Here is a 56,193-nt window from a genome sequence, read left to right on the forward strand (position 1 = left end):
AGGTTGGCGAGCGCAGTCAGAGGCCGGGACAGCTGCGCGAGATCGAGGCGGAGCTGACGCGCCGGCACGCCGATGCTGTCTCGCAGTTCCTCCACCAGAATGGCCTGAAGCCCTCCGATATCGATGTCATCGGCTTTCACGGACAGACGGTACTGCACCGTCCCGATCGGGCGCTGACGGTTCAGCTGGGAAGCGGGCAGCTGCTTGCAGATTTGACTGGCGCTCCGGTGGTCTATGACATGCGCGCGAATGACATGGTTCATGGCGGGCAGGGCGCGCCTCTGGTTCCGGCCTATCACGCGGCTCTGGCGGAAAACCTTCCGCTTCAGGAGCGGCCGGTATGCTTCGTCAACATCGGCGGCATCTCCAATCTCACTTTCGTCGGCCTCGACGGATCGATCATCGCCTTCGACAGCGGGCCTGGCAACACGCTGATCGACCAGTGGGTGGAAGCGCATGCAGGCGTTCCGTTTGACCAGGGAGGAATGATCGCCTCTGAAGGACGGGTCGTTTCGGCTTTGGCGGAAGGGTATCTCTCCAGCTCGTTCTTCACCGCGTCCCAACGACGTTCGCTCGACCGCAACGATTTCCTTCCACCGAAGGGCGATGATGCGGAGCTGGCGGATGGTGCCCGCACCTTGGCGTATGTGGCGGCCGCCTCCATCATCCGCTCTGCGGAGCATCTGCCGCAGCAACCGGCGCTTTACGTCATTTGCGGCGGTGGCCGTCTCAACAGCGTCCTGATGCGTGATCTGTCTGCGCTCGCGGCGGCGCAGGGGTCACGCGTCGCTTGCGCCGAGGAGGCAGGTCTGGACGGCGACGCGATGGAGGCTGAAGCCTGGGCCTATCTCGCCGCGCGCTCGCTTAAACATCTTCCGCTCACCTTTCCGGGCACCACTGGGGTGCGGCAGCCGGTTACGGGCGGTGTGCTCCGTTATCCACATAAGAAGGAATGATCTGCAGCTGGTGTTTTTGGTCTTAACCTTTGGTTGGGGCAGGGGATATAGATCATGTGGTAGCGCAATCAAGGGAGAAGCCTGCAGCTGACTGCAGGCGCGGACGATGAACGGCACCAATTTCTTCCTCGGGATGAACTTCCTGATTGCCTTGTCCTTCTGCGTCGTCTTCCTTGTCGTCTCGACCCGTAGCCGATCAAAGTCCGCAGTTCGCTGGATCGCTGCTGGCTTTGCGGTGGCTTCATTCTCGACGCTTTGCGAGCTTGCCGTTGCGCATACGGATTGGGTGCGGTTCTCGGCGATCGCGGCATTTGTGAGCGTTCTTGGTGGACTCCAACTGCTGCGCATCGGCATCGCGCGACTTTACGAGGATCGGATCAGTCTGCCGGATCAGGTCATGTTTTTCCTGTTCTGGGTGATCGTCGATCTCTTGATTTATGATCTTCCGCGCGGGACGCTCCTCCACTCCTTTGCGTATCAGACGCCCTTCGCCATCCTAGGCTTCAACGGTGCGCGCTCTGTGATGCGCAGCAAACGCCGGCTTCCCGTGGATTACGCCCTTTGCCTGCTCCTCACATTCACCGGGCTGCATTTTCTCGGCAAGGCTTGGCTCGCCGCTGCCGTTGGCGCAGGTACAACGGCGAAAGACTACATTCACACCAACTATGCCGTCATCTCCCAAAGCGCGACCGGGATCATGGTGGTAACAGTGGGCCTGATGCTCCTGGCTGTGCTGGTTCTGGAGATCATGGCGGACGAGCGCAGCAAATCGGAGACGGATCTGCTGTCGGCGCTTCTCAACCGACGAGGCTTCGAGCAGCAGCTTGTCCGCTGCATTGGTCGCCATCACCAGGGATCGCACACGCTGATCATGTGCGATCTGGACCACTTCAAGAGCATCAACGATACCTACGGCCACTATTGCGGCGACCGGGTCATCGAAGCCTTTGGCCAACTGCTGACGGAGCAGGCGCCGAAAGGTGCCGTCGTCGGGCGTTTGGGTGGGGAAGAGTTCGGCCTCTTCCTGCCGCGCATGAGCTTAGAAGCTGCGATCCCGCTGGCGAACGCAATTCGCACAATGATGGCAACCTTGGCGGTGCCGGGGCTGCCGCGGGAGTTCCGTGCCAATGCAAGTTTCGGGGTTGCGCCCTGGAATGACCGGTCGACGCTTCAACAGAACATGCAGCAGGCGGATGCCGCCCTCTATGAAGCCAAAAAAGCCGGGCGCAACTGCGTCAGATGGGTGGTGCGAGAGCCGATAGAGGCTTCCGTCGCCGCGCAGTAGCGCAGCGACGGAGATAGGCGTTATAGAGCACGAACCAAATCAGCGGATGCGCTTGGCGGCCGGCTCTGGCACGAGTTCGCCTTCCAAGCGACGGTCCAGATAGTCCTCACACTGCGCCATCAGGTTATCAACCTGACCGTTGAAGAAATGGTTCGCCCCTTCGACGGTACGATGGGTGATGAGAATGCCCTTCTGGGTCTTGAGCTTCTCGACGAGCCCAACCACGTCCTTCTCCGGAGCGACCTTGTCCGCATTGCCATGAATGATAAGGCCGGAGGACGGGCAGGGCGCAAGGAAGGAAAAGTCATAGGTGTTTGGCTGCGGAGCGATCGACATGAAGCCTTCGATCTCCGGACGGCGCATGAGAAGCTGCATTCCGATCCAGGCACCGAACGAGTAGCCGGCCACCCAACAGTTCTTTGAATCGGGATGCAGGCTCTGCACCCAGTCGAGCGCCGAGGCCGCGTCTGACAGCTCACCGGCACCATGGTCGAATTCGCCCTGGCTGCGGCCGATGCCACGGAAGTTGAAGCGCAGCGTCGTGAAGCCGCGCTTCTGGAACATGTAGAAGAGCTGGTAGACGATCTGGTTGTTCATTGTGCCGCCGAACTGCGGGTGCGGATGCAGGATGATGGCGATCGGCGCGCTCTTTTCCTTGGAGGGCTGGTAGCGGCCTTCGAGGCGGCCGGCAGGGCCGTTGAAGATGACTTCGGGCATCGGTACTCCGGTCACGGGTTCAGGTCGTACCCTGAGCGCCAAGTAGAGACTTGACGAAGCTTGTCAGCTTTTTTAAAACTCAGTTTAGAACCATTCGAAACTTCGGGGCCGCCCAGCGGCCCAGCTGACGTCTCATAAGGCAAGGCTGTTCAAAATTTCAAGGAAAATGCGGCTGCTCCGGCACTGCATGGACTAGTCGGGTATCTAGAAAGGAAAGCAGGTGGGACAATGGCGTTCGCACGCGTCTATATGGATTGGAACGCAACGGCTCCGCTTTCCGACGCTGCTCGCCGTGCCATGCTCGATGCTCTGGCGCTTTCCGGTAATGCATCCTCCGTCCATTCGGAAGGTCGTGCGGCTCGCGCTGCCGTGGAAAAGGCCCGCCGGCAGGTGGCGGCGCTCGTCGGTGCCGAACCCGCCAGTGTGATCTTCACCAGCGGCGCAACCGAGGCAGCCAACCAGGTGCTGACGCCGGATTTCCGCATGGGACGCTCGCTGCTTTCGATCGGCAGGCTCTACGTCTCCGCGATCGAACATCCGGCCGTCAGAGAAGGCGGACGCTTTCCGGCGGAGCGGGTGACGGAGCTGCCTGTCACGAGGGCCGGGGTGCTGGACCTTGAGTCGCTCGAGGCCGCACTCGAAAGCCATGAGCTAGCGTCCGGGATAGCTATGGTGGCGCTGATGCTGGTCAACAACGAGACCGGCATCGTTCAGCCCGTTGCGGAGGCCGCGCGGCTTGTGCACCAGCACGGCGGACTTCTTGTCGTCGATGCAGTCCAGGCCGCAGGGCGTATGCCGATTGATATCGCCGCGATCGATGCGGATTTCATCATCCTGTCCTCCCACAAGATTGGCGGACCGAAGGGTGTCGGCGCCTTGATCGCGCGTGGCGAGGCGCTGATGCCGTCGCCGCTGATTCGCGGCGGCGGCCAGGAGAAAGGTCACCGATCGGGGACAGAGAATATCCACGGGATCATTGGCTTCGGTGCTGCGGCTGAAGTAGCGCTTGAAGGACTGGTGGAGCACCAGGCGCACGTATCCGAACTGCGGGACCAACTGGAAGTGGGGGTGCTTAAAGCTGCCCCGGACGTCATCATTCATGGGCGCGACGTCGAGCGGGTAGGCAACACCTGCTTCTTTACGTTGCCGGGCCTCAAGTCGGAGACCGGTCAGATTGCCTTCGATCTGGAAGGGATCGCGCTTTCCGCAGGCTCTGCCTGCTCCTCCGGCAAGGTCGGCCAGAGTCACGTATTGACCGCTATGGGCTTCGATCCGGAGGTCGGCGGCCTTCGCATCTCGATCGGTCGGACCACCACGCAAGAGGACGTGTCTGCGGCCATCGCGGCGTTCAAGAAGATCTTCGGCCGGCGTCTTCCGCCGGGTGAGGCCGCGTAGACGGCAAGAAACTTGCGGAAAGGCAACTTTCCGCTTGCCGGGAGGTGTGAAACCCGCCTTTTGGCGACTACATAGGGGCGGTAATTCCCGTCCGAGCAAAGAGGTGCCGGCTTGGCTGCCGGCTGAGAGTTGGAGAACGCGCATGCCTGCCGTCCAGGAAACGATTGATCAGGTCCGAGGGATCGACATCGATCAGTACAAGTATGGCTTCGAAACCATCATCGAAGTCGACAAGGCTCCAAAGGGGCTTTCGGAAGACATCATCCGCTTCATTTCGGCCAAGAAGCAGGAGCCGGATTGGATGCTGGAATGGCGCCTGGACGCGTATCGCCGCTGGCTGACCATGGAAGAGCCCACCTGGGCGCGTGTCGACTACCCGAAGATCGACTTCAACGACATCTACTACTACGCGGCGCCGAAGAACGTGACGGGTCCGACGTCCCTGGACGAGGTCGATCCTGAGCTTCTGAAGACCTATGAAAAGCTCGGCATTCCGCTTCGCGAGCAGGAAATTCTGGCGGGCGTGAAGACGTCCAAGGTTGCCGTCGATGCCGTCTTCGACTCGGTATCGGTCGTCACGACCTTCAAGAAGGAGCTCCAGAAGGCCGGCGTGATATTCATGTCGATCTCCGAGGCCATCCGCGAGCATCCGGATCTGATCAAGAAGTATCTCGGCTCGGTCGTTCCGACCACCGATAACTATTATGCGACGCTCAATGCCGCAGTCTTCACCGACGGCTCCTTCGTCTTCGTACCGAAGGGCGTCCGCTGCCCGATGGAACTGTCGACCTACTTCCGCATCAACGAGAAGAACACCGGCCAGTTCGAGCGCACGTTGATCATCGCTGAAGAAGGCGCCTACGTCTCTTATCTCGAAGGCTGCACGGCGCCGCAGCGCGACGAGAACCAATTGCACGCCGCTGTGGTCGAACTCGTCGCTCTCGACGACGCCGAGATCAAGTACTCCACCGTGCAGAACTGGTTCCCCGGTGATGCACAGGGCAAGGGCGGCATCTACAACTTCGTCACCAAGCGTGGCGATTGCCGTGGTCATCGGTCGAAGATCTCCTGGACGCAGGTCGAGACCGGTTCGGCGATCACCTGGAAGTATCCGAGTTGCATTCTCCGCGGCGACGACAGCCGCGGCGAGTTCTACTCGATCGCCGTCTCGAACGGCCACCAGCAGATCGACTCGGGTACCAAGATGATCCACCTCGGCAAGAACACGTCGAGCCGCATCATCTCGAAGGGGATCTCAGCGGGCAGGTCGCAGAACACCTATCGGGGGCAGGTCTCGATCCATCGTCGGGCAGAGAACGCGCGCAACTTCACCAATTGCGATTCGCTTCTCATTGGCGACAAGTGCGGCGCGCACACCGTCCCTTACATCGAGGTGAAAAACGCGTCGGGTCAGGTGGAGCACGAGGCGACCACGTCGAAGATTTCCGAGGACCAGAAGTTCTACGTCATGCAGCGCGGCATCCCGGAAGAGGAAGCAATCGCGTTGATCGTCAACGGCTTCGTCAAGGACGTCATCCAGGAACTGCCGATGGAGTTCGCCGTCGAAGCTCAGAAGCTGATCGGCATTTCGCTTGAAGGGAGTGTGGGATAGGACGATTCACACCGTCGTCCTCGGGCTTGTCCCGAGGATCTGCTGTCGCGGGATAGAGGATGAGTGGCTTGGTCTACATGATGTCCGACAAACCGCGAGGAGTGATCTACACCAGTGTGACAAGTGACCTCCATGGTCGTGTATCGGAACATCGAGATGCGGTTCAGGAAGGATTTACCCAGAGGTACAAGGCGAAAAATCTGGTCTGGTTTGAACGCCACCCGAACATCGTCCTCGCAATACAGCGGGAAAAGTCTCTGAAGCGCTATCTGCGTGAATGGAAGATCAGGCTCATAGAAGGTTTGAACCCGACCAGGGTCGATCTCTACGAGCGGATCAACGACATTGAGAATATGTATCGCCCGCATCCGAATATGGATGGGTGGAGCAACTACAACTGACGGCTTAGATCCTCGGGACAAGCCCGAGGATGACGGAAATCGAACGGACCTCGCTGTCCAAAGGTCTATCGGGCGGCCCTTGAACCGCCTTATAAATGGGAAAACGAAATGCTTGAGATCAAGAACCTGCACGCTCGCATCGCCGAAGACGGCACCGAGATCATCCGTGGCTTGAACCTGACGGTGAAGCCAGGTGAGGTTGCCGCCATCATGGGCCCGAACGGCTCCGGCAAATCGACGCTGTCCTACATCCTGTCGGGTCGCGAAGATTACGAGGTGACCGAGGGCGACATCCTTTACAACGGCGAGAGCATTCTTGAACTCGACCCGGCGGAGCGTGCTTCGAAGGGCATCTTCCTGGCGTTCCAGTATCCGGTCGAAATCCCTGGCGTGGCGACCATGCAGTTCCTGAAGATTGCGATGAACGAGCAGCGCAAGGCGCGCGGCGAGGAAGAGTTGACGACGCCGGACTTCATGCGCCGGGTCAAGGAAGCAGCGGGCGAACTGAAAATCGATCCTGCCATGCTGCGTCGCCCGCTCAACGTCGGCTTTTCCGGCGGGGAGAAGAAGCGCGCCGAGATCCTGCAGATGGCACTCCTCGAGCCGAAGCTCTGCATTCTCGACGAAACGGATTCCGGCCTTGACATCGACGCCTTGAAGATCGTCGCCGATGGCGTCAACGCACTGAAGTCGCCGGACCGCGCCGTCATCGTCATCACCCACTACCAGCGCCTGCTCGAATACATCGTGCCGGATAGCGTCCACGTTCTCTACAAGGGGCAGGTCATCCGGTCCGGCAGCAAGGACCTGGCGCTCGAACTGGAAGCCAATGGCTACGCCGACATCATCGGGGAAGCAGCCTGATTCCCGGGAAGGATGTGGACATGAACATTCAAACGACAAAGCGCATGACCGCTGCCGAAGTGGCGCTGGTCGAGGCTTATACGGAGCAGGTCGGCGACCTGCCGGGCGATGCCTCCGTGACCAGCACCCGTGATCGGCTGCTGGACGACATCAAGAACACCGGGCTTCCGACGCGTCGGGTTGAGTCCTGGCACTACACAGACCTGCGCACATTGCTGCGCTCCGTACCCGCGCCTGTAGCGGCCGCGCCGTCGCTCGAGACAATAGCGCCCTTGGTGGACGGATCGAAGGTTCTGCCGGTGCTCCAGGGCTCTGCCAGCGCATCCGCGTCTGTCGAAGGCGTTGAGGTTTCCAGCTTCGCCGACGCTCTCTTGAGTGGAGCCGCCGCGTCTGGCCTGATGGCCCTCGACCGCGACGATGCCATCGGCAAGATTAACGGCAGCCTCGTGCGGGACGGCTACGCGCTTGCGGTCCCTGCGGGTGCCGAGATCGAGACGCCGATCGAGCTGCAGGCACTGCATGGCGCCGGCCAGGTGCACACCCGCTTCCCGGCAGTGTTCGGTGCCGGTTCCAAGGCGACTATCATCGAACGTCACCGCTCGGCGACAGGCGAAGCCGCGCTCGTGTCGAGCATCAGCGACGTGACGCTGGAAGATGGCGCCGATGTCGTCTGGGTGATCATGCAGGAGCAGGGCGCAGACGATACGCATCTCGGCCAGATCCGAGTCCGGTTCGGCGCGGATGCGAAGCTGAAGCTCTTCGTCGTCAATGCCGGCGGCAAGCTGGTACGCCAGGAGCTGCGCATCGACGTCGAAGGCGAAGGCAGCGAGCTGACGCTTCGTGGCGTCAATTTGCTTGGCCACGAAACGCATACGGACGTGACGCTGGTGCTCGGCCACAACGTGCCGCACACCAACTCTACGGAGATCATCCGCAACGTGGTCTTCGATCGCGCCCGGGGCGTTTTCCAAGGGATGATCCGCGTGGCGCCCGATGCGCAGAAGACCGATGCGAAGATGGCGTGCAACACGCTGCTTCTCACCGATGATGGCGAGTTCTCGGTCAAGCCGGAGCTCGAGATCTTCGCAGACGACGTGATCTGCGGCCACGGCGCAACGGTTGCCGACATCGACGACAACCATCTCTACTACCTGAAGTCCCGCGGCATTCCGGAGAACAAGGCCCGCGCCATGCTGGTCAACGCCTTCGTCGCCGAGGTTGTCGAGGAACTCGAAGATGAAAAGCTGGTCGAGGCGCTGGAAAGCGTGATCTCGGCCTGGCTGGAAAAGCACGCCTAAGATGGACCAGATCACACCTGCGACCGGATATGACGTTGAGGCCATCCGGCGGGATTTCCCGATCCTGTCGAAGGAGGTCTATGGCAAGCCGCTGGTGTATCTTGACAATGGCGCTTCGGCGCAGAAGCCGCAGGCGGTGATCGACGCCATCTCGTACGCCTATGCGAACGAGTATGCCAACGTCCATCGCGGCCTGCACTTCCTGTCGAACGCCGCAACGGATGCCTACGAGGGGGCGCGCGAAAAGGTGCGTCGCTTCCTCAATGCACCGTCGGTCGACGAGATCGTTTTCACCAAATCCTCCACCGAGGCGATCAACACGGTCGCCTACGGCTGGGGTATGCCGAAAATCGGACACGATGACGAGATCGTCGTCACGATCATGGAGCACCACTCCAACATCGTGCCCTGGCATTTCATCCGCGAGCGCCAGGGAGCCAAGCTGGTCTGGGTGCCGGTGGATGACGAGGGGGCATTCCATATCGAGGAATTCGAGAAATCCCTGACGGACAAGACGAAGCTCGTCGCCATCACGCACATGTCGAACGCGTTGGGTACCGTGGTCCCCGTCAAGGAGATTTGCCGGATCGCGCACGAGCGCGGTATTCCGGTGCTTGTCGATGGCAGTCAGGGCGCCGTTCACATGCCGGTGGACGTGCAGGACATCGACTGCGACTGGTACGTCATGACCGGCCACAAACTCTACGGCCCGTCCGGCATCGGTGTGTTCTACGGCAAGAAGGAACGGCTGCAGGAGATGCGCCCGTTCCAGGGTGGCGGCGAGATGATCGTCGACGTCAGCGAGGACGAGGTCACCTACAACGATCCGCCGCATCGCTTCGAGGCCGGCACGCCGCCGATCGTCCAGGCAATCGGACTGGGTTACGCGCTCGATTACATCGACAAGATCGGTCGCCCGGCGATTGCAGCCCATGAGGCCGATCTCGTCGCCTATGCGACGGAGCGCCTGCAGGCCATCAACTCCCTGAGGATCATCGGCAATGCCCCCGGCAAGGGAGCGATCTTCTCGTTCGAGCTTGCCGGCATCCACGCGCATGACGTGTCAATGGTGATCGATCGGCGCGGCGTTGCCGTTCGGGCCGGCACGCACTGCGCCATGCCGCTCTTGAAGCGCTTCGGTGTAACCTCCACATGCCGCGCATCGTTCGGCATGTACAATACCCGTGCCGAGGTCGATGCGCTCGCCGATGCGCTCGATTACGCCCGTACATTCTTTGCCTGAGGATTTTTGCCATGGCCGTGGAAGACAGCGAACTGAAGTGGGATGCTCGTGAGGGCATCGTCCAGTCGGCAATCCCGCAGGAAGAACTGGCGCGCTTGAGCGATGACATCATCGCGGCGTTGAAAACCGTCTACGACCCGGAAATCCCCGCCGACATCTTCGAGCTCGGCCTCATCTACAAGATCGACATCGAAGACGACCGGATGGTCCGGATCGTCATGACCCTGACCGCCCCGGGCTGCCCCGTGGCCGGCGAGATGCCGGGCTGGGTGGAAAATGCCATCGGCGCCGTCGAGGGCGTGTCGGGGGTCGAGGTCGAAATGACGTTTGATCCGCCGTGGACGCCGGAGCGGATGTCCGAAGAGGCACAGGTGGCCGTCGGCTGGTATTGATCCGGTAACCGGCGGGACTTACATTTCATCCAACAACACCGGTCCTTGAAGCCGGCTGTAGAAGGAGAAAAAGCCCATGGGCTTTGCAGTGATGACCATGACCGATGCGGCGGCTGAACGCGTCAAGGCGATCGTCGACAAGTCCGGCCCCAATGCAAAGGGCGTTCGCGTCGGCATCAAGAAGGGCGGCTGCGCCGGCATGGAATATACGGTCGATCTCGTGACCGAACCCCATGCGAAGGATGATCTCATCGAGCATGCGGGCGCACGCGTGTGGGTGGAGCCGTCCGCCGTACTCTACCTCCTCGGAACGCAGATGGATTTCGAAACGACCAAGATGCGCGCCGGCTTCACCTTCGTGAACCCCAATCAGACCTCCGCCTGCGGCTGCGGCGAATCGGTGGAGCTGAAGCCAGCGGATCTGGCAGCTCTCGCCAAAGAACGCAAAGCACAGTCGCACGCGGGCTGAACATCCAAGGTGTTGCTAGAGGAGGGGCCGTCATGGCCCCTTTTTTTTGTCACTCGTGACGAAGCGCGTCGATGGGGTTCATCTGCGCTGCGCGCCGTGCTGGGAAATAGCCGAAGATCACGCCGATGGCGGCGGAGAACAGGAAGGCCACGAGGATGACGGAGGGGCTGGCGACGAAGGGCACGTTGAGCAAACCGACGGCTCCATAGGCGAGGGTAAGACCGGCCAGGATTCCGGCTACGCCGCCGAAGATCGACAGCATCACGGCCTCGACGAGGAACTGCGTCAGCACCTGTTTCTCAAGCGCGCCAATCGCCAGACGGATCCCGATCTCCCGCGTGCGTTCGGTCACAGACACCAGCATGATGTTCATGATGCCGATGCCGCCGACCAGAAGACTGACGGCGGCGACCGCGCCGAGGAGGCCGGTCAAAAGAGTCGTTGTGCCCGTTATGGCCGCCGCCATCTGCGCCATGTCCGCGACGTCGAAGTCGTCGTCACGACCGATGCCGATCCGCCGCCGCTCGCGCAAAAGGCCTTCCACGTCGGATTGCACCTTGGCGGTGGAGACACCGTCCTGTGCCGGCAGGATGATGCTCGAGATCGTCGTGGTGCCGCCGATGCGCCGCTGATGGAGCTTCAGCGGCATGATGACAGTATCGTCCTGGTCATCGCCCATTCCGGACTGACCCTTGGCTTGAAGCAGCCCGACGACTGGGCAGGCGATATTGCTGACACGGATGATCTGCCCGACAGGGTCGGTGGCGCCGAAGAGCTCCCGCCGCACCGTCTCGCCGACGATGCAGGCCGGCTGGCCCCGTTCCTCGCCAGGCAGGAAGGTGCGGCCGGACGCCAGATCCCAGTCCTGCGCGATCAGATAGTCGTTCGTCGTGCCGATGACGCTGGATGAGCGGTTTTCCCCACCGGCGATGATCGTGGCGGAACCGCGGTTCATCGGAGCAACCGCACGAAGACCGGAGATCTGGTTGCGGATCGCCTCCACATCGCGATCCTCGAAGCGCTTTGCCTCCGTGCTGGCGCGTCCGGGACCCAATTGGCCGGGGCGGACGAAGAGCGTGTTGGTGCCGAGCCGCGAGAGCTCCGCCTGGACCTGAGCCGTCGTTCCATTGCCGATGGTGACCATGGCAATCACCGCCGCGACACCGATGACGACACCGAGCACCGTCAGGAAGGAGCGCAGGAGGTTGCGGCTGATGGCACGCGAGGCGAGCTTTGCCGTCTCAATGAACATGTTCCGCCTCCCTTACCCGCATCTCGTCGCTCGTCAGCCGCCCGTCGACAAAGCGCAGCAGACGCTTCCCGTAGGCCGCAATGTCCTCTTCATGCGTCACCATGATCACGGTAATGCCGCGGTCGCGATTGAGCCGGGAGATGAGGTCCATGATCTCGCGACTGGTCTTCGTGTCGAGATTTCCCGTCGGTTCGTCGGCGAGGAGGACGGCCGGATCGGTAACGATGGCCCGCGCGATCGCCACACGTTGCTGTTGTCCGCCGGAGAGTTCCTGCGTCGTATGCCCCTCGCGCCCCTTGAGGCCGACCTGCTCGAGCGCCTGTAGCGCACGCTTCCGCCGCTCGCGCGGCGGCATTTCGCGGTAGACGAGTGGAAGCTCGACGTTCTCCACGGCCGAGGTGCGCGCGAGCAGGTTGAAGCCCTGAAAGACGAAGCCCAGCATGTGCCGCCGCAGCAGCGTCAGCTGCGTCCGCGTGAAGTTCGTGGTCGGGATGCCTTGGACGAGGTACTCGCCGGAGGAGGGGACGTCCAGCCCACCGATGATGTTCATTGAGGTCGACTTGCCCGAGCCCGACGGGCCCATGATAGACACGAACTCAACTGCCCGGATCGAAAGATCGACTCGGTGCAAGGCCCGGATCATGGCTTCGCCGCGTCCGTAGAATCTCGAGACCTGTCTGAATTCCAGGAGAGGGGCGTCAGCCATCGCGATCTTACCTGCTCCGCGCGGTTGCATCGGTGATGACGAGATCGCCTTCCTGAAGCTCTCCGGATCGAACCACGGTCGACTGCCCGTCCGAAGGGCCCGTCTCCAGCGAAACCTGCTGCGGATTGCCGCCGTGCATTACCCAGACGCTGCGGCTTGCGCCGCTACCGGTCGCGTCACGCGTGCCGCGGATCCGTGGCGGGCGGAAGAGGCGCGTCAGGATGCTGCCGCCGCCACCGCTCTCAGCAGCCGGAGGTGAATAGCGCAGCGCCGCATTGGGAACCAGAAGGGTATGTTCCACCGATTCAACGACGACATCGGCCGTTGCAGTCATCCCCGGGCGCAGCAACAGGTCGTTGTTCTCTACCGTCAGGATTGCCTTGTAGGTGACAACGTTGGAAACGGTCTCAGAGGCGAACCGGATCGTCTGGATCTTCGCCGGGAAAGTGCGGTCGGGATAGGCATCGACCGTGAACGTCGCCTCCTGTCCCTCCTGCACCTGACCGACATCCGCCTCATCCACGGCAACTTGAAGCTCCATCTTTCGCATGTCGCCCGCAATGGTGAAGAGGACTGGAGCATTGAGCGAGGACGCAACCGTCTGCCCCGGTTCAACGTCCCTTGTAAGGACCAGGCCATCGATCGGTGAGACGATCTTCGACTTGCCCAGATTGACTTCCGCAAGCCGCAGGCTCGCTTCCGCCGATTGCACGGCAGCAGCGCTGACCGCTTCGCGAAAGTATCCTGAGCCAGGTCAAGCCGGGCCCTCTGTTCTCCCAGATGGCGCGGAGCGAAGGTCAAACCAACTTAAACTTCCGTAACATGGCTAGGCGCGGGCTCACGAGGCGTTGCCGGCCCGTTTCGGTCTGCTATGGAATAGGCGCCCAATCATGGGCTGGGGAAAAAAATGATGAAGTACAGGACCTATGCGGCCATGGGCGGATTGTTGGCGGTGTTTGCGTCTGCGGCGCCGTCTCGGGCGGGAGATCTCACGTTCACGTTGATCAATTCGACCGGTTCGACGCTCGAGCGCTTCTATTCATCGCCCGTTGGCGTCGATGAGTGGGAGGAGGATGTTTTCGGCAAGGATGTGCTTGAGCCGGGGGAGAGCATCGAGATCACGATCGCCGACGGACGCACCGTGTGCGAGTACGACATGCGGTTCGAGTTCTCCGAAGACTCCGATCTGGAGACGACGGAGGATTCGCAGGATCTCTGCGAGCTTGGCTCCTACGAAATTCACGAGTAGGCGTGGAACGCTCCGCATCGCTGGAGGTTGACGCAGGTCATCAATCCAAAAGGAGAACCTCAATGGTCGATGCAGGTATGATCAAGGAACATGCGAAGGTCATCGGTGCGGATGGCGCGCCCGTCGGCACGGTCGATCGTGTAGAGGGTGGCCGCATCAAGCTCACCAAGTCCGACAGCGGACAGGGTAGCCACGAGGGCCATCATCACTTCATCCCTCTCGATCTTGTCGCCGATATCGAAGACGGCACCGTCCGCCTCAGCGCCAACGGCGATGTTGCCGTAACGTTCGAGCAAGAAGAGGGCGGACGTTCGGTCCACTAGAATGCGGAAAGGAGAGCGCGCTGCCTGCGCTCCCCTTTTCTTTGCCTGAAATCCCCACTTTTTGAATAGAGGAGCCGGAGGAGCACGCCTGGCACTCCTCGTCTTTGCCCTCAATCATCCTGCGGGATGTGGGTGTCGATGCCAGCAAGCCGCAGGTCATTGACGACGCGCTGCACCCCCTTGATGCCTTGAACGGTGCGGGTGACGCACGAAGTGGGTTCCGGTGTTGAGGGTATGCCGAACCGCTCGTTGAAACGGCCGTCTCTTCCGTGCCTCCTGCGAGCCGCGCGGTTTTATCTGCCATGGTCGGCGATGCGGGCTAAAGGAAGACGGCAATGATAGACCAGCATCGCCGCCGTGACGGCTGAGATCGTCGTCCTTCGAGGTATTCCATTCGCCTTCCGCCTTCGACCCGCGGATAGCGCATCCGTGGCCTACCAGTTATTTTCAGCCGAAAGCTCCATGGGTGAGGCCATGAGATCGGATTCGCCGATCGAATGGTCGACGTACTTGAAGGCGAGGATGCTCAGCACAGAGGCGAGCATGACGACGAAGATGATGCGCATGTGTAACTCCTTGGGCCTGATAACTCGCGGAGTGGAAACTGGTTCCTCCCGCCGCAAAGCGCCGTGGGAACGATGCCGTTTCGAGGGAGCTCGGAAGCAGACGCTCCCGAGCTCGGTTTGCCATCATGCCGCTTGATAAATGCGATCAATGGCCTTCGCCGTCACCGCATATTCGCGGCAGGATGGATCGAAACGGCTCCCCGACCTGAGTCTACGTGCCCAGTCTATGGCTGCCCTTCCACCCCAGTCTTCAGGCGGTTCGACCAGGATTTCTCTCGACGTGCCGCGAAAGCGTTCCGCCTTGAAGGCGTAGAAGGAGCCGTTGACATTATGAATTTCAGCACCGCCGGCGGTGCCATAGAAGCTTGCGCCGATGATAGCATCACAGCCGGCCTGAAGGCGCCAGGAGCAGGTGAGGCGTGCCACGGTGCCGCTTGCAAGTTCGATAGTCGCCGTGGCGAAATCCTCCACCTGATCTGCCGTGCTGGAAATGCGCTGGCCCTGGTGGAACAGCTGGGAGGTCACCTTCTCGATCTTCGGAAAATCCAATGCCCAAAGTGCAAGGTCGGCGAGGTGGATGCCGAGATCCATGACGCAGCCGCCGCCGGATCGGGACTTGTCGTAGAACCACTCCTTGTCCGGGCCATAGGCATTGTGGAAGACCAGGTCGACGGCGTGCACATGGCCGAGCTCGCCATTCTGCAGCAGGCTGCGGATCTGCTGCATGCCTTGCGTATAGCGATAGGAGAGGTCGACGCCAAGCAGGCGATCCGCCTTCTCCGCGGCGGTGACAACCGCTTCGACTTCACCGGCATCGCGACCCAGCGGCTTTTGGCAGAAGACAGCAACACCGGCTTGCAGGGACTGGATCGACTGGGCGGCATGTTGGGCGCTTGGCGTGGCGATCACGACCCCATCGAGGTCGTGGCAGAGCAGATCCTCCAGGCCGGACGCAATGGCGGCCTGCGGCGCAAGCTTTCTCGCTTCCTCCGACATCTCAGGTGAGGCGTCGGCAATGGCGACGGCTTCTCCGGCTCCGGAAGCGAGAATCGCTTCCATGCGGTGGCGACCGATCCAGCCGACACCAAGGAAGCCGAGACGGGCCGGCTTGGTGGTTGCGGACAGCGTGCGGTCTAGAACAATCTCGTTCATCAGTAGGTCACCAGTGCCTTGAGAAAACCATCGGGACGGTCGCGGGTGGTATCCAGCGCTACGTCCAGCTGCTCCAGCGGAAAGCGATTGGTGTAGAGAGAAGATGGATCGAGCCGACCGCTGGCGACTGCTTCAACCGCGTCCCGAATGCCCCGGATGTATTCGGCGGGATCGCGCTCGTGGGCGTTGATCACGTCGAGGCCGCGCCAGTTCCACAACTGCATGTTCACCTGGCGGGCACCGTCCTGGTGATAGCCGGCGACGACGAGGCGTCCACGTTCCTTAGTCAGTTCCGCGGCGAGATCGAGCGGCCACTGCTTGCCCACCGCTTCGATGACACAGTCGCACATCTTCTCATCTGTCAGGCGCTTTACTTCCTCGATGATCTGCCAGTGATCTTCCATCGGGATGCACTCGGCCGCACCCATGCAACGCGCGACGTCCAGCGAAAACGGGCGGCGGGAAATGGCGATCACCCGCGCACCGGCAGCGGTTGCGAGCTGGGTCAGCAGCGCGCCGAGGAACCCGATTCCGATGATGGCGACCGTCTGCCCGGCATGAATGTTGCTTCGGCGGAAAATGTTCATCGCGCAGCCGAGGGGTTCGCCCGGGAACGGCATCCCATCAAGTTCGGCGGGAAGGGGGACCACCTTATCAGCGTCGGCAATGTCGTGTGTCGCATAGGCATGGAAGGAGAGGGCTGCGACACGGTCGCCCGCTCTCAGTCCTTCGACACCCTCGCCAACCTCGTCAATATGTCCCCAGCCTTCGTGGCCGAGCCCGCCGGGCTCGGTGGGGAACTGCATCCACTCCGGTCCCGCCCATGGCGTCAGGTTGGACGCACACACGCCGCAGCCTTCCAGCTTGATCCTTACCTGACCATGTCCGGGTTGCGGCAGTGGCCTTTTCTCGGTTACCATCGTCCCTGGTCCGGTGATGATGGCAGCCTTCATGAGGCTGGTGTCGGTCATGGTCATCACATTCATCTTCGCGTGTCTCCCTCATTGAATGCAGGCTGCCGCGCCTCTGCAGCAGGCGCAGCATCGGGGCTTTAACTCCGCGCAGGAGGAGGAGTTCCTGAAGAAGATGAAGAAGATGATGATGATGCTGGGCTTCCAAACCCTCTCCACATCGACCTCGCTGCCCCGCGCGAATCTGCGTTCGCTACGACGCATGCGCGAAGGGGGCATGCCAACGTTTTGCCTTCGAAGACATTGGCAAGAGGGCAAGCCGCCCTATCGTTGAAACCGGAGCCGCGCTTACCGCGTCGTGCGAGGTCACACCCCTCGGTGTCGTCCCCGCTTGCTGCAGACGCGTTCGCCAGCGTCGATGCAGTTCAACAGGTTTCCCGCCAAAACTGGTCGCGGACCGTTGATGAAGACATTGATGACAAAGATGTTCTTGAAGAAGGAACTTTTCGCTGGCGCACGGGTTCACATCGCAAATCGCAATTTTGTTCCAGCCAAGAGTGATCACATGTCAACAATTCTAGTAACGGGTGGGTGCGGGTTCATCGGCCGCCACGTGGCCGAGGAGCTTCTTGCCGCGGGGTACCAGGTGCGCATCCTTGACGCCATGATCGAACAGGTTCACGCGGATGCGGAAGCCGACGTTCCGGAACAGGCAGAGGTCATCCGCGCCGACGTTCGCGACAAGGATGCCGTGACGCAGGCACTGCAGGGCGTCGACGGGGTGGTCCACCTTGCGGCCGAAGTCGGCGTGGGTCAGTCGATGTACGAGATCGCCCGCTATGTCGGCGGCAACGACCTCGGAACAGCCGTGCTACTGGAGGCGATGATCGGCCTGCCGGTCCGCCGCATTGTCGTGGCATCCTCGATGAGCGTCTACGGCGAAGGACTTTATGCAACCGACAACGGTGAGCCGATCGGCTTCATCCGCCGCAAGCCCGCACAGGTTCGGCAGGGCCGCTGGGAGCCGCAAGGCCCAAATGGCGAGACGCTGACGCCGATCGCGACAGACGAGAACAAGCCGGTCGATCTTGCTTCCATCTATGCGCTGACCAAGTATGCGCAGGAGAAGCAGGTGTTGATCTTCGGCGAGGCCTACAACGTGGAGGCGGTGGCGCTTCGCCTGTTCAACGTGTACGGCGCCGGCCAGGCGCTCTCCAATCCCTACACCGGGGTTCTTGCGAATTTCGCATCGCGGCTTGCCAACAATCAGCCGCCGACGATCTTCGAGGACGGCCAGCAGCGCCGCGATTTCGTCCATGTCCGCGATGTCGCCCGCGCCTTCCGGCTGGCACTGGAACAGCCGAGCGCGAACGGCCACGTGATCAATATCGGCAGCGGCCAAGCCTACACCGTCGAGGAGGTCGCCACGCTGCTCGCGGAGGCCATGGGGGTTCCCGAGATCAAGCCGGAGATCATGAACAAGGCGCGCTCCGGCGATATCCGCAACTGCTTTGCAGACATTTCGAAGGCGCGCGATCTCCTCGGCTTTAAGCCGCAATACAAGCTGGAACATTCGCTGGGTCCGTTCGTGGAGTGGGTGCGCGGCACCGGCGCAATCGACCGCGGCGCAGAGATGCGTCGCCAGCTTGAAGAGCGGGGACTGGTATCATGAGCAAATCGGACACTTCGGCCAGCAGCATCGGGTCGAAGCAGTTCGGCTTTGTCGAATGGTTTCGGCCGGGAGAATACGAGCGGACGGAGGAGGTGTTGCCGCGCCTGCTCTCGTCGGGCGCATCCTATCTGAGGACGCATCTGTCCTGGGCTGAATATCTGGCCCCGGGTGGCGAGGAGTGGTTCGACTGGCTGATCCCGCAGATCGGCTCGAAAATCGACCTGTTGCCCTGTGTTCATTACACCCCACCCTCGATGTCGCGAACGGGCCGTGCATCCGGCGCGCCGAAGGACCTGAAGTCCTACGCCGATTTCATCGATCACGTGCTGACGCGCTACGGCAAGCATTTCCGCCACATCGAGTTGTGGAACGAGCCGAACAATCTTCTCGACTGGGACTGGCGCGAGGACGGCGACTTCCAGCTGTTCTGCGAGATGGTGGGTGGCGCCGCCTATTGGGCCCAGCAGCGCGGCTTCAAGCCAGTCCTCGGCGGCCCTTGCCCCTTCGACCCTTACTGGCTGAACCTGATGGGCGAGCGCGGCGTGCTGGGTGTGGTCGATGCCGTTGGTTTCCATGGTTTCCCAGGCACCTGGGACAGTGAGGAAGGCAGCTGGGGCGGCTGGGACATGCATCTGGGCGAGATGCGCCGCATCCTCGACCGCTACAATGCGAAGACCGAGATCTGGGTGACCGAAACCGGCTATTCGACCTGGCGCAAGGACGAGATGGAGCAGGTTCGTCGATTTGCGAAGGCGCTCGAGGTGCCGGCGGACCGCCTCTACTGGTATGCTTGGGCCGACGTGCCACCGAATGTCGCAGTCCAGGAAGGTCTCTGGTTCGACCCGCGTCACTATCACCTCGGCGCGGAGACCCATGACGGACAGCCAAAACTTCTCGCCCGTCTTCTGACAGAGGGGGGCGTCGAGCGTGTGCGCGAGGTGACAGAGTTCCCGGCGCCTCGCATCGCCAATGGCGCTGCCCCGATCGTCATCACGGGCGGCAGCGGCTTCATTGGGTCCAATCTCGCCGACAGCTTCCTGAGTGAGGGCGCGGATGTCGTTATTCTGGACAACCTCGGCCGGCCGGGCGTCGACCAAAACCTTGCGTGGTTGAGGGAGCGTCACGGCGAGCGGGTGCATCCTTATCTGGCCGACATCCGTGACATGCGCGGGATCGAAGCTGCCTTTACCGATGCCAAGGCGGTCTTCCATCTGGCAGCACAGACGGCGGTGACGACGAGCCTTGTCCACCCGATCGATGACTTCGAGGCCAATGCCCGTGGCACCATCAATGTCCTTGAGGCCGTCCGAAAGGCCGGCAAGCAGGCGCCGGTGATCTTCGCCAGCACCAACAAGGTCTACGGTGCACTGGAAGACCTCCAGATGCTGGAGCTGGACGACCGGTACATTCCGGCAGACGAGGCAATCAGGGCGCACGGCATCGATGAGCAGCGGCCGCTTTCCTTCTGCACGCCTTACGGCTGCTCCAAGGGGGTCGCCGATCAGTATGTGTTGGACTACGCCAAGTCCTTTGACATCCCGAGTGCGGTGCTCCGGATGAGCTGCATCTACGGGCCGCGTCAGTTCGGTACGGAGGACCAGGGCTGGGTTGCCCATTTCCTGATCCGTGCTCTGGCTGGCGATGCGATCTCGGTCTATGGCGACGGCAAGCAGGTTCGAGACATTCTTCATGTCGACGATGCCGTGGCCGCCTACCGTGCCGCCCTCGGCTCCATCGAGCAGGTGAGGGGACGCGTCTTCAACCTCGGCGGCGGCCCGCATAACTCCGTGAGCATTCTGGGTGTGCTTCGCGAGATCGAGAAGCTGACCGGCCATCCGTTGCAGACGTCATTCGGCCCTTGGCGCGCCGGCGATCAGTTCTTCTTCGTCGCCGATACGCGGAAGCTCGAGCGCGATCTCGGCTGGCAGGCGAGGGTGCGCTGGCGGAGCGGCATGCGCCACCTGGCTGAGTGGTTGGTCGAGCATCGCTTCGGCGGACGTCCCATCCTCAGCGAACAGAAGAGGATCCCGGCGTGACGCAGCAGATGCCTTCCCTGAACGGCATGCGGCTTCTCATGACGGTCGACGCGATCGGCGGCGTCTGGCGCTACGCGATGGATCTGGCGTCCGGCCTGCGGCGGCTTGGGGTGGAGACATTGTTCGTCTGCCTCGGCCCGGCGCCCTCGGACGATAAGGTGGAGGAGGCGAGCCGGATCGGTCGGCTGGTCCACCTCGACGCTCCACTGGACTGGCTGGCAGCAGACAGGCAAGCGCTTGCAGATCTACCGGCTCGCATTGCAAAACTGGGCTGCCGCGAGCGGGCAGAAGTCCTTCATCTGAACCTCCCGTCACAAGCTGCAGATATCGCCACAGATATTCCAGTTGTGACCGTTTCGCATTCCTGTGTCGTCACCTGGTTTTCAGGCGTCCGCAACACCTCGGTGCCGGAGGATTGGCGGTGGCAGCAGGAATTGAACCGTGCAGGCTTCGACCACGCCGCTGTCGTTGTTTCACCCAGCGCGAGCCATGCAGCAATGCTGGACGCTGCCTATGGCACGATCCCTCAGTTGAGGGTCGTCTATAATGGCAGCCGCCTCGAAAACGCTTTAGCGGAAAAGCAGGATCTCGTCTTTGCCGCCGGCCGTTGGTGGGATGACGGCAAGAACGGCGCAGTTCTGGAAGAGGCCGCGCCCTTAATCCGCTGGCCGCTGCTGATGGCGGGTGCAAATGCCGGGCCGAATGGCCAGCATCTGCTGATCGAGCACGCGCTGCATCGAGGAGAGCTCACGCACTCGCAGACCGTCTCGCTGATGCGCGAAGCGAAGATCGTCGTCTCCCCCTCGGTCTACGAGCCATTCGGTCTTGCGCCGCTGGAGGCGGCGCGCGCTGGCGCAGCACTCGTTCTCTCGGACATCCCGACTTATCGCGAGCTTTGGTCAGACTGCGCATGCTTCTTCGATCCGCACGATCCCCAGGCACTTGCCGCCGCCGTCAACCGGTTGGGGGAGGATGCCGACCTGCGCGCCGGGCTCGCGGTGAAAGCTTACGACCGCTCTCTCGACTTCACGATTGATGCACAGACGCAGGCGATGGCGAGGATCTACGCCGAACTGCGCACGCAAAACAAAACACTGACTGCCGCGGAGTAGACATGCGCTTCATCTTCTATACCCACTCGCTCGTTTCCGACTGGAACCACGGGAACGCACATTTCCTGCGCGGCGTGATGCGCGACCTCATCCGCCGCGGGCATGAGGCCGTCGCTCTGGAACCCGAAGGTGCATGGAGTCGCGAGAATCTTGTTCGCGATCAGGGACAGGCGGCGGTTGATCGCTTCTATGCCACCTTTCCTGAGTTGAAGAGCGAGATCTATGGCACGCACTTTGACCACGAGGCTGCTCTGGACGGAGCTGACGTGGTCGTTGTCCATGAGTGGACGGATCCTGCGCTGGTCCAGCGGGTCGGGCAAATCCGTCGTGACGGCGGGCGCTTTACTCTGCTCTTTCACGACACTCACCATCGTGCAGTGTCCGCCGAGGAGGATATCGCCAGCCTCGACCTCAGCGATTACAACGGCGTGCTCGCCTTTGGCGAAACCTTGCGGGAGCGCTACCTGAAGGCCGGCTGGGGGCGCAACGTCTTCACCTGGCACGAGGCGGCCGATGCAAGCCTCTTCAAACCCATGCCGGATGTCGGAAAGACCGGAGATCTGATCTGGATCGGAAACTGGGGCGACGGTGAGCGGACGGCCGAGATCGCTGAGTTTCTGGTGCGCCCGGCAAAGGAGCTTGCGCTGAGGACGACCGTGCGCGGTGTCCGCTATCCAGAGGCAGCCCTGGCGTCGCTCAGCGATGCTGGCATCAGTTACGGCGGCTGGATCGCCAATGCCGACGCTCCGCTGGCGTTTGCCCGCCACCGGGTGACCATGCACATCCCGCGGCGGCCTTACGTACAAAACCTTCCGGGGATCCCGACCATTCGGGTCTTCGAGGCGCTGGCATGCGGGATACCATTGATCTCAGCGCCCTGGGACGACGCCGAGCAGCTCTTCCGCCCAGCGAAGGATTACCTTGTCGCCCGCAACGGCGATGAAATGAAGCAGAGCCTGAAGCGCGTTCTCGAGGATCGGGAGCTGGCACGTGAGCTATCCCTTTCCGGGCTGGAGACAATCCGGGCGCGACATACGTGCCGGCACCGGGTGGATGAACTGCTGAGCGTGCTTGCCACCTGCGGCACCGCCGGAGTTACCCGGCAGATCGAAACGCCGGAGGCTGCGGAATGAAGATTGCTTTCTACGGATCAAGCCTGGTTTCAGCCTACTGGAATGGTGCCGCGACCTACTACCGCGGGCTGCTTCGGGCGCTTGCCGCAAAGGGGTATGACATCACCTTCTACGAGCCTGACGTCTATGACCGACAGAAGAACCGTGACATCGACCCGCCGGAGTGGTGCAAGGTCGTCGTCTATGACGGCACGATCGATGCGCTGAAGGCGGTGACGGCGGAGGCCGCAGCAGCGGATGTCGTCGTGAAAGCGAGCGGCGTAGGCTTTGAGGATGATTTTCTGCTCGAGGACCTGCTGCGCCATGCCAGTGCCGATGCTCTGAAGATCTTCTGGGATGTCGACGCACCGGCTACGCTTGCGGAGGTGCGGGCGGCGCCCGACCACCCGCTGCGGGCCGCGCTCCAACAGCTGGACATGGTGCTCACCTATGGCGGCGGCGATCCTGTCGTGGACGCCTACCGGTTCATCGGCGCACGCGATTGTATCCCGATCTACAATGCGCTGGATCCGGACACCCACCATCCTGTGCCGGCGGACCGACGCTTTGGCGCCGACCTCGGCTTTCTCGGAAACCGCCTGCCGGATCGCGAAGCTCGCGTCGAGCACTTCTTCCTCGAGCCCGCGGGACGTCTTCCTGACCAGACGTTTCTGCTTGGCGGCTCCGGCTGGCAAGACAAGCCGATGTCGGGGAACGTGAAGTATACCGGTCACGTCTCGACCCGCGACCACAATGCCTTCAATGTGACGCCCAAGGCGGTGCTCAACATTTCCCGCGCGAGCATGGCCGAGAACGGGTTCTCCCCCGCGACCCGCGTCTTCGAAGCGGCCGGTGCGGGCGGGTGCCTGATCACCGACTATTGGGAAGGCATCGAGCTTTTCCTGAAGCCGGACGAAGAAGTGCTGGTTGCCCGCGACGGACAGGACGTGGCGGATATCCTTGCCGATCTCTCGGATGAGCGAGCAGACATGATCGGACAGCGGGCACTGCAACGGGTTCTTTCCGAACATACCTACGCTCATCGTGCCCAGACGGTCGACACGCTCTTTCGGCACCATGCGGCGAAACTGGAGGCGGCCGAATGACGAAGCAACTCGATATCGTCATTCTGGGTCTCTCGCTCTCGTCCTCCTGGGGAAACGGCCACGCAACCACATTTCGCGCTCTTCTAGGCGGGCTCCACGAAGACGGACACCGAGTGCTGTTCTTGGAAAGAGACGTGCCCTGGTATGCAGGTCAACGCGATCTGCCGGAGCCGGATTTCTGCGACCTGCAATACTATTCAAGCATTGAGCAGCTGCTTTCTCTCTATGCGGATCGGATCCGTTCTGCGGACGCTGTTGTCATCGGGTCCTACGTTCCCGAAGGGGTGCAGGTCATCGACCAGGTCGCTTCACTTTCTCCGCGACGGTTGTGCTTCTACGACATCGACACTCCGGTGACGTTGGCTAAGCTCGATCGCAGTGACGAGGAATATCTGGCGCGGCGTCAGATCCCTCTTTTTGATACCTATTTCTCCTTCTCCGGAGGAGAGGTGCTGGATCGGTTGGAAACGAATTATGGCTCGCGCAATTCAGTGGCCCTCTACTGCTCGGTCGATGCTTCGCGATACGGCAACAGCGGCGAACCATTCGAATGGGAGCTCGGCTATCTGGGCACCTATAGCCCGGACCGGCAACCGACCGTCGAGCGGCTGCTTGTCGAGGTAGCGCGCCGTATGCCGGAGAAGCGCTTTGTCGTGGCTGGGCCGCAATATCCGGATGACATAAACTGGCCGCAGAATGTCGAGCGGATCGATCATCTGCCGCCGGCCGAACATGCTTCCTTCTATAGTCGTCAGCGCTTTACGCTGAATGTCACCCGCGCCGACATGATTGCCGCCGGCTGGTCGCCGAGCGTGCGGCTGTTTGAAGCCGCCGCCTGCGGCACGCCGATCATCAGCGATTACTGGCGCGGACTGGATGAGCTCTTGCCGCATGGCGAGGCCATCATCATCGCTCACGGGACGGAGGACGTGGTGGAAGCGCTCTCCAATATCGACGAGCAGAAGCGCGACGCCATTGCCGGCTCTGCACGCGACATTGTGCTTCAGGGGCATACCGGATTGGCTCGGTCGCGCGAACTCGTGGAGGCGCTGCGGGCGCTTCAACCGCAGCCGAGGGTGGAACAAGCCGCCCGGCAACGCATTTCAGCATAAAAGGGGCAAAACATGTTGCAACGGACTCACTCAGGACGTGCTGGAACAGCGTTGGTGGCAGGCGGCGCCGGTTTCGTCGGCTCGCATCTCTGCGACACGCTGCTTTCCCGCGGGCAGCGCGTCATCTGCGTCGACAGCTATCTGACGGGATCGGAGGCGAACATCCGGCCGCTGATGAACCACCCGGGCTTTCGGATGGTGGAGAAGGACATCTGCGAGAAGATGTCCTTCGACGAGCCGCTGGACTATGTTTACAACTTGGCCTGCGCAGCCTCTCCGCCACAGTATCAGGCTGACCCAGCGCATACGATGATGACCTGCGTCGTTGGGACCGGCAATCTTCTGGCGCTTGCAGAGGAGCACAACGCGTCGTTCCTGCAGGCGTCCACAAGCGAGGTCTATGGCGATCCGGAAGAGCATCCGCAGCGCGAGGATTATCGGGGCAATGTCAACTGCACCGGACCGCGCGCCTGCTACGACGAAGGAAAACGGGCAGCCGAAGCCCTTTGCTTTGATCTATTGAGGGCAGGGCGGGTCGACGCGCGCGTCGCGCGCATTTTCAACACCTATGGGCCCCGCATGCAGCCGAACGACGGCCGCATCGTCTCAAACCTCATCGTTCAGGCTTTGTCCGGCACGCCGTTGACCATCTACGGTACCGGCGACCAAACGCGTTCGTTCTGCTACGTCACGGATCTGGTGGAGGGTCTGATCGCCCTCATGATGGTGAGGCCGAACCCGGAAGTGCCGGTCAATCTCGGCAATCCCGACGAATTCACCATCAACGAGCTGGCGAAAAAGGTTCTGGAGATGGTTCCGTCCGCCGCAGGGCTGGTCCAGAGGCCTCTGCCGAAGGATGATCCACAGCGTCGCCGGCCGGACATTTCGCGCGCCAAGGAGCTGCTCGGCTGGGAGCCGACCGTTCCGTTGGCCGACGGGCTGAGGCAGACGGTCGACTGGTTCTCGGCCAATCTTGCGCCGACACTGCGACCAGAACCGGTTGCGGCCCTTGCCGGCGCGAATCGAACAGCAGCAGAAATGAGCATTGGGGTTTGACGGAATGGATGCACGGAGTGGCCGTGGAGAAAACCTGAAACGCGAGATTGAAAGGCTAGGGCCTTGGTTTCAGAACATGCGGATCGGCGGAATCGAGACCGCCCCGCAGCATTTCCTGGGAGATTATCCGAACTTCAAGTGGGAAGGCTTTAAGCACATCGTCCCTGACGATCTTGCTGGCCGGAGCGTACTCGATATTGGCTGCAATGCAGGCTTCTACACAATGGAAATGAAGCGCCGCAATGCGGGGCGGGTGGTCGGTATCGACTCAGATGCGCGGTATCTCGAGCAGGCGCGGTTTGCCGCCAAGCATGAAGGCCTCGACATCGAGTACCGCCAGATGTCAGTCTACGAGGTGCCGCAGCTGAAAGAGCGTTTCGACCTCGTGATCTTCATGGGCGTGCTTTATCATCTGCGCCACCCGCTTCTCGCGCTTGACCTGCTTTACGAGCATGTGGTCGACGACATGATGCTCTTCCAGTGCCTTCAACGTGGCGACGAACGGATCCCGGATCTGCAGGAAAACTACGATTTCTCCGAATGGTCCCTCTTCGATCAGCCGGACTATCCCAAGCTTTTCTTCGTGGAGGAGCGCTACGCCAGCGACCCCACCAACTGGTTCCTTCCCAACACCGCCGCCATGGAGGCGATGTTGCGCAGCGCGGGCTTCGTGATCCGCGAGAACCCGGAGCGCGAGGTTTATTTGCTTGGGCGCGGCAAGCGGCACTATGCCGTCGAGCCGCCGAGCTTCGTAAAGCAAAGCTGAGCGGCGACCAACCAACTCTGCAAAATGGATCTAAGCCGAGGAAACGGCAGTGGTCGGTCTGCTTAACGCCTTCGGCCGCATGAAAATTATGTAGGCGAAGAGCAGCACGCCTGCGAACGTTACTAGGGAAGAAACGGCCACCAGCGGCTCCATGCCGGGATTGCCGGAGAGGAGCAAGTAGAGGCTCGAGATCATGACGGTGACGCCCGCGGTATAAACCCAGTATTGAACAATCGCGAGCCGCGTTTCCGCCTTCGCCGGGTTGAGTGCATAATACCCGCCGAAGATCGCCATGGTGACCCAACCGAGCAGGTTGTTGTGTGCGTGCGCCCCGGCGACCTGATGCTGATGTGTGATCGACATCTGCAGACCCATGGCGATACCGAGTATCAAGAAACAGATCGCTGTCTTGAAGTATAGATGTGCGAGACGTGGCATGACATTCCCCTCCTGTCAGAGATAACTTGACAGCGACGACTATACACCGCCGCACGCAAGTTGTAACCGAGGATCATCTTCGCAAAAACGAGCGCCAGCCCGCGAGAACACCCAGAGACGTGGGCGAAAGGTGAACTCGGTCCTACCGCGAAGGTATGAGCGCCGCCAGGTGATGCTCTCGCCGAACACCATGCACAAACAGGTCGATGAGGAGGGCGGCGACCTCGCGAGCTTCGCAGCTTCCTTTTGCGAGGCGGCGCACACCGCAGGTGCGGTCGAGGACCCGTTGCAGCATTGCAAGATCTACCGGCTCAAGGGCGCTAATTCTGTTCGACATGCCTCCAACACTAAACGCTGGAACCTGAAGCGCACATGAACCATGGAACGCGCGGCGGGGTGCAAGCCACATCTAGAAAAATGATCGCCGCGCGTTCCTGCGCCCTTGGGGCGCGCCCGCACAATGAAACACGACGCCAGAGGTTCCAGACCATATGATCGGCTTTATCGAAGGTTGACGGGTACCTGGAGTCCCTTCGGCAAGGTCGGGCGCTTCAACATGGCAACCTGGATCCTCTCGAAAGCTTGCTTGCGCTCGCGTTCCTGCCGCTCGCGACGCGCGCGCGACGCTGCCACGGCGGCCATAGCCCGTTCAATAACTTCTTCAGTGCGCTTCATGTTCACACCTCTCGTCTGTTCTCTATATGTTCCATGCGAGAGCAAAAGTCAAGGCGCGGCTCAACCGGTCTACGAGGTAAAGGCAGATTCGCGAAAGAGTGCTCGAACGTTCTTCGGCTCTAAGCCGGCGGGGGAAGAATGAACCAGAGCGCAACAATTACGGCGCCGACGACATATCCGATCCCCTGGAGCTTTTCCACTGTATTCATGTTCGCCTCTCAAAGGCTGCCTGGCAACGGGCGAGACCGGCGCCTGCTTCAGCTTCACTCTCTAAAGTCGAACTCTGCGTTGCGACGTTCGACGTCATCGCGGAACTCCTGATCCCAGGGATCAAACAGCTCCACCTCGTCCCCCTGACGCGTCCCATGGTCGTCGCGTTCTTGGTCTTTTGTCGCTTCAGGCATAACCATTTCCTCCACGGCCGCAGCATCTTGATGCGCACGCTATTGGTAAGCGAATGCCTAATCCCAACCGTCAAATGCCGCAAATGAAGAGTCGTTACAGGGTGTAACAGAGATGCAGTGGCGTTGCTTTGGTTACGGAGGCCGACCGCTGCAACTCAAATGTGCGGTGACCAGATGGTGAGAGCGCAGGGGTTCGAACCCTGGACCTACTGATTAAAAGTCAGTTGCTCTACCGGCTGAGCTACGCTCTCCCTTGGCGGGCGCAAGGCCCTTTGGAAGTGCGCGGAACATATGCAGACGCCTCTTCCGGGTCAACCGCAAAAACGGCGAAAATTGCGGCGGATCGACGTGAGTGGCATTTCCCGCGAAAAGGTGATTGGCATTGCAGGTTGCACGTGCTTTAGGCAGGCAAGCTTTGCTCTGTTGAGCCGTGTTGCTGGAGACGATAGTTGTCGATCGCCGAGATTTCGCTGTTGAGCGCCCTGCTTGCCGGGGCGTTGTCCTTTCTTTCCCCGTGCGTCCTGCCGCTGGTGCCACCCTATCTGTGTTATATGGCCGGGATTTCGGTGGACCAGTTCCGGGGTGAGGGCAACCCGGTTGCGGCAGTGAATACGCGGAAGGCAGTCCTCGGAGCAGCGTTCTTCTTCACGCTCGGTTTTGCCACCGTCTTCGTGGCTCTTGGGGCAGGGGCCTCAACGATCGGTGTGATCCTTCGCCAGCATCTCGACCTCCTGTCGAAGGTGGGCGGCCTGATCATCATCATCATGGGCCTGAACTTCCTTGGAGTTTTTCGGCTCGGGATCCTATCGCGCGAAGCGCGCTTCCAGGGCGGGGGCAAGCCGGCGACGCTATCGGGCGCCTATGTCATGGGGCTCGCCTTTGCCTTCGGCTGGACACCCTGCATCGGGCCAGTGCTGGGCGCCATCCTCGGCGTTGCGGCATCTCGGGAGACGGTCGGTGATGGGGCGACGCTGCTGGCGATCTATTCGCTCGGGCTTGCCGTGCCGTTCTGGATCGCGGCCGGCTTTTCCGGCGCCTTCATGCGCTTTCTCTCCCGCTTTCGACGCTACCTGGGTGCGGTCGAGAAGGCCATGGGCGCGCTTCTCGTGCTGACCGGCTTTGCGTTCATGGTTGGCTTCGTCAGCGACGTCGCCATCTGGTTCCAGCAGACCTTCCCAATCCTGACGCAAATCGGCTAAGGCGGACCTTCGCCTGCCGCAACGCCGCATGTCTGGGAACAGATGGCCAATATCGTCGCGCTGCTTTTGCCCTTCTTCGGGCTGATCCTGATCGGCTTTGCCGCCGCCCGACTGACGAAGCAGCCGGCAGAGGCGCTCGGCTGGATGAACACCTTCATCATCTACGCAGCGCTTCCGGCCCTGTTCTTCAAACTCGTTTCGCGCACGCCGATCGAGGATCTCGCGCGTATCGATTTCATCGTCTCCGACATCGGTGCGACCTACCTGGTCTATTCTGCGCTCTTTGCCATCACCTACTTCCTGCGTCGAGCGACTTTCGCCGATTCCACCATCCAGGCCTTCGCGGGCGCGTACGGCAATATCGGCTATATGGGCCCGGGGCTCGCGCTGCTTGCCTTTGGTGAAGCCGCGGCCGTGCCGGTGGCTCTGATCGTCTGCTTCGAAAACGCCATGCATTTCATCGTCGCGCCTGCCATGATGGCGGTGGCCGGTGGTGATCGGCGGCCGCCGTTTAAACTAGCGGCGGATGTTTTGCGCAAGGTGGTGCTTCACCCCTTCATCCTGTCTACCGCGCTCGGGTTCCTCGTTGCGGCCAGTGGCGCAGAAGTGCCGCTCGCCGGCCAGCGGCTGGTGGATTACCTGGCCCAGGCGGCTGCTCCATGCGCTCTGTTTGCGATGGGGGTCACTCTGGCTCTGCGGCCACTGAAGAGGGTTCCGGTGGAGATCGGTTATCTGTCGATCGCCAAGCTCGTTTTGCTGCCGGGCACGGTCTACATCGTGCTGTCGCTGGCTGGAGACTTCGATCCGGTCTGGGTCTATTCGGCGGTCCTGCTCGCGGGCCTGCCGACGGCCACCAATGTCTTCGTGATCAGTCAGCAGTATGGTGTCTGGCAGGAGAGGGCGTCGGCAACGGTGCTGATCACGACGACCCTTTCGGTGCTGACGCTGCCGGTCCTGCTTTACCTGATCAACGCGCGGATCCTACCGCCGGACCTCTTCCCTTAGGCTGTTGACGAAGGCCCGGAAGCCGCGCCCTGGCTCAACGCCTTCGCGCATGACCAGATTGCGAAGCGGTGGAAGGGCTGAGAGCAGATGCAGGCCTGCAGTGCGCATCATCTGGACGGGAAGAAATTCCGATAGCAGCGAGCGGTTCAAAACGTCGACGCCGAAGGTGCGGCTCATGATGTCGGAGCGGCGCCTGCGGTTGAAGCGGTCGCCGGCATCGCTCGGGACAGGGCGGTCCGGATTGTCGGATAGAACCTCGACCAGCTCGATGATGTCGCGCAGCGATAGGTTCAAACCTTGCGCGCCGATCGGCGGGAAGGCATGAGCCGCTTCTCCTACCAGTGCGAGGCGGCCCTTTCCGAACCGGTCGGCCATCAGGCTCGACAGCGGCCATGACTGCGCTCCGGGCTCAATAGTAACCTTGCCCAGCATCGACTGCATGCGTCGCTCGACTTCGTTCGAAAGAGCCTCGAGCGGCAGCGCCAGCAGGCGTTTGGCCTCCTGCGGCTTCACCACCCAGACAAGGCTGGACCGCTGACCGGGGAGGGGAACCTGAGTGAAAGGACCCGTCTCGGTGTGGAACTCGATTGAGACGTTGCCGTGAGGTAGAGTGTGCTGGAAGTTTAGGACCGCCGCCGTCTGCGGATAGGCCCAGCGGCGTGTGCCGATGCCTGCGCTTTCCCGTGTCTTAGAGCTGCGGCCATCGGCTGCCACGACGAAGGAAGCCGAGATGGTCTCGTCGTTCTCCAGCGACAGCACCGCCTGCTCGGCCGAGAAAGATGCGGTCCGCAAGGTGCTTGTAATGCGGGTGATGTTCGGCTCCGCAGCCACCGCCTCCTGCAGTGTCTCCAGCAGAACGCGGTTCGGAATATTGTAGCCGAAGGCGTAGAGACCGACATCGGCCGCACGGAACTGCGCCGTCGGCGCACGAAGAAGCCTGCCGGTGCAGTCGATGATCTGCATGACCGAGAGCGGCGCTGAACTGGGCACAATCCTATCCCAGAGGCCGAGGTGCTCCATGAAGCGGATGGAGTGGTCCATCAACGCCGTGGTGCGCTCGTCGCGGCCTTGCGCTTCGGGTGCAACAAAGGCGACCTTACTGCCTGCCCGCGCGAGTGCGAGAGCCGCTACCGAGCCGACCAGACCACCGCCCACCACTGCAATTTCATAGTCGTGCATGTCACAATCCTCGTCAGCAGCCGTTCTGCGCTATGTAGAGCCTTCTCGATCGGTTATCCATGGGACGAGGCAGCGCAGGGGCAATTCTTGCGCAAGACGCGGGAGAGCAGCATGGGAGCGGTTGCAATACCGCCGGTTTGGCCGCATAGCTCGGCAACAGCCAAGTACGGAACAGCGCGTGATCAGACGAATTTTCAACTACCGAAAAGTCCCCTATGCCGAAATCCGTGCCTTCTCGGTCCATCTGCTGACGGCCTCCGGATCGTTTCTCGCCTTTCTGGGTGTGGTTGCTGCCGGCGAGAACCGCTTCGTCGACATGTGGTGGTGGCTCGGCCTTGCCCTTTTTGTCGACGGCATCGATGGCCCGATCGCGCGGAAGGTGAAGGTGCGCGAGGTGCTGCCGAACTGGTCTGGCGACATGCTCGACAACATCATCGACTACGTGACCTATGTGCTGCTGCCGGCCTTCGCGCTTTACCAGAGCGGCATGATCGGCGAGCCATGGTCCTTCGTAGCGGCAGGACTAATCGTGATCTCCAGCGCCATCTATTATGCCGATACGGGCATGAAGACGGAGGAATACTTTTTTTCGGGCTTCCCGGTCGTCTGGAACATGGTGATCTTCACGCTCTTCGTGATTCAGGCGAGCGAGGTGACAGCCTTTATCGTCATCCTCGTGTCGGTGATCCTGACGTTCCTGCCGATCGATTTCCTCCATCCGGTTCGGGTGAAGCGGCTCCGCCCTCTGAACCTCGGGATATTTCTGGTCTGGTGCGTGTTGAGCGGCTACTCGCTCCTCTTGCATTTCGACTCGCCCTACTGGCTCGTGTACGGCGTGGTGGCCTCCAGCCTTTACCTCTACTTCATCGGGGCCATCATGCAGCTATTCCCAAAACTCGGGGCTCGTACCTAAGCTGTTGGCAGGCCATGTTTTCTGTTGTGCGGGGCAACAAATTCGCTATCAATGATGGACGAGCGAGCGCCACGTTCTGGCGCTTGCGCGCAAGCAGGACGCGCCGGCATCCTTAGTCAAGCCTCGAAAGAAGGTGGGACGGCGTGAACAAGGGGGTTCAGTGACTGTTTCGGAGGGGCCAGCGGGTAATCCGCTCTTGTCGGTCCGACAGCTGACAAAGTATTTTGGCAGCTTTGCCGCATGTTCCGGTATCGATCTCGACATCGCTCCGGGAGAGATCCACGCGCTGCTCGGCGAAAACGGCGCCGGTAAGTCGACGCTGGTCAAGATGCTCTTCGGCATATTGGAGCCCAGCGAAGGGGCAATCCTCTGGAACGGAAAGCCGGCGGTCATACGCTCGCCGAGCGAGGCACGGTCGCTCGGAATCGGAATGGTATTCCAGCACTTTTCGCTGTTTGAGGCGCTAACGGTGGCCGAGAATATCGCGCTTTCGCTTGATCCGAAGATCTCGCTTGCCAAGATCTCGGACGAAGCGGCCATGCTTTCGCAAGCATACGGGCTTCCACTCGATCCCAAGGCGCATGTCGCTGATCTTTCCGTCGGTGAGCGGCAACGGATTGAGATCGTGCGCGCACTTCTGCAGAACCCCAAGCTCATCATCTTGGACGAGCCGACTTCCGTCCTGACGCCGCAGGAGGCGGACAGGTTGTTCGAGACGCTCTTCAAGCTAAAGGCAGAAGGACGTTCCGTTCTGTATATCAGCCACCGCCTGGAGGAGGTCCGCCGAATCTGCGACAGTGCGACCGTCCTGCGGCACGGCAAAGTGACCGGCACCTGCGATCCGAAGCAGGAAACGCCGGCTTCACTCGCGCGGATGATGGTCGGAGCCGACGTCTCCGACGTATCTCGCGGTACGGGGAGCCAGCTCGGCGACGTGCAGATCGAGGTGGCAAGCCTTTCTGTTCCCGCCCGCACGCCGTTCGCTGTTCCCCTTCGTGGCATCGACATGCAGGTGCGGGCTGGAGAAGTGCTGGCAATTGCCGGCGTCGCAGGGAACGGTCAGGGCGAGCTCTTCGACGTCCTTTCAGGCGAACACACGGTGGCGGACAATGATGCGATCCGCATCAGGGGCAATGCGGTGGGCAAAGCCGGCATCAACGCGCGGCGCCTGCTCGGCGCTGGCTTCGTTCCGGAAGAGCGCCATGGGCATGCGGCCGTCTCGGAGATGTCTCTCTCCGACAACCTCCTCCTTGCCCGCAGCCAGCCGGATCGGCGAGCACTCCTTTCGGGCGGGGCGCTTTCCGTCATCCGCCATGGCGCCGTGCGATCAGCGGCCAGACGAATTTGCGAGGAGATGGACGTCCGCAAGAGCGGCGATGACCCTGCGGCGGGTTCGCTGTCGGGTGGAAACCTCCAGAAATTCATTGTCGGCCGCGAACTCGACCGCCAGCCGGTCGTGCTCGTGGTTAACCAGCCGACCTGGGGGGTCGACGCCGGCGCGGCGAGCCGCATCCGGCAGGCGCTTGTCGACCTGGCGCGCGCAGGTTCGGCCGTCGTGGTGATCAGCCAGGATCTGGATGAGATCTTGGAGATTGCAACCAATATCGCGGTGATCTCCGAAGGCAGGTTGTCGCGGTCCTTCGCCGCCGGCGACCTCAGCCTGGAGAAGATCGGTCTGATGATGGGCGGTATCCACGACTCCACGCATTCGGAGGCCGCCCATGCGCATTGAACTTCAGAGGCGGTCTCAGTCCTCCCGTCTGTTCTCGTTCGTGTCGCCGCTGCTGGCGCTGGTGCTGACCCTGTTCTTCGGTGGCATCATGTTCTGGATGCTCGGCAAGCAACCGCTGGACGCCCTTTACAGCTTTTTCGTGGAGCCGCTTCTGGAGGTCTGGTCGCTGCATGAGCTGGCCGTCAAGGCAGCGCCGCTGATCCTGATCGGCGTCGGCCTGTCGATCTGCTATCGCTCCAACAACTGGAATATCGGCGCAGAGGGGCAATTCACCATCGGTGCCATCACCGGCTCCATCCTGCCGGTACTCTATCCGGAATGGCACTCTCCGATGATCCTGCCGCTGATGCTCGTCATGGGTATGGTCGGCGGTGCGCTCTATGCCGGAATTCCTGCGCTTCTGAAGACGCGCTTCAACACCAACGAGATCCTGACCAGCCTTATGCTGGTCTATATCGCGCAGCTCTACCTCGATTGGCTGGTGCGCGGACCATGGCGTGACCCTCAGGGCTACAATTTCCCCCAGACCAAATCCTTCGTGCCGGAGGCCGTGCTGCCGGAGATCCTGGAGTCCGGCCGCGCCCATCTGGCGATCGCGTTCGCTCTGGTTGCGGCCGTGGCACTGTGGTTCATGATGCGCTTCATGCTGAAGGGTTTTGAGGTCACTGTGCTCGGGCAATCGGAGCGGGCAGGGCGTTTCGCAGGCTTTTCCGCCAGACGGATGGTCTGGTTCTCGATGATGCTTTCCGGGGCGCTTGCCGGGCTTGCGGGCATCTCCGAAGTCTCCGGCTCCATTGGCCATGTGCAGCCGACGATTTCCCCGGGCTATGGCTTCACTGCGATCATCGTCGCCTTTCTCGGGCGCCTCAATCCGCTCGGAATCATCGCGTCGGGGTTCGTCTTGGCGCTGACGTATCTTGGAGGCGAGGCGGCCCAGCTTTCGATCGGTATTTCGGACAAGGTGAGCAGGGTGTTCCAAGGCCTGCTTTTGTTCTTCGTGCTCTCCTGCGACACCCTCATCCACTACCGGATCAGGATCGTGACGCAAAAGCTGCGGGGAGGGGCTGCGCATCATGCTTGAGGCGATCCTTCTAACCGTCATCACGGCGGCCACGCCGCTCGTCATTGCTGCCCTGGGCGAACTCGTGACGGAACGTTCTGGCGTCCTCAATCTCGGCGTCGAGGGGATGATGATCATGGGGGCGGTGGTCGCATTCGTCGCGACGCAGACCACTGGTTCCCCTTACATCGGCGTGGTTGCAGGCATCACAGCCGGAGCAGCATTCTCGCTCCTCTTCGGTTTCCTGACGCTGACGCTGGTTGCAAACCAGGTGGCGACGGGCCTTGCCTTGACGATCCTCGGCCTCGGGCTGTCGGGTCAGATCGGCGAAAGCTATGTCGGCCAGCCCGGTATCAAGCTGCAGCCGATCAATATTCCGATACTCGGCGATATCCCATTCCTGGGCCCGCTGCTCTTCCGGCAGGACCTGATCTTCTATCTCTCCATCGCTCTGGTGATTGGCATCCACTGGTTCCTGTTCAGGAGCCGGACTGGCCTCAAGATGCGCGCGATCGGCGACAACCACTCTTCCGCTCATGCGCTGGGGATCAACGTGATCCGCACCCGCTACCTCGCCGTGATGTTCGGCGGTGCCTGTTCGGGTCTCGCGGGCGCTCAGCTTTCACTCGTCTATACGCCCCAGTGGGTTGAGAACATGGCGGCAGGCCGTGGCTGGATTGCGCTCGCTCTGGTGGTGTTCGCGTCTTGGCGTCCGCTTCGGGTTCTCGCGGGCGGCTATCTCTTCGGCGCCGTCACCATCGGGCAGCTTCACGCACAGGCGTTTGGAATCGGGATACCATCACAATTCCTTTCGGCTTTGCCTTATGTCGCCACTATTGTCGTGCTGATCATCATCTCGCATAATCGCCGCACGACGCTGATCAACACCCCCGCATCGCTCGGAAAGCCTTTCGTTCCAGAGAGATGACCGGACCTGCATCGAAGTCTTAGAGCCAACAGAGGTTACAAGAAATGAAGAAACTCATCATCGCACTGGCCGCCACGGCCGCCCTTCTGGGCGGGATCACCGGCGGCGCCCAGGCGCAGGACAAAACCAAGATCTGCTTCATCTATGTCGGCTCGAAGACCGATGGCGGCTGGACGCAGGCGCATGACATCGGCCGTCAGGCTCTCCAGGAGCATTTCGGCGACAAGATCGAGACGCCGTTCCTGGAAAACGTTCCTGAAGGTCCTGATGCGGAACGCGCCATCGAACGCATGGCCCGTTCCGGCTGCGCGATGGTGTTCACCACCTCGTTCGGCTTCATGGATGCGACGGTGAAGGTTGCGCAGAAGTTCCCGGACGTGAAGTTCGAGCACGCGACGGGCTTCAAGGCGGCTGAAAACCTCGCCACCTACAACTCGCGTTTCTACGAAGGCCGCTACATCCAGGGGCAGATCGCCGCGAAGATGTCAAAGAAGGGCGTCGCCGGCTACATCGCTTCCTTCCCGATTCCGGAAGTGGTCATGGGCATCAATGCCTTTCTTCTCGGCGCGCAGTCCGTCAATCCGGACTTCGAGCTGAAGGTCGTATGGGCGAACACCTGGTTCGATCCCGGCAAGGAAGCCGACGCTGCCAAGGCGCTGATCGACCAGGGCGTCGATATCCTGACGCAGCACACCGATACGACGGCACCGATGCAGGTCGCTGCCGAACGCGGGATTCTGGCCTTCGGCCAAGCTTCCGATATGATCGCGGCCGGCCCAAATACCCAGCTCACTGCGATCGTCGATACCTGGGGCGCCTACTACATCAAGCGCGTTCAGGCCCTGCTCGACGGCAATTGGAAGTCGGAGCAGATCTGGGACGGCCTGAAGGATGGCATCCTGACCATGGCGCCCTACACCAACATGCCCGACGACGTGAAGGCGATGGCCGAAGAAACCGAAGCCAAAATCAAGTCTGGCGAACTGCATCCGTTCACCGGGCCGGTCAACAAGCAGGACGGCACCCAGTGGCTGGCGGAAGGCGAGAAGGCTGACGACGGCGCGCTTCTCGGCATGAACTTCTACGTCGAAGGCGTCGACGACAAGCTGCCGCAATAAACAGTCTCAAAGAGTGTGAAGAAGGCGCCCTTCGTGGCGCCTTCTTTGTTGCAGGACGTCACAAGCCGTTTATCGCATCTCAATCACCTTGTTGCTAAGAACCGCCAGCCTGTCTGAGGGAGAGAGTTCCGATGAGCCGTACATGCCTTGCCGTCATTCTTGCTGCCGGCGACAGCACCCGGATGAAGTCGTCGATGTCGAAGGTGCTGCACCCCATCGCGGGGCTGCCGATGATCGGCCATGTCATGCGGGCCGTTTCTTCGGCCGACATCGCGGACGTAGCGCTGGTGCTGGGCCGTGACGCCGACGCCGTCGCCGAGGCGGCGAAGGTAGGCGATGTGAACATCCGCACCTTCCTGCAGACGGAGCGTCTCGGGACCGGCCATGCCGTGCTGGCTGCTCGCGAAGCAATTGGGGAAGGTTTCGACGAAATTCTCGTCACTTATGGCGACGCTCCGCTCGTCACGGCAGGCCCTTTTGCAGCAGCTCGTGCGCAGATCGCAAACGGCGCCGATGTAGCCGTCATCGGCTTTCACACGGACCGGCCGACAGGATACGGACGCCTTCTGGTAGAGAACGGTGAGCTGATTGCGATCCGTGAGGAGAAGGATGCAAGCGAGGAGGAGCGCAAGGTCACCTGGTGCAACAGCGGGATCATGGCGATCAACGGTCGCAAGGCGTTGGACCTCCTGGAGCGGATCGACAACAAGAACGTCAAGGGCGAATACTATCTGACTGATCTCGTGGAGATCGCCCGGTCTGCCGGCGGTCGCGCGGTCGCGGTGGACGCGCCCGAAGCCGAAATGGCAGGCTGCAACAATCGCGCCGAGCTTGCCGTTCTCGAGCGCCTTTGGCAGGAGCGCCGCCGGCAAGAGATGATGATCTCGGGCGTCACCATGATCGCACCGGAAACCGTATTTCTCGCCTTCGACACCGTGGTCGAACAGGATGCTGTGATCGAACCGAACGTCGTCTTCGGACCTGATGTGACCGTCGAGAGCGGCGCCGTGATCCACGCGTTCTCGCATCTGGAAGGGGCGCATGTCAGCACGGGCGCGACCATCGGTCCGTTCGCGCGACTGCGCCCTGGCGCCAAGTTGGCCGCGAACGCCAAAGTCGGGAACTTCTGCGAGGTCAAGAACGCGGCGGTGGGCGAGGGCGCCAAGATCAACCACCTCACCTATATCGGCGACGCGGTGATCGGCGCGCAGACCAATATCGGCGCCGGCACGATCACCTGTAACTATGATGGCGTGAACAAGCACATTACCGAGATCGGCGCTAACGCATTCATTGGATCCAATTCGGCTTTGGTGGCTCCGGTTTCTGTCGGGGACGGTGCGTATGTCGGATCAGGCAGCGTCATCACGGAAGATGTTCCCGCGGATGCGCTGGGGCTCGGCCGCGCGCGCCAGGAGAACAAGCCAGGCCGTGCGGCGGTGATCCGCGAGCGTGCGCTGGCTCTGAAAGCGGACAAGAAGGTCAAGGGCGGAGACTGACCGGTTACGATACGACACGGAAAGTTACCGACTGAGGAATTGCAGCAACGCCGGCATCGGCTAGAAATCCCGCCAGATCGTCGGGAACAGAGGGGTATCTGAATGTGCGGGATCGTAGGGATCGTCGGCAAGGAGCCGGTGGCAGAGCGTCTGGTCGACGCGCTGAGGCGGCTTGAATATCGGGGTTATGATTCCGCGGGTGTTGCTACGATCGACAACGGTGTGCTGGCGCGTCGGCGGGCTGAGGGCAAGCTGTTCAACCTCGAAAAGAAGCTCGCGGAAAATCCGCTTCCCGGCACAATCGGCATTGCTCATACCCGATGGGCCACGCACGGCGTGCCGAACGAGACGAACGCTCACCCGCACTTCGTCGATGGTGTCGCGGTGGTCCACAACGGAATCATCGAGAACTTCTCCGAACTCAAGGAAGAGCTGATCGGCGAAGGCGTAACGTTCGAGACGCAGACGGACACTGAAGTTGTCGGCCAGCTGATCGCGCGCAGTCTGCGCAACGGGATGGGGCGCCGCGAGGCGATGCAGGCCATGCTGAAGCAGGTGACGGGTGCCTACGCGCTGGCTGTGATCTTCGCGGATGATCCGTCGACCATCATGGCGGCCCGCTCCGGTCCGCCGCTTGCGATCGGCCATGGCCGCGGCGAGATGTATCTCGGCTCGGATGCGATCGCACTTGCACCCTTCACCAACGAGATCACTTACCTCGTGGACGGCGACTGGGCGATCCTTGGTCGCGACGGTGCATTCATCTTCGACCATGACGGCAATAGCGTCGAGCGCCCGCGCCAGATCAGCCAGTCCGCCGCCTACATGGTCGACAAGGGCAATCACCGGCACTTCATGGAAAAGGAGATCTACGAGCAGCCGGAAGTGATTTCCCACGCGCTCGCGCATTACGTTGATCTCGGCGACCACACTGTCGAGACCTCGATCTGCGGAGCGATCGACTTCGCCTCGCTGCGCAGCCTCGCGATTTCCGCCTGCGGAACGGCCTACCTCTCAGGACTCATTGGCAAGTACTGGTTCGAGCGTTATGCGCGGCTGCCGGTCGAGATCGATGTCGCGTCGGAATTCCGTTATCGCGAGATCCCGCTCGCGAAAGATCAGGCTGCGCTCTTTATTTCGCAGTCCGGAGAGACGGCCGACACGCTTGCATCACTGCGCTACTGCCAGGAGGCAGGCCTCAAGATCGGTGCGGTCGTCAACGTCAAGGAATCAACGATTGCGCGGGAATCGGACGCAGTTTTCCCGATTCTTGCCGGCCCCGAAATTGGTGTGGCGTCTACGAAGGCCTTCACTTGCCAGCTGACGGTGCTGGCGTCTCTCGCCATTGCGGCAGGGAAGCTGCGGGGCACAATCAGCAGCGATGAAGAGAAGCAGTTGGTCAGGAGCCTTAGCGAAATGCCGCGCCTGATGAGCGGCGTCCTCAACGCCATCGAGCCGAAGATCGAGGCGCTGTCGCGCGAGCTGTCGAAATACAAGGATGTGCTTTATCTCGGCCGTGGCACGAGCTACCCGCTGGCGCTTGAAGGCGCGCTGAAGCTGAAGGAAATCTCCTACATCCATGCCGAAGGTTATGCAGCCGGCGAATTGAAGCACGGTCCGATCGCGCTCATTGACGAGAACATGCCGGTCATCGTCATCGCGCCGTTCGACCGCTTCTTCGAGAAGACAGTGTCCAATATGCAGGAAGTCGCTGCCCGCGGCGGCAAGATTATCTTCATCACGGACGGGAAGGGCGCTGCAGCATCCAAGCTCCCGACGATGGAAACGATCACGCTTCCCAACGTGGCGGAGATCATCGCGCCGATGGTCTACTCGCTGCCGATCCAGCTCCTCGCTTACCATACCGCTGTCTTCATGGGGACGGACGTGGACCAGCCGCGCAACTTGGCAAAGTCGGTCACGGTCGAGTGAGCGGGTCTTCGGCGGCTGGCCGAGCCTTGCATCGGTTGGCCGCATCCGGCATGCTGCACGCCAATGCCGCTTGCCGCGGTGCAACACGACGACCCGCTTTCCATGAGTGACAATCCAGACCGTATTTCGTTTGCGGGCCGTCTCCGGAACAACTTCCTGACCGGCCTGATCATCTGCGCGCCGCTGGCCATCACGATCTGGCTGACCTTCAGCTTCATCCGCTGGGCCGACAGCTGGGTGAAGCCGTATATCCCCGCGCGCTATAATCCGGAAAACTACCTCAACATCGCCATGCCTGGGCTCGGCATGGTGATCGCGATCTTGCTGATCACGGTCATCGGTTTTCTCGGCAAGAACCTGATCGGACGCTCGATTGTCAGCTTTGGCGAATCGGTCCTGCACCGGATGCCTCTGGTGCGCACCGTCTACAAAAGCCTGAAGCAGATCTTCGAGACGGTGCTGAAGGAGCAGTCGACCTCCTTCAAGAAATGCGGGCTCATCGAGTTTCCGAGTCCGGGCACCTGGGCGCTGGTCTTCATTTCCGGTGATGCCAAGGGAGAGATCGCTGCGCGTCTGAACGACAATGGAGACGAGCTCGTGTCGGTATTTCTCGCGCCGACACCCGTCCCCACCGCAGGCTTCCTGATGTTCGTGCCGCGCAGCAAGATCATTATGCTGGACATGACGCCGGAAGAGGGTGCACGCCTGCTGATCTCGGGCGGCCTGCTGGCGCCCGACTACAAGCCGAAGGTGCTGCAGCCAACCGTTGTGCCGAAGGCGGTCAACCCGCTCCCAGGAACCTGACCGCCTCGTCGCGCCGATGCAGGTATAGTAGTACCCGGACATTTTGTCCGCGTTCGCCGGTCAGATCCGGATCCTTGTCCAGGAGATAGGCCGCATCCTTGCGCGCGATCTCCAGCAGGTCCGCATGTGCCTCCAGGTTTGCAATGCGAAAACCGGGGGTCCCGGATTGGCGAGTCCCCAGCAACTCACCTTCGCCGCGCAGCTTCAAGTCCTCCTCTGCGATGAGGAAGCCGTCTTCGCTGTCGCGCAGGATCGATAAGCGCGCATGTCCCGTCTCGCTGAGGGGGCCCTTGTAAAGCAGGATGCAAGTCGAGGCCTCGGCACCGCGTCCGACGCGGCCGCGAAGCTGGTGCAGCTGCGCCAGGCCGAAGCGTTCTGCATGTTCAATCACCATGATGGTGGCATCCGGCACGTCAACACCAACTTCAACGACCGTGGTGGCGACCAGCAGGCGGATTTCACCTGCCTTGAACGCAGCCATCACCGCGTCTTTCTCCGCTCCCCCCATCCGGCCGTGTACTAGACCAACGTCGCGGCCGAACTCTTTTGCCACGACCGAGAAACGCTCCTCTGCTGACATGAGGTCGGAGACATCCGATTCCTCGACGAGCGGGCAGATCCAGTAGGCCTTCTTGCCTTCGGCGAGCGCCGTTCGTAGCCGCGAGACGATGTCGCCGGTGCGCTCGATTGGAATCGTCACCGTCTGGATCGGCTTGCGACCAGCTGGCTTCTCCGTCAGCTTCGAGACGTCCATGTCGCCGAAGGCAGCCAGCACCAGCGTGCGCGGGATCGGCGTGGCCGTCATCACCAGCATATGCGGTGAGATGCCCTTGGCCGTGAGGCGCAGGCGCTGGTGGACGCCAAATCGGTGCTGCTCGTCGACCACGGCAAGCGTTAGGTTGCGGTAGTTGACCGCGTCCTGAAAGAGGGCATGGGTGCCAATGACGATTTGCGCCTCGCCGCTTGCGATCCGATCCAATATACCGTCCCGCTCCCGTCCTTTCGTGCGGCCGGTCAGCACTTCTACGGTGATCCCGGCATTCGCGGCGAGCTTGGAGATGGTCGCATGATGCTGCCGTGCCAGTATTTCCGTCGGCGCCATCAGCACCGCCTGTCCGCAGCCTTCTATCGCCGCTGCCATCGCCATCAGGGCGACCAAGGTCTTGCCGGCCCCAACATCCCCCTGCAACAGCCGCAGCATCCGGTCTTCGCCGGCCATGTCCTTGAGGATGTCGGCGATCGCCGCTTGTTGGCTACCGGTTAGGGAGAAGGGCAGGGCGTTGCGGATGCGATCCGCAAGCTCGCCCGTGGGGCGAACCGGGCGGCCGGGCACTTTGCGGAGGCGCTGGCGCACGAGCGCCAACGAGACCTGGCCAGCGAGGAATTCGTCGTAGGCCAGCCGGCGGCGTGCTGGCGACCTCGCATCGACATCGGCTGCGTCGCGCGGATCGTGCAGCCGGCGGAAACTTTCTGCCACGGAAGCAAATCCCTGCCGCTGCGTGAGCGTTTGATCGACCCATTCCGGCAGTTCCTGTAGTCGCGAGACAGCGCCCTCAATCGCTTTCCTCAAGACCTTCGGTGAGAGGCCGGCGGTGAGGGGATAGACGGGCTCGACTAGCGGAAGGTTGGCAGCTTCGGTCGCTTTGACCATGAAATCCGGATGGACCATGGAAGGGCGGCCATTGAACCAGTCCACCTTGCCGCTGACCATGATTGTCTCATCAACCGCCAGTGCCTTTTCCAGCCAGTTTCCCTTCACACGGAAAAAGGTCAGCGCCAGTTCGCCAGTGTCGTCGTGCAGGAAGACTCGGTAGGGCATGTTCGGCTTGCTGCGAGGCGGTGGCTGATGGCGGTCGACACGTCCCTGGATGGTGACAATGGCGCCCTGAGGTGCAAGCGCTATTCCGGGCCGGTTGCGGCGGTCGATGATCGAAGTCGGCGCGTGGAAAAGCAGGTCCACAACCCGGCAGTCATCCGCATCCTCGCGCCCCGTCACGCGAGCAATCAGATCCGCGAGTTTCGGGCCGACGCCCTGAGAGTTGGCAACGGGCGAGAACAGAGGATCAAGAATAGCAGGGCGCATGGCTGGCAAAATGCGACGGAATTCGCAGGCTTTGCAAGGTGACGAAGTTGAAATTGCGTCCTATATGAGCCTCGCCACACAAGGACTTCTTACATGACCGGACTCTCGCGCTCGAGCGCGGACCTTTCACCCCGCCGCCGCCGCATCCTGTACCGCTGCCGGCATCGCGGCATCCGAGAAATGGACCTCGTCTTCGGACAGTTCGCCGAAGATGAAATTGCGAGTCTTACGGACACGGAACTCGACGAATTCGAGGCGATCATGGGAGAGGACGACCACGATCTGCATGCTTGGATCACCGGTGCTAAGCCGCTCCCCGATCACCTTCGGACAGAGCTTTTCGCTCGCATTTCCGCCTATCGGCCGGATTCCGATCCCGTCACAGCGGCCAGCCTGAAGGCGAAGGCAGAGCATTAAGAATGATTCCAGGTTTCGATGCGAAGAGAATAGCAGCGGCCACCGCTCCGCTGACCATCGGCAACGTGCCGCCAGGCATGGAAGCGCTGCTGCTGGCGGAGATGGCACGCGCAGGGCAGCCGGTCGCCTATGTCATGTCTGACGGACAACGAATGACGGACCTTGAGCAGATGCTCGGGTTCGTTGCGCCCGACATTCCGGTGCTGACACTGCCGGCTTGGGACTGTCTCCCTTACGACCGCGTCTCACCGAGCGCTGATGTCTCTGCACGGAGACTTGCTGCCCTGTCGGGTCTGATCGCCCATGCGCGCAAGCCGCATGCGGCCATCGTGCTGGTCACCGTCAACGCGATGCTGCAGAAGATCGCGCCCTCCGAGGTAATCGAGAGTTTGGCCTTCTCGGCAAGACCGGGTGCGACGATCCGTATGGATGACATTGCGGCGCGTCTGGAACGCAACGGCTTCGAACGTGTGCCGACGGTGCGTGAAGTCGGCGAATTCGCAGTCCGGGGCGGCATCCTCGATGTCTTCGTACCCGGCACGGAGGAGCCGGTGCGGCTCGACTTCTTCGGCGACACGCTGGAGACGATTCGTACCTTCGACCCCGCAAGCCAGCGCACCACTGGACAAGCGCGTTCCCTCGATCTGAACCCGATGAGCGAAGTTTCGCTGACGCCTGACACGATCAGCCGTTTCCGCAAGAACTATCTTTCGCTTTTCGGTGCCGCCAATCGCGACGATGCGCTCTATCAGGCGGTCTCCGAAGGGCGCCGCTACGCAGGTATGGAGCACTGGCTGCCGCTCTTCTACGAACGGCTGGAAACCGCCTTCGATTACCTCGAGGACTTCCGGATCGTCACCGACCATACTGCGCGCGAAGCAGCAATTGAACGCTCGAAGCTTGTCACTGACTATTATGAATCCCGGCGCGACAATGGCAGTACAGGCAAGGGCACCTCGGCACAGGCTGCCCCTTACAAGCCAGTTCCGCCTGGGCAGCTTTATCTGGACGGAAGTGGTTTTGCCTCAGCGCTGGATGCTGCGACGGCCATCCGTCTCACGCCGTTTAACGAGCACGACACGGAAAGCCGCCGCGTCATCGAACTGGATGCGCGGGTTGGGCCCCGCTGGGCCAAATCTCAAGCGGAACGAGACGAGCGGGATGAGCGTGTTAACGTCTTCGATCTTGCAGTGAAACATATCGCCGACAAGCGTGCCTCGGGCGCAAAGGTGCTGGTCACCGGCTGGTCGGCAGGCTCACTTGATCGCCTCCTTCAGGTGCTCGAGGAGCGAGGGCTCGAGCGCGTCAAGCAGATCGACAGCTTTGCAGAACTCGACAAGCTGAAGAAGGGCGAAGCGGCGGCCGCCGTACTTAGCCTGGAAGGCGGGTTCGAGGCCGACGGCATCGTCGTCATCGGCGAGCAGGATATTCTCGGCGACCGGATGGTGCGTCGGGGTAAGGGGCGCAAACGCGGTGCAGACTTCATTTCGGAGATCTCCGGGCTCGACGAAGGCTCGCTGGTGGTCCACGCCGAGCACGGGATCGGTCGCTTCGTGGGCCTCGTCACGATCGAGGCCGCAGGTGCACCGCGGGCTTGTCTGGAACTGCATTATGCGGACGAGGCAAAGCTCTTCCTGCCGGTGGAAAACATCGACCTTCTGTCGCGCTACGGTTCGGATGCCGCCGAAGCGGCGCTCGACAAGCTCGGCGGCGGTGCTTGGCAGGCCCGGAAGGCCAAGCTCAAGAAGCGCCTGCTTGACATGGCCGATGGGCTGATCCGGGTGGCTGCGAGCCGTATCACCCGCCGAGCGCCAGTTCTGGCCGCACCAGACGGCCTCTACGACGAGTTTGCGGCGCGCTTCCCATATGATGAGACGGAAGATCAGGCCAATGCGATCGATTCCGTCCGCGACGACCTTTCTGCCGGCAAGCCCATGGATCGACTTGTCTGCGGCGATGTCGGCTTCGGCAAGACCGAAGTGGCGCTTCGCGCTGCTTTCCTCGCGGCGATGAATGGTGGGCAGGTCGCCGTGGTGGTGCCCACGACCCTCCTTGCGCGACAGCACTTCAAGACCTTCCGCGACCGCTTCCGCGGCCTGCCGATCAAGGTGGCGCAGGCTTCCCGTTTGGTGCCTGCGAAGGAGCTGAAGCAGGTCAAGAATGACCTGTCCGAAGGCAAGGTCGATATTGTGGTCGGCACTCACGCCTTGCTCGGCAGCGGCATCAACTTCGCCAATCTGAGCCTGCTCATCATCGATGAGGAGCAGCATTTCGGGGTGAAGCACAAGGAGCGCCTCAAGGAACTGAAAGCCGACGTTCACGTGCTGACGCTTTCGGCGACACCAATCCCGCGGACGCTGCAGCTGGCAATGACGGGCGTGCGGGAACTGTCGCTGATCACCACGCCACCGGTCGACCGTATGGCGGTACGCACCTTCATCTCGCCCTTTGATCCGCTGGTAATCCGTGAGACATTGATGCGCGAGCACTATCGCGGTGGCCAGAGCTTCTATGTCTGCCCGCGTCTGTCCGATCTTCCCGATGTGCAGGCGTTCCTGCAGTCGGACGTGCCCGAGCTTAAGGTCGCCGTCGCGCATGGACAGATGGCGTCCGGCGAGCTCGAAGACATCATGAACGCCTTCTACGACGGCAAGTATGATGTGCTCCTGTCGACGACGATCGTGGAATCGGGCCTCGACGTGCCGACGGCAAACACCCTGATCGTGCACCGGGCTGACATGTTCGGGCTGGCGCAGCTCTACCAGTTGCGCGGTCGGGTCGGGCGTTCGAAGGTGCGGGCCTTCGCTCTCTTCAATCTGCCGGTCAACAAGCAGCTGACGCAATCGGCTGAACGCCGGCTAAAGGTGCTGCAGTCGCTCGACACGCTGGGCGCGGGCTTCCAGCTTGCGAGCCACGACCTCGACATCCGTGGCGCCGGCAACCTGCTTGGCGAAGAGCAGTCCGGGCACATCAAGGAGGTCGGCTTCGAGCTCTACCAGCAGATGCTGGAGGAGGCGGTAGCCGAGGTGCGTGGCGACGACGAGATCATCGACACCGGGTGGTCGCCGCAGATCTCTGTCGGCATTACTGTCATGATCCCCGAAGACTACGTGCCGGACCTGCATCTGCGCATGAGCCTCTACCGCCGTCTTGGCGAGCTCAAGGAGCTGTCGGAAATCGACGGCTTGGGCGCCGAGATGATCGACCGTTTCGGTCCGCTGCCGGTCGAGGTGCAGAACCTGCTGAAGGTCGTCTACGTCAAGTCGCTCTGTCGCGTCGCCAATGTCGAGAAGCTGGATGCGGGGCCGAAGGGGATCGTTGTGACCTTCCGCGACAAACAGTTCCCCAATCCGGCAGCGCTGGTGCAGTACATTGCCAAGCAGGGCACGATGGCCAAGATCCGCCCGGACCAGAGCGTCTTCCTGACGCGCGATCTTCCGACGCCGGAAAAGCGGCTGACGGTCGCTGCGCAGATAATGAAACAGTTTGCAGAACTGGCAAAGCAGCCGAGCTGATCAGCGTTCCGGATCAGTCTCGGCGGTCGCCATGGCACCGGCCTGCGGGTCGGCAGCGACTGCGGGCGGCAGCGGAACGCCGCGCACCCGTTCGCGCGCGAGTGTCAGCAGTCCCGACCCAATGATCAGGATGATGCCAATGACCATTGGCAGATCGATCCTGTCCCCGAAGATCAGGTAGCCGAAGAGCACGGCCCACAGCATCTGGCTATACTGCGTCGGCCCGACGAGGGCCGCAGGAGCATAGCTCGTGGCATACATCAGCAGGATCGTTGCCAGCGCCGCCAGCAGTCCGTAGCCGGCCAGCATCAGCCAGTGCGGGAGGCTCGGCCATTGGAAGCCGGGGATCGCCAGCAACCCGCACAGGACGAGCGAGCCGATGATGCCGGCACCGTAGAGCGAGATGCTTTTTTCGCGAGGACCTACCGCGCGATAGACGACGATGGAGATCGCGCCGCTCAACCCTGCGAAGACGGCCCCCACATGACCGACGGACAGCTCGCGAAGTCCCGGGCGCAGGACAACGAGGACACCGACGAAGCCGATCACGACGGCGCTCCAGCGTCGGATGCCAACCTCCTCCTTAAGGAAGACCACCGACATGATGGTGACGAATGAGGGAAGCAGGAAGATCAGCGCGAACGCCTCCGCCATCGAAAGATGGGTGAAGGCAGTCACGCTGGCGATCGTGCCGAAGGCGGCGGCAAAGGCTCGCAAAAACCAGAGCGGGCGGTTCGTGGTGCGAACCATGTCCAGCACGCTGTCGCCGCGCTTCATCACGAAGGGGAGGGCAGTGACGCCGAAGAGGGCGCCGAGGAAGGACATCTCGTAGGGACTGAGAGCGCCTTCGATGAGCTTCACGCTGGCGTCGCTGAAAGAGAACGCCGCAAAGGCGGCGAAGGCAAAGAGGACGCCCTTGAGCGTTTGATCGGTCGACATCTGCTGCGTTGGGCGCCTAGATCATGCCCTTGCGGGCTTCAGCCTTCATCCGCGCAATGTCGCGCAAGGCGTTTGCGAGCACATCCGGAGTCTGTGCACCACTCACGGCATATTGGCCGTCAAAGATCAGGAAGGGAACGCCGTTGACGCCCATCTTCTGGGCCGCATCGATCTCGGACAGCACGGTGTCCTTGTCGGCGTCGGTTGCCAGGAGGTTGCCGATCAGGGCGGGGTCCAGCCCGCATTGCTCCGCAATCGCCAGCAGAACCTGATGGTCGGCAACATTCAGTCCTTTCTCGAAGTGAGCCTTGAAGAGGGCAGTCGCGACGCGGTCCTGGATGTCCTGCCCTTCGATGCGGGACCAATGCAGCAGGCGGTGCGCATCGAGCGTGTTGGCGCGAACCTTAATGTCCTCGAACCGGTAGGTAATGCCAATTTCCTGACCCTGTCCGCGCAGGTTGTCCTGCATCTGATCCAGCCGCTCGGCGCTCCCGAATTTGGCGACGAGGTGCGTGCGGTAGTCGCTCCCTTCGCTGGTCGCGTCGGGGTCAAGCTGGTAAGGCCGCCAGTTGACATCCACCCCCAGTTCGTCCTGGACCTCTGCAATCGCCAGCTCCAGGCGGGCCTTGCCGAGGTAGCACCAGGGGCAGACGACGTCGGACACCACGTCAATTGTTACGCGCTCCATGGTCGCGTCCTTTCTAAGATGGGCAGTCACTTGTTTGGCTGGTTCAGTCCTGCGCCCGCGTGTCGAACCAGACGGGCAGCTGGTAGCCGTAAAGAGGTGTCTTGTCTGGATAGCCGATGTAACTGCGCCGCGCCACCCATTGTTCCGGCACGTGGTAGAGGGGCACAAGGTAGTGGCCCGAGATCAAAAGGCGGTCGTAAGCGCGCACCGCCGCCTCGAAATCTTCCCGGGTGCGGGCGGCCAGCATGGCATCGATCGCGCGGTCGATCGCCGGATCGGCAACGCCTGCGAAGTTGTTGCTGCCTTCGCGATCGCGTGAGATCGAGCCCCAGCGTCCGACCTGCTCGATACCAGGGGAAAGCGACGAAGGGTAAGACTTGACGATCATGTCATAGTCGAAGGTGCCGGACCGCGACTGGTATTGCGCATCATCAACGGTGCGAACGGCAACGTCGACGCCGATCATTCTGAGCGTTCGTTGATAGGCGATCGCGAGCTTCTCCTGATCCTGCGTCTGCGTCATGATCTCGAACCGCAGCGGGCTGCCATCTTCGTTCGACATCCTGCCGTTCTTGATCGTGTAGCCGCCTTCCTTCATCAGTTCGACGACACGGCGCAGGATCTTCCGGTCCCCGCCCGACGCATCCGTTTGCGGAAGACGGTAGCTGCCGTCGAGAATGGCCGGATCGATCGCATCCTTATTTGTTCCGAGGATCTTCAGCTCCCGTTCCTCGGCCGGCTTGCCTAGAGAGGAGAGCGAGGAGCCCTGCCAGAAGCTCTCTGTCCGGGTGTAAGCACCTTCGAAGAGGTTCTTGTTCGCCCACTCGAAATCGAAGGCGAGAGCCAGTGCCTCGCGCACCTTCTGGTTCTCAAAGATCGGGCGCCGGGTGTTGAAGACGAAGCCGAGCATGCCCGTCGGCAAGTCAGGCCGGAAGGTATCCTTCACCACCGCGCCACTCTGGACATCCGGAAAATCATAGGCCCTTGCCCAATGCGTGGGGCTGCCGTCCAGGTAAATGTCGACCACGCCTTTCTTGAAGGCTTCAAAAAGCGTGTTGTCCTGCAGGAAGTATTCGACCGAGATCTCATCGTAGTTGTCGAAGCCGACCTTGGCGGGGATGTCCTTGCCCCAGTAATCCTTATCGCGTTCGAAGACGATCCGCGCGCCCGGATTTACCGACTTCACCAAGTATGGACCAGATCCAATGGGCACCTCCAGCGACGACTGCTCGAACGTTTCGGGATCGGTTGCGTGCTTGGCGAGGATCGGAGTAGCAGTCGCCAAAATCAGCGGAAACTCGCGGTCCGACTTCTCGTTGAAGGTGAACCGGACAGCGTGCTCGCCCACCTTCTCCATCTTCTCAACAGGGGTCAGCCGACCGCTGAAGGGTGTGCGGCCCTTGTCGCGCAGCAGCTCCATGGTGAAGATCACGTCTTCAGGAGTGACCGGCTCTCCGTCCGACCATTGCGCTGCCGGGTTGAGATTGAACTGGATGAAGCTGCGCTCCTCGTCCATCTCGATTGACTCGGCCAATAGCCCGTAAAGCGTGAAGGGCTCGTCGGCCGATCGCTGCATCAGCGGCTCGAAGACGAGGTGGCCGAACTGCGGATCCCACATGCCGCGCGCGGTGGTGCGCATGCTCTTCAGAATGAATGGGTTAAGGCTGTCGAACGTGCCGACAACGCCGTAGCGGACCCTGCCACCTTTCTTCACGTCCGGCTTCACGTAAGGAAAGTGCTGATAATCCGCCGGCAATGCCGGCTTGCCGTGCATAGCAATGCCGTGACGCGGCTCCGCGAGTGCCGGCGTCGACAGAGCAGCCACGAGAAGAAAAGGGAGGAGGCGGCGCATGAGCGGTCCTTCGGCTCGATCATAGTGATTCGGCGCAAGTTACCCTAACCGCAGCGACCGACCAACCGCCGCAACCACCTCCAACCCCTGCTGCCGATGGCGCCTGATCAAAAAATCATCAAACAAGGACTGGATATCCCGGCAGCGCCGATGTAACAGGTGGACGACTATGCGGGTCATTCAATTGCCTCATTTCGCCGACAGGTGGAGCGCAGTAGGACACCCCGAGGGAGGACGGTTGAAGCCGTACCCGGACGGATTTCAGGAGACGGATTTCGTTATGAAACTCAAGGCAAACAACGCTCTGCGGACGGCGATGTCCGCGCTGGCCGTGTCTTTGGCGGCTGCGTCCGCACCGACAGCAACATTCGCGCAGGGCGCCCCCGCAGCGAGTGGCCCCGGCGCCCCGCCACTTGGCTGGTTCAAGACATGCACCAAGCAGGATGACAGCGATCTCTGCGTTGTCCAGAACATCAACCTGGCCCAGAACGGTCAGTTGATCACGGCCGTCGGGCTCATCACGGTGGAAGGCAAGGTCAACCGCAAGATCCTACAGGTCTCGGTTCCGACCGCTCGCCTCATTCCTCCTGGCATCACGATGCAGATCGATGGCGGCAAAGGTGAAAAGCTCGACTACGCCGTATGCCTTCCCGACAAGTGCACGGCTGAAGTTCCGCTGACCGATGCCATGATCGCCAACCTGAAGAAGGGCGGCGAGGTGGTCTTCACCTCGATCAACTTCCGCCGCGCGCCGAACCCGATCAAGATCTCGTTGAACGGCTTCACCGGCGCGTTTGACGGAGAGCCGATCTCGCAGTCGCAGCTCGCCGAAAGCCAGCGCAGCCTCCAGGAAGGCATGCAGAAGAAGGCCGAAGAAGCGCGCAAGAAGCTTGAGGACGCGCAGAACGCTGCCAAGCAGGGCCAGTAAGCCTCACGAGCCAGCTTGACCGGCTCAAGAAAAAGAAAGCGCCGATGAAATCCATCGGCGCTTTCTTCATTTGCAGTCAGTGAGCGAAGACCATCTTCGGCTTGAGGCGGCCAGACGGCCCGGCATCGAAGATTTGGTAGACCTGCGGGTTGCGCAGCGGCATTTCGCTCCCGTCATGTTCCAGATTCTGCTCAGAAACATAGGCGACATACTCGGTGTCATCGTTTTCGGCGAGCAGGTGGTAGAACGGTTGGTCCTTGCTCGGGCGGATCTCGGCGGGGATGGCATTCCACCACTCCTCAGAGTTCGCGAACTCCGGATCCACATCGAACACGACCCCACGGAACGGAAAAACCTTGTGGCGGACCACTTCCCCGATGGTGAACTTTGCGTTTCGTTGCTTCATGGTGCGACTTCCTTTCGCAGCCTGATGTGGGAATAATTGCACGGCACATCAAGGGCATAATGCGAGCGGGGTGCCGGAGTTCCGGTACGTCACGCTTGTGAACCGCAGTTGATCGAGCCGCAATCTGCCTTGCAGAAACGAAAACAGCGGACCAGGAGTGGCCCGCCGTCTTCAGTGGTTGGCCTTCGCAGCCCTTACGCCGAGTAGTACATGTCGAATTCGACCGGGTGCGGCGTCATCTCGAAGCGCATGACCTCGATCATCTTCAGCTCAATATAGGCGTCGATCTGGTCGTCGTCGAACACACCGCCGGCAGTGAGGAACCTGCGGTCCTTGTCGAGGCTCTCCAGCGCTTCGCGCAAGCTACCGCAGACGGTCGGGATCTTCTTCAGTTCCTTCGGGGGCAGGTCGTAGAGATCCTTGTCCATGGCCTTGCCTGGATGGATCTTGTTCTTGATGCCGTCAAGGCCGGCCATCAGCATCGCCGCAAAGCCGAGATAGGGGTTTGCCGTCGGATCCGGGAAACGGACTTCGACGCGCTTCGACTTCGGACCCGAGCCGAACGGGATACGGCAGGATGCGGAACGGTTGCGGGCCGAATAGGCGAGCAGTACAGGAGCCTCATAGCCGGGGACCAGACGCTTGTAGGAGTTGGTCGACGGGTTGGTGAAGGCGTTGATCGCCTTGGCGTGCTTGATGATGCCACCGATGTAATAGAGGCAGCTCTCCGAAAGGCCGGCATATTCGTCGCCGGCGAAGGTCGGCTTGCCGTCCTTCCAGATCGACTGGTGCACGTGCATGCCCGAGCCGTTGTCGCCGAAGATCGGCTTCGGCATGAAGGTCGCCGTCTTGCCATAGGCGTTTGCCACCTGGTGAACGACGTACTTGTAGATCTGCATCTTGTCGGCGTTGCGCACCAGCGTGTCGAACTTGACGCCCAGTTCGTGCTGGGCCGCTGCCACCTCGTGGTGGTGCTTCTCAACGACAACGCCCATCTCCGTCAGGACGGTCAGCATTTCGGAGCGCATGTCCTGCAGGCTGTCGACCGGCGGTACCGGAAAATAGCCGCCCTTGATGCGGGGACGGTGGCCGAGGTTGCCGGTCTCGTAATCGGTGTCATCGTTCGACGGCAGCTCGGACGAGTCGAGCTTGAAGCCGGTATTGTAGGGGTCGGCCTTGTACTTGACGTCGTCGAAAACGAAGAATTCCGGCTCGGGACCAACATAGACGGTATCACCGATGCCGGAGGCCTTCAGGTAGGCTTCAGCCTTCTTGGCCGTACCACGCGGGTCGCGGTTGTAGGACTCGCCGGAGATCGGGTCGAGGATGTCGCAGAAGACGACCATGGTGGACTGTGCGAAGAAGGGGTCCATATGGACGGTTGCTGGATCCGGCATGAGAACCATGTCGGACTCGTTGATTGCCTTCCAGCCGGCGATGGAGGAGCCATCGAACATGACGCCGTCGGCAAACATGTCTTCATCGACGGCTGCGACGTCCATCGTCACGTGCTGCAGCTTTCCCCTCGGATCCGTAAAGCGCAGGTCCACGAACTTGACGTCGTTTTCCTTGATCTGCTTCATGATTTCGCTTGCGGTCGTCATTTATACGCTTCCTTGAATGAGATGACGGTTGAACCTGCCGCGGAGCGGCCAATGACGTTAGATTGCGTCTACACCGGTCTCGCCGGTACGGATGCGGATGACTTCTTCAACGTTCGATACGAAGATCTTGCCGTCGCCGATGCGACCCGTCTGGGCCGCGTTGCGGATGGCGTCGATGACAGCGTCGACGTTTTCGTCGGCCAGAACCACCTCGACCTTCACCTTCGGCAGGAAGTCGACAACGTATTCTGCGCCACGATAAAGCTCGGTATGTCCCTTTTGGCGCCCGAAGCCCTTCGCCTCCGTCACAGTGATGCCCTGCAAGCCGACTTCCTGGAGAGCTTCTTTCACTTCGTCCAGCTTGAATGGCTTGATAATGGCTTCGATCTTTTTCATGAGAAACAATCTCTCCCCTGACGCAGCCGTGAACCGGCTCGCCATACTAATGCAGGTATCATGCCAGCCTGAAAAGCCGCTTCGGCAAAAAATGGGCAGAAAATTCGCCCTCGATGCCTAAAGATCTGCCCTGATTGTGCAACGGAAGCGGTTGCAACGCCCTTCTTTTCGGCGAACTGGTGGTGTCAGATCCAAGGGAGGTTGTTCCTGCCGAGGCGGCCGCGCAAGTGATAGCGCCTATAATAGGCATGTGCATAAATGTTGTTCAGGTCCTCGCCTCCAGCCGATGCTTGTTAATTCACTGGCTTTGGGTTCAATAGCGCAATGAACAGTGAACCGAAGACGCTACTGCTGACGCCGGCGGAAATGACAGCGGCGGATCGTGCCGCGGCTCAGTCTGGCATCGCCTCCTATGGCCTCATGGAGAAGGCGGGGCAGGCTGTCGCAGCCTCGGCGCTTCGCCACTATCCGCAGACGCTGCGGTTCGTCGTCCTCTGTGGGCCGGGCAACAACGGCGGCGATGGCTACGTGGCAGCGCAAGCGCTGCTTGAAGCGGGCGCCAGTGTCGCCGTCTTTGCTCTGGGCGATCCCGAACGACTGACTGGCGACGCCCGTCGCGCCCGAGCGCGATGCCTGGTTGAGCAGCACCCCTTGTCGCAGTTGGAGTTGAAGAGCTGCGATACCATCATCGACGCTGTCTTTGGGGCAGGCCTGAGCAAGCCGGTTTCGGTAGGACTGCAGCACGTCATGGAACGGGCCGCGATGGCAGGTCTGCCGGTCATCGCCGTGGATCTTCCGTCAGGCCTCTGCGGTCAGCGCGGCATTCCGCTGGACCGGGCTTTTCAAGCGACACACACCGTTACGTTTATGGCACGAAAGCCGGGACATCTGCTGATGCCCGGGCGGTCTCTCTGCGGTGACATCGAAGTTTTCGACATCGGGATCCCGTCCCGCATCATCCGGGCCGCCGCAGGAAATCTCAGAGCGAACCATCCGGTGCTATGGCAGGATCACCTGCCCTCGCCCGATGCGCAGTCGCACAAGTATCGACGCGGCCACCTTGCCGTGTTCTCCGGCGGTGCCTCCCATACGGGTGCGGCCAGGTTGTCCGCTGCGGCAGGACTTGCGGCAGGCGCCGGATTGGTGACTGTTGCATCGCCGAAAGAAGCCATGGCAGTCAATGCCGGCCAGCTGACGGCGGTCATGTTGCGGGAAACGGAGACCGGCACACAGGTTCGGGAATGGCTTGCGCGTGCCAAGCTTTCGGCATTTGTGTTGGGGCCTGGCTTCGGAGTGGGGGAGAAGGCACGTGAGTTCGCATTGGCCCTAGAAGGGCGCCCTTTGGTGCTGGACGCCGACGGGATCACCTCATTTCGAGAAAGCCCGGCACGCCTTTTCGAACCATACAGTGGAGATGTCCGCCTGGTGTTGACACCTCACCACGGTGAGTTTTCCCGCCTGTTTCCGGAGATCGCCGAGAACGACCAACTCGGCAAGGCGGAAAAGGCGCTTCTTGCTGCCGAGTCATCAAATGCTGTGATCGTCTACAAAGGCGCGGACACGGTCATTGCCGCCCCGGATGGGCGAGCAGTCATCAACGAGAATGCGCCGCCCTGGCTTGCAACCGCAGGCTCTGGCGACGTGCTGGCCGGAATGATCGGCGCGCTTCTCGCTAACAGGACGCCAGCCTTCGAAGCCGCGGCGTGCGGCGTCTAT

General features: G+C 61.3%; 53 protein-coding genes, 1 tRNA gene and 1 pseudogene (2 of these 55 only partly in view). 36 read left to right on the forward strand and 19 right to left on the reverse strand.

Annotation, left to right across the window (positions count from 1 at the left end):
* Positions 1–956, forward strand: partial view of an anhydro-N-acetylmuramic acid kinase gene (locus MUU54_RS05030; RefSeq protein ID WP_247242937.1) — the 3' portion only. The gene continues 175 nt to the left of window position 1, outside the view; only the last 956 of its 1,131 coding nucleotides appear in the window; its start codon lies beyond the left edge, outside the window; the stop codon is at positions 954–956.
* Positions 957–1,062: 106 nt separating this feature from the next.
* Positions 1,063–2,241, forward strand: a complete 1,179-nt coding sequence (locus MUU54_RS05035) for a GGDEF domain-containing protein (protein WP_247242938.1) — start codon at positions 1,063–1,065, stop codon at positions 2,239–2,241.
* A gap of 39 nt (positions 2,242–2,280) precedes the next feature.
* Here the strand turns inward: MUU54_RS05035 and MUU54_RS05040 are convergent, their stop codons facing one another.
* Complete coding sequence (locus MUU54_RS05040; RefSeq protein ID WP_247242939.1) at positions 2,281–2,958, reverse strand: alpha/beta hydrolase; 678 nt, start codon at positions 2,956–2,958, stop codon at positions 2,281–2,283.
* A gap of 228 nt (positions 2,959–3,186) precedes the next feature.
* Between MUU54_RS05040 and MUU54_RS05045 the strand changes: the two genes are divergently transcribed.
* The 8 genes from MUU54_RS05045 (at position 3,187) to sufA (ending at position 10,632) form a co-directional block, all read left to right on the forward strand.
* Entirely contained in the window at positions 3,187–4,353 is a 1,167-nt protein-coding gene (locus MUU54_RS05045) for a cysteine desulfurase family protein (RefSeq protein ID WP_247242940.1), read from the forward strand.
* A 142-nt stretch (positions 4,354–4,495) separates the two neighbouring features.
* On the forward strand, positions 4,496–5,965 hold the full coding sequence (gene sufB, locus MUU54_RS05050; RefSeq protein ID WP_247242941.1) for a Fe-S cluster assembly protein SufB: 1,470 nt from the start codon (positions 4,496–4,498) through the stop codon (positions 5,963–5,965).
* Between the two features lie 59 nt (positions 5,966–6,024).
* Positions 6,025–6,366, forward strand: coding sequence for a GIY-YIG nuclease family protein (locus MUU54_RS05055; RefSeq protein WP_247242942.1), 342 nt, complete (start codon positions 6,025–6,027; stop codon positions 6,364–6,366).
* Positions 6,367–6,474: 108 nt separating this feature from the next.
* A complete protein-coding gene (gene sufC / locus MUU54_RS05060; RefSeq protein WP_247242943.1) occupies positions 6,475–7,230 on the forward strand; it encodes a Fe-S cluster assembly ATPase SufC in 756 nt (251 codons plus the stop codon).
* A 20-nt stretch (positions 7,231–7,250) separates the two neighbouring features.
* Positions 7,251–8,528: a Fe-S cluster assembly protein SufD gene (sufD, locus tag MUU54_RS05065; RefSeq protein WP_247242944.1), complete on the forward strand. Its 1,278-nt coding sequence runs from the start codon at positions 7,251–7,253 to the stop codon at positions 8,526–8,528.
* A 1-nt stretch (position 8,529) separates the two neighbouring features.
* Complete coding sequence (locus MUU54_RS05070) at positions 8,530–9,771, forward strand: cysteine desulfurase (RefSeq protein WP_247242945.1); 1,242 nt, start codon at positions 8,530–8,532, stop codon at positions 9,769–9,771.
* 11 nt (positions 9,772–9,782) lie between these two features.
* Positions 9,783–10,163 (forward strand): SUF system Fe-S cluster assembly protein, encoded by a 381-nt coding sequence (locus tag MUU54_RS05075; RefSeq protein WP_247242946.1) that lies wholly within the window; start codon positions 9,783–9,785, stop codon positions 10,161–10,163.
* 76 nt (positions 10,164–10,239) lie between these two features.
* Positions 10,240–10,632 carry a Fe-S cluster assembly scaffold SufA gene (sufA, locus tag MUU54_RS05080; RefSeq protein WP_247242947.1) on the forward strand — a complete coding sequence of 131 codons (393 nt, stop codon included), beginning with the start codon at positions 10,240–10,242 and terminating at the stop codon, positions 10,630–10,632.
* 49 nt (positions 10,633–10,681) lie between these two features.
* Here sufA and MUU54_RS05085 read toward each other — a convergent pair whose 3' ends face one another.
* The 3 genes and pseudogenes from MUU54_RS05085 to MUU54_RS05095 all read right to left on the reverse strand — a co-directional run.
* Positions 10,682–11,884, reverse strand: a complete 1,203-nt coding sequence (locus MUU54_RS05085; RefSeq protein ID WP_247242948.1) for an ABC transporter permease — start codon at positions 11,882–11,884, stop codon at positions 10,682–10,684.
* Entirely contained in the window at positions 11,874–12,590 is a 717-nt protein-coding gene (locus tag MUU54_RS05090) for an ABC transporter ATP-binding protein (RefSeq protein ID WP_247242949.1), read from the reverse strand. Before MUU54_RS05090 ends, MUU54_RS05085 begins: the two co-directional genes overlap by 11 nt.
* A 7-nt stretch (positions 12,591–12,597) precedes the next feature.
* A pseudogene (locus tag MUU54_RS05095) lies at positions 12,598–13,317 on the reverse strand (efflux RND transporter periplasmic adaptor subunit); the annotation flags it as partial.
* A 207-nt stretch (positions 13,318–13,524) separates the two neighbouring features.
* On the opposite strand from MUU54_RS05095, the gene MUU54_RS05100 reads away from it, so the two are divergent.
* Positions 13,525–13,839, forward strand: coding sequence for a hypothetical protein (locus tag MUU54_RS05100; RefSeq protein WP_376742054.1), 315 nt, complete (start codon positions 13,525–13,527; stop codon positions 13,837–13,839).
* 62 nt (positions 13,840–13,901) lie between these two features.
* Positions 13,902–14,162 (forward strand): DUF2171 domain-containing protein, encoded by a 261-nt coding sequence (locus tag MUU54_RS05105; protein ID WP_247242950.1) that lies wholly within the window; start codon positions 13,902–13,904, stop codon positions 14,160–14,162.
* A 434-nt stretch (positions 14,163–14,596) separates the two neighbouring features.
* Here the strand turns inward: MUU54_RS05105 and MUU54_RS24515 are convergent, their stop codons facing one another.
* The 3 genes from MUU54_RS24515 to MUU54_RS05115 all read right to left on the reverse strand — a co-directional run bounded on the left by MUU54_RS24515 (position 14,597) and on the right by MUU54_RS05115 (position 16,866).
* Positions 14,597–14,728, reverse strand: coding sequence for a hypothetical protein (locus MUU54_RS24515; RefSeq protein ID WP_281433216.1), 132 nt, complete (start codon positions 14,726–14,728; stop codon positions 14,597–14,599).
* Between the two features lie 123 nt (positions 14,729–14,851).
* Positions 14,852–15,880 carry a Gfo/Idh/MocA family protein gene (locus tag MUU54_RS05110; protein WP_247242951.1) on the reverse strand — a complete coding sequence of 343 codons (1,029 nt, stop codon included), beginning with the start codon at positions 15,878–15,880 and terminating at the stop codon, positions 14,852–14,854.
* Positions 15,880–16,866 (reverse strand): MDR/zinc-dependent alcohol dehydrogenase-like family protein, encoded by a 987-nt coding sequence (locus MUU54_RS05115; protein ID WP_247242952.1) that lies wholly within the window; start codon positions 16,864–16,866, stop codon positions 15,880–15,882. Before MUU54_RS05115 ends, MUU54_RS05110 begins: the two co-directional genes overlap by 1 nt.
* A gap of 22 nt (positions 16,867–16,888) precedes the next feature.
* Here MUU54_RS05115 and MUU54_RS05120 point away from each other — a divergent pair, with 22 nt between their 5' ends.
* The 9 genes from MUU54_RS05120 to MUU54_RS05160 all read left to right on the forward strand — a co-directional run bounded on the left by MUU54_RS05120 (position 16,889) and on the right by MUU54_RS05160 (position 26,763).
* The gene (locus MUU54_RS05120) at positions 16,889–17,125 is read left to right on the forward strand and encodes a hypothetical protein (RefSeq protein ID WP_247242953.1); all 237 of its coding nucleotides are present in this window, start codon (positions 16,889–16,891) and stop codon (positions 17,123–17,125) included.
* Positions 17,126–17,356: 231 nt separating this feature from the next.
* Entirely contained in the window at positions 17,357–18,463 is a 1,107-nt protein-coding gene (locus MUU54_RS05125) for an NAD-dependent epimerase/dehydratase family protein (protein WP_247242954.1), read from the forward strand.
* Complete coding sequence (locus MUU54_RS05130; RefSeq protein WP_247242955.1) at positions 18,460–20,499, forward strand: NAD-dependent epimerase/dehydratase family protein; 2,040 nt, start codon at positions 18,460–18,462, stop codon at positions 20,497–20,499. Before MUU54_RS05125 ends, MUU54_RS05130 begins: the two co-directional genes overlap by 4 nt.
* Entirely contained in the window at positions 20,496–21,611 is a 1,116-nt protein-coding gene (locus MUU54_RS05135; protein WP_247242956.1) for a glycosyltransferase family 4 protein, read from the forward strand. Before MUU54_RS05130 ends, MUU54_RS05135 begins: the two co-directional genes overlap by 4 nt.
* Positions 21,612–21,613: 2 nt before the next feature.
* Entirely contained in the window at positions 21,614–22,744 is a 1,131-nt protein-coding gene (locus MUU54_RS05140) for a CgeB family protein (protein ID WP_247242957.1), read from the forward strand.
* A complete protein-coding gene (locus MUU54_RS05145) occupies positions 22,741–23,829 on the forward strand; it encodes a CgeB family protein (RefSeq protein ID WP_247242958.1) in 1,089 nt (362 codons plus the stop codon). The genes MUU54_RS05140 and MUU54_RS05145 overlap by 4 nt, the downstream gene beginning before the upstream one ends.
* A complete protein-coding gene (locus MUU54_RS05150; RefSeq protein WP_247242959.1) occupies positions 23,826–24,941 on the forward strand; it encodes a CgeB family protein in 1,116 nt (371 codons plus the stop codon). The genes MUU54_RS05145 and MUU54_RS05150 overlap by 4 nt, the downstream gene beginning before the upstream one ends.
* 12 nt (positions 24,942–24,953) lie before the next feature.
* The gene (locus MUU54_RS05155) at positions 24,954–25,997 is read left to right on the forward strand and encodes a UDP-glucuronic acid decarboxylase family protein (RefSeq protein ID WP_247242960.1); all 1,044 of its coding nucleotides are present in this window, start codon (positions 24,954–24,956) and stop codon (positions 25,995–25,997) included.
* 4 nt (positions 25,998–26,001) lie between these two features.
* Positions 26,002–26,763: a TIGR04290 family methyltransferase gene (locus MUU54_RS05160; RefSeq protein ID WP_247242961.1), complete on the forward strand. Its 762-nt coding sequence runs from the start codon at positions 26,002–26,004 to the stop codon at positions 26,761–26,763.
* Between the two features lie 30 nt (positions 26,764–26,793).
* Here MUU54_RS05160 and MUU54_RS05165 read toward each other — a convergent pair whose 3' ends face one another.
* On the reverse strand, positions 26,794–27,201 hold the full coding sequence (locus MUU54_RS05165) for a hypothetical protein (protein WP_247242962.1): 408 nt from the start codon (positions 27,199–27,201) through the stop codon (positions 26,794–26,796).
* 169 nt (positions 27,202–27,370) lie between these two features.
* On the opposite strand from MUU54_RS05165, the gene MUU54_RS05170 reads away from it, so the two are divergent.
* Positions 27,371–27,577, forward strand: a complete 207-nt coding sequence (locus MUU54_RS05170; protein WP_247242963.1) for a hypothetical protein — start codon at positions 27,371–27,373, stop codon at positions 27,575–27,577.
* A 125-nt stretch (positions 27,578–27,702) separates the two neighbouring features.
* Here the strand turns inward: MUU54_RS05170 and MUU54_RS05175 are convergent, their stop codons facing one another.
* The 3 genes from MUU54_RS05175 to MUU54_RS05185 form a co-directional block, all read right to left on the reverse strand.
* Positions 27,703–27,876, reverse strand: a complete 174-nt coding sequence (locus MUU54_RS05175; RefSeq protein WP_247242964.1) for a hypothetical protein — start codon at positions 27,874–27,876, stop codon at positions 27,703–27,705.
* A gap of 263 nt (positions 27,877–28,139) precedes the next feature.
* A complete protein-coding gene (locus MUU54_RS05180) occupies positions 28,140–28,280 on the reverse strand; it encodes a hypothetical protein (RefSeq protein ID WP_247242965.1) in 141 nt (46 codons plus the stop codon).
* Between the two features lie 175 nt (positions 28,281–28,455).
* Positions 28,456–28,531 (reverse strand) — tRNA-Lys (locus tag MUU54_RS05185).
* 198 nt (positions 28,532–28,729) lie between these two features.
* On the opposite strand from MUU54_RS05185, the gene MUU54_RS05190 reads away from it, so the two are divergent.
* Positions 28,730–29,479: a cytochrome c biogenesis CcdA family protein gene (locus MUU54_RS05190; protein ID WP_247242966.1), complete on the forward strand. Its 750-nt coding sequence runs from the start codon at positions 28,730–28,732 to the stop codon at positions 29,477–29,479.
* A gap of 42 nt (positions 29,480–29,521) precedes the next feature.
* On the forward strand, positions 29,522–30,484 hold the full coding sequence (locus tag MUU54_RS05195) for an AEC family transporter (RefSeq protein ID WP_247242967.1): 963 nt from the start codon (positions 29,522–29,524) through the stop codon (positions 30,482–30,484).
* Here MUU54_RS05195 and MUU54_RS05200 read toward each other — a convergent pair.
* Entirely contained in the window at positions 30,461–31,663 is a 1,203-nt protein-coding gene (locus MUU54_RS05200) for a UbiH/UbiF family hydroxylase (protein ID WP_247242968.1), read from the reverse strand. The genes MUU54_RS05195 and MUU54_RS05200 overlap by 24 nt on opposite strands.
* 178 nt (positions 31,664–31,841) lie before the next feature.
* Between MUU54_RS05200 and pcsA the strand changes: the two genes are divergently transcribed.
* The 8 genes from pcsA (at position 31,842) to MUU54_RS05240 (ending at position 41,649) form a co-directional block, all read left to right on the forward strand.
* Positions 31,842–32,576 carry a phosphatidylcholine synthase gene (pcsA, locus tag MUU54_RS05205; protein WP_247242969.1) on the forward strand — a complete coding sequence of 245 codons (735 nt, stop codon included), beginning with the start codon at positions 31,842–31,844 and terminating at the stop codon, positions 32,574–32,576.
* Between the two features lie 160 nt (positions 32,577–32,736).
* A complete protein-coding gene (locus MUU54_RS05210; protein WP_247242970.1) occupies positions 32,737–34,308 on the forward strand; it encodes an ABC transporter ATP-binding protein in 1,572 nt (523 codons plus the stop codon).
* Positions 34,298–35,389 (forward strand): ABC transporter permease, encoded by a 1,092-nt coding sequence (locus tag MUU54_RS05215; protein WP_247242971.1) that lies wholly within the window; start codon positions 34,298–34,300, stop codon positions 35,387–35,389. The genes MUU54_RS05210 and MUU54_RS05215 overlap by 11 nt, the downstream gene beginning before the upstream one ends.
* Complete coding sequence (locus tag MUU54_RS05220) at positions 35,382–36,296, forward strand: ABC transporter permease (protein ID WP_247242972.1); 915 nt, start codon at positions 35,382–35,384, stop codon at positions 36,294–36,296. The genes MUU54_RS05215 and MUU54_RS05220 overlap by 8 nt, the downstream gene beginning before the upstream one ends.
* A 44-nt stretch (positions 36,297–36,340) precedes the next feature.
* A complete protein-coding gene (locus MUU54_RS05225) occupies positions 36,341–37,414 on the forward strand; it encodes a BMP family ABC transporter substrate-binding protein (RefSeq protein ID WP_247242973.1) in 1,074 nt (357 codons plus the stop codon).
* A 131-nt stretch (positions 37,415–37,545) separates the two neighbouring features.
* A complete protein-coding gene (gene glmU / locus MUU54_RS05230) occupies positions 37,546–38,913 on the forward strand; it encodes a bifunctional UDP-N-acetylglucosamine diphosphorylase/glucosamine-1-phosphate N-acetyltransferase GlmU (protein ID WP_247242974.1) in 1,368 nt (455 codons plus the stop codon).
* A 102-nt stretch (positions 38,914–39,015) separates the two neighbouring features.
* Positions 39,016–40,845, forward strand: coding sequence for a glutamine--fructose-6-phosphate transaminase (isomerizing) (gene glmS, locus MUU54_RS05235; protein ID WP_247242975.1), 1,830 nt, complete (start codon positions 39,016–39,018; stop codon positions 40,843–40,845).
* A gap of 102 nt (positions 40,846–40,947) precedes the next feature.
* Positions 40,948–41,649: a DUF502 domain-containing protein gene (locus MUU54_RS05240; protein WP_247242976.1), complete on the forward strand. Its 702-nt coding sequence runs from the start codon at positions 40,948–40,950 to the stop codon at positions 41,647–41,649.
* Here the strand turns inward: MUU54_RS05240 and recG are convergent.
* Positions 41,627–43,732, reverse strand: a complete 2,106-nt coding sequence (gene recG, locus MUU54_RS05245) for an ATP-dependent DNA helicase RecG (RefSeq protein WP_247242977.1) — start codon at positions 43,730–43,732, stop codon at positions 41,627–41,629. The genes MUU54_RS05240 and recG overlap by 23 nt on opposite strands.
* A 93-nt stretch (positions 43,733–43,825) precedes the next feature.
* Between recG and MUU54_RS05250 the strand changes: the two genes are divergently transcribed.
* Both MUU54_RS05250 and mfd read left to right on the forward strand, forming a co-directional pair.
* Positions 43,826–44,149: an FAD assembly factor SdhE gene (locus tag MUU54_RS05250; RefSeq protein ID WP_247242978.1), complete on the forward strand. Its 324-nt coding sequence runs from the start codon at positions 43,826–43,828 to the stop codon at positions 44,147–44,149.
* Positions 44,150–44,151: 2 nt separating this feature from the next.
* Complete coding sequence (gene mfd / locus MUU54_RS05255; RefSeq protein WP_247242979.1) at positions 44,152–47,664, forward strand: transcription-repair coupling factor; 3,513 nt, start codon at positions 44,152–44,154, stop codon at positions 47,662–47,664.
* Here the strand turns inward: mfd and MUU54_RS05260 are convergent, their stop codons facing one another.
* From MUU54_RS05260 to MUU54_RS05270, 3 genes are read right to left on the reverse strand one after another with little or no spacing between them, the layout of a single operon-like run.
* A complete protein-coding gene (locus MUU54_RS05260; protein WP_247242980.1) occupies positions 47,665–48,603 on the reverse strand; it encodes a DMT family transporter in 939 nt (312 codons plus the stop codon).
* A 16-nt stretch (positions 48,604–48,619) separates the two neighbouring features.
* A complete protein-coding gene (locus tag MUU54_RS05265; RefSeq protein ID WP_247242981.1) occupies positions 48,620–49,291 on the reverse strand; it encodes a DsbA family oxidoreductase in 672 nt (223 codons plus the stop codon).
* Between the two features lie 43 nt (positions 49,292–49,334).
* Positions 49,335–51,143, reverse strand: coding sequence for an extracellular solute-binding protein (locus tag MUU54_RS05270; RefSeq protein ID WP_247242982.1), 1,809 nt, complete (start codon positions 51,141–51,143; stop codon positions 49,335–49,337).
* Positions 51,144–51,423: 280 nt separating this feature from the next.
* On the opposite strand from MUU54_RS05270, the gene MUU54_RS05275 reads away from it, so the two are divergent.
* The gene (locus MUU54_RS05275) at positions 51,424–52,071 is read left to right on the forward strand and encodes an invasion associated locus B family protein (RefSeq protein WP_247242983.1); all 648 of its coding nucleotides are present in this window, start codon (positions 51,424–51,426) and stop codon (positions 52,069–52,071) included.
* 76 nt (positions 52,072–52,147) lie between these two features.
* On the opposite strand, the gene hspQ is transcribed toward MUU54_RS05275, so the two are convergent.
* From hspQ to MUU54_RS05290, 3 genes are all read right to left on the reverse strand, one after another.
* Positions 52,148–52,477: a heat shock protein HspQ gene (gene hspQ / locus MUU54_RS05280; protein WP_247242984.1), complete on the reverse strand. Its 330-nt coding sequence runs from the start codon at positions 52,475–52,477 to the stop codon at positions 52,148–52,150.
* 194 nt (positions 52,478–52,671) lie between these two features.
* Complete coding sequence (glnA, locus tag MUU54_RS05285; RefSeq protein ID WP_247242985.1) at positions 52,672–54,081, reverse strand: type I glutamate--ammonia ligase; 1,410 nt, start codon at positions 54,079–54,081, stop codon at positions 52,672–52,674.
* Between the two features lie 57 nt (positions 54,082–54,138).
* On the reverse strand, positions 54,139–54,477 hold the full coding sequence (locus tag MUU54_RS05290; RefSeq protein WP_239997598.1) for a P-II family nitrogen regulator: 339 nt from the start codon (positions 54,475–54,477) through the stop codon (positions 54,139–54,141).
* Positions 54,478–54,801: 324 nt separating this feature from the next.
* On the opposite strand from MUU54_RS05290, the gene MUU54_RS05295 reads away from it, so the two are divergent.
* Positions 54,802–56,193: the 5' portion of an NAD(P)H-hydrate dehydratase gene (locus tag MUU54_RS05295; protein ID WP_247242986.1), read on the forward strand. It continues 87 nt past the right edge of the window; only the first 1,392 of its 1,479 coding nucleotides appear in the window; its start codon is at positions 54,802–54,804; its stop codon lies off the right edge, out of view.

The sequence above is a fragment of the Pseudorhizobium tarimense genome (assembly GCF_022968135.1).
Taxonomy (GTDB): domain Bacteria; phylum Pseudomonadota; class Alphaproteobacteria; order Rhizobiales; family Rhizobiaceae; genus Neorhizobium; species Neorhizobium tarimense.

Bases quoted from the DNA above. Each gene is read 5' to 3' on its own strand.
- sufA (WP_247242947.1), top strand. From the start codon at position 10,240: ATGGGCTTTGCAGTGATGACCATGACCGATGCGGCGGCTGAACGCGTC.
- MUU54_RS05290 (WP_239997598.1), bottom strand. From the start codon at position 54,477: ATGAAAAAGATCGAAGCCATTATCAAGCCATTCAAGCTGGACGAAGTG.
- mfd (WP_247242979.1), top strand. From the start codon at position 44,152: ATGATTCCAGGTTTCGATGCGAAGAGAATAGCAGCGGCCACCGCTCCG.
- MUU54_RS05105 (WP_247242950.1), top strand. From the start codon at position 13,902: ATGGTCGATGCAGGTATGATCAAGGAACATGCGAAGGTCATCGGTGCG.
- MUU54_RS05130 (WP_247242955.1), top strand. From the start codon at position 18,460: ATGAGCAAATCGGACACTTCGGCCAGCAGCATCGGGTCGAAGCAGTTC.
- glnA (WP_247242985.1), bottom strand. From the start codon at position 54,081: ATGACGACCGCAAGCGAAATCATGAAGCAGATCAAGGAAAACGACGTC.
- MUU54_RS05175 (WP_247242964.1), bottom strand. From the start codon at position 27,876: ATGAAGCGCACTGAAGAAGTTATTGAACGGGCTATGGCCGCCGTGGCA.
- MUU54_RS05195 (WP_247242967.1), top strand. From the start codon at position 29,522: ATGGCCAATATCGTCGCGCTGCTTTTGCCCTTCTTCGGGCTGATCCTG.
- sufD (WP_247242944.1), top strand. From the start codon at position 7,251: ATGAACATTCAAACGACAAAGCGCATGACCGCTGCCGAAGTGGCGCTG.
- recG (WP_247242977.1), bottom strand. From the start codon at position 43,732: ATGCGCCCTGCTATTCTTGATCCTCTGTTCTCGCCCGTTGCCAACTCT.
- MUU54_RS05145 (WP_247242958.1), top strand. From the start codon at position 22,741: ATGAAGATTGCTTTCTACGGATCAAGCCTGGTTTCAGCCTACTGGAAT.
- MUU54_RS05055 (WP_247242942.1), top strand. From the start codon at position 6,025: ATGAGTGGCTTGGTCTACATGATGTCCGACAAACCGCGAGGAGTGATC.
- MUU54_RS05120 (WP_247242953.1), top strand. From the start codon at position 16,889: ATGCAGGCTGCCGCGCCTCTGCAGCAGGCGCAGCATCGGGGCTTTAAC.
- MUU54_RS05115 (WP_247242952.1), bottom strand. From the start codon at position 16,866: ATGAATGTGATGACCATGACCGACACCAGCCTCATGAAGGCTGCCATC.
- sufC (WP_247242943.1), top strand. From the start codon at position 6,475: ATGCTTGAGATCAAGAACCTGCACGCTCGCATCGCCGAAGACGGCACC.
- MUU54_RS05250 (WP_247242978.1), top strand. From the start codon at position 43,826: ATGACCGGACTCTCGCGCTCGAGCGCGGACCTTTCACCCCGCCGCCGC.
- MUU54_RS05070 (WP_247242945.1), top strand. From the start codon at position 8,530: ATGGACCAGATCACACCTGCGACCGGATATGACGTTGAGGCCATCCGG.
- MUU54_RS05180 (WP_247242965.1), bottom strand. From the start codon at position 28,280: ATGCCTGAAGCGACAAAAGACCAAGAACGCGACGACCATGGGACGCGT.
- MUU54_RS05140 (WP_247242957.1), top strand. From the start codon at position 21,614: ATGCGCTTCATCTTCTATACCCACTCGCTCGTTTCCGACTGGAACCAC.
- MUU54_RS05270 (WP_247242982.1), bottom strand. From the start codon at position 51,143: ATGCGCCGCCTCCTCCCTTTTCTTCTCGTGGCTGCTCTGTCGACGCCG.
- MUU54_RS05265 (WP_247242981.1), bottom strand. From the start codon at position 49,291: ATGGAGCGCGTAACAATTGACGTGGTGTCCGACGTCGTCTGCCCCTGG.
- MUU54_RS24515 (WP_281433216.1), bottom strand. From the start codon at position 14,728: ATGCGCATCATCTTCGTCGTCATGCTCGCCTCTGTGCTGAGCATCCTC.
- hspQ (WP_247242984.1), bottom strand. From the start codon at position 52,477: ATGAAGCAACGAAACGCAAAGTTCACCATCGGGGAAGTGGTCCGCCAC.
- MUU54_RS05075 (WP_247242946.1), top strand. From the start codon at position 9,783: ATGGCCGTGGAAGACAGCGAACTGAAGTGGGATGCTCGTGAGGGCATC.
- MUU54_RS05045 (WP_247242940.1), top strand. From the start codon at position 3,187: ATGGCGTTCGCACGCGTCTATATGGATTGGAACGCAACGGCTCCGCTT.
- MUU54_RS05085 (WP_247242948.1), bottom strand. From the start codon at position 11,884: ATGTTCATTGAGACGGCAAAGCTCGCCTCGCGTGCCATCAGCCGCAAC.
- MUU54_RS05275 (WP_247242983.1), top strand. From the start codon at position 51,424: ATGAAACTCAAGGCAAACAACGCTCTGCGGACGGCGATGTCCGCGCTG.
- MUU54_RS05240 (WP_247242976.1), top strand. From the start codon at position 40,948: ATGAGTGACAATCCAGACCGTATTTCGTTTGCGGGCCGTCTCCGGAAC.
- glmU (WP_247242974.1), top strand. From the start codon at position 37,546: ATGAGCCGTACATGCCTTGCCGTCATTCTTGCTGCCGGCGACAGCACC.
- MUU54_RS05100 (WP_376742054.1), top strand. From the start codon at position 13,525: ATGGGCGGATTGTTGGCGGTGTTTGCGTCTGCGGCGCCGTCTCGGGCG.
- glmS (WP_247242975.1), top strand. From the start codon at position 39,016: ATGTGCGGGATCGTAGGGATCGTCGGCAAGGAGCCGGTGGCAGAGCGT.
- sufB (WP_247242941.1), top strand. From the start codon at position 4,496: ATGCCTGCCGTCCAGGAAACGATTGATCAGGTCCGAGGGATCGACATC.
- MUU54_RS05225 (WP_247242973.1), top strand. From the start codon at position 36,341: ATGAAGAAACTCATCATCGCACTGGCCGCCACGGCCGCCCTTCTGGGC.
- MUU54_RS05160 (WP_247242961.1), top strand. From the start codon at position 26,002: ATGGATGCACGGAGTGGCCGTGGAGAAAACCTGAAACGCGAGATTGAA.
- MUU54_RS05090 (WP_247242949.1), bottom strand. From the start codon at position 12,590: ATGGCTGACGCCCCTCTCCTGGAATTCAGACAGGTCTCGAGATTCTAC.
- MUU54_RS05220 (WP_247242972.1), top strand. From the start codon at position 35,382: ATGCTTGAGGCGATCCTTCTAACCGTCATCACGGCGGCCACGCCGCTC.
- MUU54_RS05215 (WP_247242971.1), top strand. From the start codon at position 34,298: ATGCGCATTGAACTTCAGAGGCGGTCTCAGTCCTCCCGTCTGTTCTCG.
- MUU54_RS05155 (WP_247242960.1), top strand. From the start codon at position 24,954: ATGTTGCAACGGACTCACTCAGGACGTGCTGGAACAGCGTTGGTGGCA.
- MUU54_RS05035 (WP_247242938.1), top strand. From the start codon at position 1,063: ATGAACGGCACCAATTTCTTCCTCGGGATGAACTTCCTGATTGCCTTG.
- MUU54_RS05110 (WP_247242951.1), bottom strand. From the start codon at position 15,880: ATGAACGAGATTGTTCTAGACCGCACGCTGTCCGCAACCACCAAGCCG.
- MUU54_RS05260 (WP_247242980.1), bottom strand. From the start codon at position 48,603: ATGTCGACCGATCAAACGCTCAAGGGCGTCCTCTTTGCCTTCGCCGCC.
- MUU54_RS05125 (WP_247242954.1), top strand. From the start codon at position 17,357: ATGTCAACAATTCTAGTAACGGGTGGGTGCGGGTTCATCGGCCGCCAC.
- MUU54_RS05040 (WP_247242939.1), bottom strand. From the start codon at position 2,958: ATGCCCGAAGTCATCTTCAACGGCCCTGCCGGCCGCCTCGAAGGCCGC.
- MUU54_RS05165 (WP_247242962.1), bottom strand. From the start codon at position 27,201: ATGCCACGTCTCGCACATCTATACTTCAAGACAGCGATCTGTTTCTTG.
- MUU54_RS05200 (WP_247242968.1), bottom strand. From the start codon at position 31,663: ATGCACGACTATGAAATTGCAGTGGTGGGCGGTGGTCTGGTCGGCTCG.
- MUU54_RS05150 (WP_247242959.1), top strand. From the start codon at position 23,826: ATGACGAAGCAACTCGATATCGTCATTCTGGGTCTCTCGCTCTCGTCC.